The organism is Campylobacter sp. RM5063 (assembly GCF_024723655.1).
GTDB lineage: Bacteria > Campylobacterota > Campylobacteria > Campylobacterales > Campylobacteraceae > Campylobacter_D > Campylobacter_D lari_D.
Genome location: NZ_JANQDA010000001.1, coordinates 1 through 57671 on the forward strand (window position 1 = coordinate 1; position 57671 = coordinate 57671).

Sequence of the window (57671 nt, forward strand, 5' to 3'; positions counted from 1 at the left end):
GTGTTAAGATGATAGCTTATAATCAAATTATCTGAAAAATCATACCCATTACAATCATAACTTCAACAAATACTTCAAAAAAATATACAAAAAATAAATATAATTAATATCATTATAAATAAAATTATCCATAAAATATCCACTATTTAGAAAATGAATATCAATACTTTATATTATTTTATATATTTTTATTAAAATTAGAAAAAATTGGAAAATTTTATGAAACTTTTATAAAAAATTGTTATATAATACCTATTAAGTTCATAAACGAAACTTAAATAAAACCCACAAGGAGTACATCATGGGAACAAGAAAAGAACACGACTTTATTGGTGAGTTAGAAATTTCTGATGAAGTTTATTATGGAGTGCAAACTTTTAGAGCACTAGAAAACTTCAATATGAGTGGTAGAAGACTGCAAGATTATCCTTATTTTGTAAAAGCTTTTGCTCAAGTTAAAAAAGCAGCTGCTCTAGCTAACAAAGAAGTTGGAGTTCTTGATGCAGATAAAGCTGATGCTATTGCTAAAGCTTGCGATAGATTGATTGCTGGTGAATTTTTAGATCAATTTGTTGTGGATATGATCCAAGGTGGTGCTGGTACTAGCACAAATATGAACACTAACGAAGTTATCACAAATATTGCTCTTGAAAGTATGGGTCATAAAAAAGGAGAATATCAATACCTTCACCCAAATGATCATACAAATTTAGGTCAATCTACAAACGATACCTATCCAAGCTCAATCAAAGTAGCAACCTATGCAAAACTTAGTGATCTTTTAAAAGCTATGGAAGGCTTAAAAGCTGAATTAGAAGCCAAAGCTAAAGAATACAAAGATATCATCAAAATGGGTAGAACAGAACTTGAAGATGCGGTTCCTACAACCTTAGGAAACACTTTCAATGCTTTTGCTAGCTATATTAAAAGTGATATTGAAAAGATCACAGCAGCTCGTGAGTCAATGAGCTATTTAAATTTAGGTGCTACAGCTATTGGAACAGGAATTAATTGCCACCCTGATTATAAATTTGTGGTTGAGAAAAAATTAAAAGAAATCACTGGTGTTGATTTTAAACCTGCTGAAGATTTCATTGCAGCTACTCAAGATACAGCTGATTTTGTACATGTAAGTGGCGCATTAAAAACTGCAGCTGTAAGATTATCTAAAATCGCAAATGATTTAAGGTTGATGAATTCAGGTCCAAGATGCGGTCTAGCTGAAATTAGTTTGCCTGCTATGCAACCGGGTAGTTCTATTATGCCAGGTAAAGTAAACCCTGTAATTTGTGAAGCAGTTGGCGAAGCTTGCTATGAAGTTATAGGTAATGATGTTACTATTATGCTTTGCTCTGAAAGAGGTGAATTTGAACTTAATGCTTTTGAGCCAGGCATTGCTTATGGGTTATTTAACTCGATCGTATTGCTTGAAAATGCAATGAAAACTTTAGCTGAAAAAGCTATTAAAGGATTAAAAGCAAACCCTGAAAACTGCAAAAAACTTGTATTAAATTCAATCGGAATCGTGACTGCATTTAATCCTGTTTTAGGTTATGAAAAATCTGCAAGTATTGCAAAAGAAGCTCTAGAAACTGGAAAAGCAGTAGGTGATATTTGTCTTGAAAGACGCTATTTACCAAAAGAAAAAATTGATGAGATTTTAACACCAGAAAATATGTTAAATCCTCATATGACAGAAAAAAGAAAAGCTTAATAACTTAGGAGTTTAATCATGGATATTATGATTATTTTACAACTTGTTGTCTTTCTTGGGGCAATATTCATAGGTATCCGCCTTGGCGGCATAGCAATAGGCTATGCCGGAGGTTTGGGTGTTGTTATTTTAGGTCTTGTTTTAGGCATGAAGCCAGGTAATATTCCTTGGGATGTTATTTTAATCATCGCTGCTGCTATTGCTGCGATTTCTGCAATGCAACAAGCAGGTGGCTTAGACTACATGGTAAAAGTTACTGAAAGAATTTTGCGTAAACACCCAAAATTCATTAATTATCTTGCACCAGCTTGCGGTTGGTTACTTACTATTTTAGCAGGTACTGGTAATGCAGTATTTTCATTAATGCCTGTTGTTATTGATGTTGCAAAATCTCAAAATATTAAGCCATCAGCTCCACTTTCATTAATGGTTGTTGCCTCACAAATTGGTATTACAGCTTCTCCAGTTAGTGCTGCTGTTGTTTATATGACTGGTGTATTAGAGCCGCTTGGCTGGAACTATCCTGCATTAATTGGAATTTGGATTGTAACTACTTTTGCTGCTTGTATGATTACAGCTTTTATTGTAAGTTTAATTACTCCAATGGATCTTAGCAAAGACCCTGTATATCAAGAACGCTTAAAAGCTGGTCTTGTAAAAAGTGCTTCAGATGTTTTACATAGTGAAGATAAACCGGGTGCAAAACTTTCAGTTGCTATATTTTTATTTACGGTATTAGCAGTTGTTCTTTATGCTACTGCAATTTCTAATAATATTAAATGGATTGATCCTGTAGTTATCCCAAGAGATGCTGCAATTATGAGCTTTTTATTAACTGCTGCAACTTTAATTACATTCTTATGTAAAGTTGAACCTGCAAAAATTTTAGATACAAGTGTATTTAAATCAGGTATGACGGCTTGTGTATGTGTATTTGGTGTTGCTTGGCTTGGAAATACTTTCGTTGCAGGCCATGAAGCAGGTATTAAAGAAGTAGCGGGTGAATGGGTTAAACAAACTCCTGCTATGCTTGCAGTTGCTTTCTTCTTTGCTAGTATGCTTTTATACTCTCAAGCAGCTACTGCAAAAGCTATTGTTCCAGTTATCGTTGCTGCATTAGGAATTTCAGCTACAAATCCTGCAGATTCTTATATGCTAGTTGCTTGTTTTGCTGCTGTTTCAGCACTTTTTGTACTTCCAACCTATCCTACTTTATTAGGTGCAGTTCAAATGGATGATACAGGTACAACAAGAATTGGAAAATTCATATTTAATCACGCATTCTTTATCCCGGGTGTATTGGCTATTGCTATTGCTGTTTCATTAGGATTTTTAGCAGTAGGAATGCTTTAATGCTCTTGCTTTCCGCTTTTAGCGGAAAGTTTTCTTCTTTTACTTATTAACTAATTTTAAGTAGAATATTTTTTTAATTTTTAAAGAAATAAAATGGCAAAATTATCTTTAGATAGAAATAATATAAGAATCTTATTTATAGGTTATATACTTATAGCTCTTTTTGGCACTTTCATCCTTATGCTACCCATTATGCACACTAAACCAATATCTTTTTTAGATGCATTTTTTACTAGTGCTTCAGCTGTAAGTATGACAGGACTCATTGTGCTAAATACTTCATTAGATTTTAGTTTTTATGGACAGCTTGTTATTTTACTACTTATCCAAATAGGTGGTTTAGGCTATATGAGTATAGCCATGGCTTTATATATTTTAGTACGAAAAAAGATGAGTTTTGGAGAAAAAAATCTTTTAAGAGAATCCTTAATTTATCCTGGTGCTGATGGGCTTGTAGGATTTTTGAAAAAGGTTTTATTTTTTGTATTTGCTATTGAAATTGTTGGTGCTGTTTTATTATTTTTAAGATTTAAATTAGATATGAATTTAACTGATGCTCTATGGGCTAGTATTTTTCACTCCATTTCTGCTTTTAATAATGCAGGTTTTAGCATATTTGAAAGTGGTTTAATGCCTTATAGAGATGATTTTTGGATTAACTTTATCATTACCTCTTTAATTATTATTGGCGGTTTGGGCTATTTTGTATTGCTAGAATTATACTTTTTTTCAAAAAAACGCTTTGCTAGTCTAAGTCTGCATACAAAGCTTGTTTTAATTTCCACTATTATACTAATCATTTTTGCAAGTTTGATTGTGTTTTTATTTGAATATCACAACCCAAAAAGCATAGGAGAATTTTCTCTTTTTGATAAAATTATGAGTGCATATTTTACAGCGGTAAATTACCGAACTGCAGGATTTAATACTCTTGATCTTAGCACCTTTAAGGATGCAAGCTTATTTTTTGGATCTTTGTTTATGATTGTAGGTGGTGCACCAGGTGGAACTGCAGGAGGCATTAAAGTAACTACTATTGCGGTACTATTAATTTATGCATATTGGAGTATCAAAGATAGTAATGCAAGAATTTTTAACTTTGAAATTCCAAGCGAAACTATTAATAAAGCTTTCATTATAGCAGTAAGTTCAATTGTTTATATTATTACCTGCGTGTTGCTTTTATCTTTGATTGAAGATGATAAAAGTTTTTTACCTTTGCTTTTTGAAACAAGTTCAGCATTTGCCACAGTAGGTGTTTCAGTTGGCGATGGTGGGACCTTATCACTTAGTGCGCTTTTTAGCTCCGAAAGCAAACTTATTGTTATTTTACTAATGCTTAGCGGTAGAGTGGGTGTGCTTGCGTTTTTATTTAGTATATTTTTTAAAGAAAAAGAAAAATATTTAAATTATCCAAAAGGAAAAATCATACTATGAAAAAAGAAACTTATGGTATTATAGGACTTGGAAGATTTGGCTCTGTTTTAGCAAAAGAACTTATTGACCAAGGCAAAAGAGTTATTGTTTCAGATATTGATGAAGAAGCTGTTAAAGAGTTGCAAGATCATGCGGATTTTGCTTATATCTTAGATTCTACTCACACCATAGCTTTGAAAGAAGCGGGCTATTCAAATGCTGATGTTGTCATACTTAGTATAGGTGAAAATCTAGAATCAAGCATACTTACCTTCATGGCCTTAAAAGAAATAGGGGTAAAAAATATCATAGCTAAAGCAAATTCTTCTACACATGGACAAATTCTTTCAAAACTTGGGGTTAATAAAGTCATCTATCCTGAAAAAGAATCTGCAAAGCGTTTGGCTAAAATTCTTATCACTAATCCAAATTTTGAAATCATAGATCTTTCAGCCAACACCATAAAGGTAGCAAAACTTTTAATCGATGAGAATTTAGCGGGGAAAACTTTGCAATCCATTGGACAAAATTTAAAAGTCATTGCACACAAACAACATGATACTTGGAGCATTATGCCAAATCTAGAAAATACCGCTTATTTAAACGATATATTAATGCTACTTGGCACTCAAGAAGAACTTAATCAATATGATTATTGAAGATTTTAAATGCTACTTTTACTTTGCACTATCAATATGATAAATCTAGAAAAGAAACTCTAGTGCACGGCTACACAAACCCAATCCATATCCTAGGTCACTAAATTTTTAATGTCCTTGTAAAATAAGGACATTACAATAAATTAATATATAATCAAAAACTATACTTATAAGTATTCTTGAAAGCTAATTTAGAAAATATAAAAAATAAATATAACATTAAAAAGATATTTTAAGTGGTGTCAAGGGGGAGACTTGAACTCCCGACCTCCGGCTTATGAGACCAGCGCTCTAGCCAGCTGAGCTACCCTGACATAAAAAGAAGTTAAAATTATACTTTATTTTGCTTAACATTTTATAAAATACTTATTTTATAAATTTTATATATTTTTTAACTTTTTTGTGCTAAAAATATGAAATTATATTTAAAAAGGATTTTAATGCAAATTAGCTCAAGTTATGGCGGTGCCTTTTATACGCAAAATCCTTATCAAAACAAAGACAAAGAACAAACAAAAGAAAATATTTCTGAAAAAGAAAACCCACAGCAAACAAAAGAAAATAAAAACGATCAAGAAAAAGATGAAAAAACTCAAAAAGTTAATGGTAAAGACTTAAGTAGTGAAGAAGTAAAACAGGTACGAGAGCTTGAAAAAATCGACAGAGAAGTAAGGGCTCATGAAGCAGCCCACCAAGCAGCAGGTGGAGCCTTAGCAGGAGCTGCAAGTTTTGGCTATACAAGAGGTCCTGATAATAAAATGTATGCAGTTGAAGGAGAAGTGCCTATAAGAATGCAAAAAGGCAATACTCCTGAAGAAACTATAGCCAATGCTATGCAAGTAATTGCTGCAGCTATGGCACCAGCTGATCCTAGCCCCCAAGATTATAAAGTAGCAGCTAATGCTATGCAAATGCAAAATGATGCGCGCACCGAGCAAGCTAAAATAAAAGCAGAAGAATCAAAAGCTCAAAATGATAAAAATAAAGACGAAGACGATAAAAAAGCAAATCCAAATTCTAAAGCCATAAAATCATACACACAAAATTCATCACAAGATTACATAGGAAGTCAGTATAATAAAAGTGCATAGTGGCAGAGAGGAAGGGATTCGAACCCTCGGTGAGTTACCCCACACACGCGTTCCAGGCGTGCTCCTTCGACCACTCGGACACCTCTCTAAAAATGAAGATTATAACTTATTTTTTTAAATTTATACTAAAAAAGGGATTTTATGAAGCTTTTTTACTCTTGTTTTTATCTTTTTATTTTACTTTTTTTAAGTGCTTGTTCAAATCATGCTAATGTTAATTTATCTTATGAAAAAGCCTTTATAAACAAACAATGTGATGAAAATACTTTAACTTTAAAAAATGCAGACAAAGACACTATATACACAGGGTTAAATTTAGCCTCTTTAGCAAGAGTTTGTAAAGATTATGAAAAAAGTAATGCTTTTTTTGATAAAGCAGAAGAGGCTTACAAATATGATGTAGATTTACAAAACGGGCTTCAGAAAGCCACAAGAAATTTTAGCGAAATTTTACTTAATGACACCATCAATGATTATCAAGGTTATTTTTACGAAAGGATTATGCTAAATACCTACAAAGGTTTAAATTATATGAGCTTGGGAGATTTTAAAAATGCAAGAGTAGAGTTTAACAGAGCTTTATACAGACAAGATAGAATGAAAGAATATTTTTATGATTATATACAAAAAGCTCAAGAAGAATACCAAAAAGAGCTTCAAAAAGATAAAAAAACATATGCGAGTTTTAAGCAAAATTTAAACCCTATCTATAAACAATATGACAATCTTCTTAGCACATTTAACGCAAATAAAAATTATACTAATATCTATGCTAGTTATCTTAGTGCTTTATTTTTCTTTTTTGATAAAGATTATATTAAAGCTTATGATCTTTTAAAAGAAGTAGCATTAAGCGATGTAAAAAACAAACAACTTCAAAAACAATTTCAAGTATTTGAAAAATTCACTCATTTAAAAACATCCTTCCCTCAACAAAAATATATTTTTATCATTTATGAAGATGGTTTTAGTGCTACAAAAGAAGAATTTGATCTTACCCTGCCATTTGTTTTTAATGATAATCTTGCAAATATTAGTGTAGCTTTTGCTTATTTAAAATCAAGAAATGCTTCTTATAAATTCTTGCAAAGTCAAGATGAAAAAACACAAAATTTAATTTATTTTGATGATATTATAGCAAGTGAATTTAAAACTCTTTTACCCTCTATGGTGATGAAAACCCTAGCCTCAAGCGCTCTTAAAACTTCAATTAATTTAGCCATAGCTAATAATGATTCTAGTGGCTTTTTATCATTTATTAGCACTGTTAGCACTGCTTTAATCAATAAAGCAGATCTTAGAATGTGGCAAGCTTTACCAAAAAGTGCTAGTATTTTAATGCTAAAAAATGAAGGTTTAGTTAAAATTTATAATGATAAAGAAAAAATAATCTTTGAAGATGAGCTGGAAAAAGATAAAAATTATATTGTTCTTATAAGATCTTTTGTGCCAAATTCAAATATTATTTACAAAATTAAAGAAAAATAAGGAGATAAAATGAAAAAAAGTTTATTTTTTATGGTTTTTGCGCTTTTGATTTTCAGTGCTTGTTCTTCACAACCAAAATATACTGATGGTAAAGCTTCACAAAAAGTTCAAGGAAACGCACTTACTTTAGGACTTGATAGAGAAGATTTTGAAAAAACTGCTGAAGATATGATACAAAGCTTGCTTAGTGATCCTGCTTTTGCAAATTTAAATAGCTCTAATAGAAAAGTTATTGCCATAGGGAAAATCATCAATGACACCCCGCAAAGAATAGACACAGATAAACTCACTTCGAAAATTACCATAGCATTAAGAAAATCTGGTAAATTTATATTAACAACTGCTGTAGCAGCAGGTGGAGCAAAAGATAGTTTATCTCATGATGTAAGAGATTTAAGAGACAATGAAGAATTTAATCAAAATTCCATAGCCAAAAAAGGCACACTTTTGGCCCCAAATTTCTCACTTTCTGGTAAAATCAGACAAGATACTGTTAAACTTTATAATGGCAAAATCCAAACTGAATATTTTTTCCATTTAATTCTTACAGATTTAACTAGCGGTTTAGCTTTTTGGGAAGATGAAAAAACTATTGATAAAACAGGTAAAAGCAAGAGTGTAACATGGTAAAAAAACTACTAATTCTTTTTTTCGCTCTTGTTTGTTTTTGTCAAGCACAAAGCGCTTTAAACAAAGAAAGTTATGGTGAGGGTTTTGGAAATACAAGAAGTGAAGCAATAAAAAATGCCATCAATGAAGCTCTTGGGAAAATGGAGGGTTTAAAACAAGTTAAGCTTAAAAAATTCGAATTTAGCTTTAATGGAAATTTCAATATAGGTTATGATGAAGAAATAGACTTAGTTAGCAATGGAGTTTTTAATAGCTATGATATTAAATCTTTAACTCAAACAAATCAAAATGAATTCCATGCAAAAGTTGTGATTTATAAAAAACTTTATAGTGAAAAAAATCTTGAAGATAAAAGTTCGCTAATTATCATCAATAAAGTTAAAGATGAACTTTCGGCTAAATTTGAACAAGAGCTTTTAAGCGTTTTGCTCCAAAGTAAAAAATTTAGAATTTTAGATAGAGCAAATCTTGATCTTTATAATCAAGAAAAATCTTTACTTATAAAAAATGCAAGCGATGATGAACTTGTTAAGCTTTATAATGTTTTAGGGGCTGATTTTTTACTTATTTTAAACCCTAAAATAACACAAACACAAAATGAAATTAACACTCAAACTTATAATATTAACATTGATTATCGTTTGATAGAATTTGCTACAACTCAAATCAAAGCTTCCAATACCTTAGAATTTAAAATGAGTTCTACAAGCAAATCAAGCAAACAAAAAGCCCTTAGAGGTATAGCTACAAAAATTACCGAAGATATTTTTAAACATTCTAAAGACAATGACAAAGAAGAAGAAATAGAACATGGTTTAGACGCAAACTATCAAATCAACAATGAAGGTGGAGTTAATTTAGGTTTTTAAAATGCAAAAAGCATGGGATATTAATGCAAAATTTTGGGACACACAAATGGGAGATGATTCTAATGAATTTCATAAAAAAGTTGTGCGTCCTAAAGTTGAAGAATTGCTAAACATACAAGATGATGATTATATTCTAGATATTGCTTGTGGAAATGGAAATTTTTCCGCTTATATGTGCAAAAAATACAACATAAATGTTTATGCTTTTGATTATAGTGATCAAATGATAAAATTAGCAAAACAAAGATGGAAAAATTTTCTACATAAAATTCACTTTCAAATCATAGACGCTAACGATGAATTGACTTTGCAAAATTTAGCTAAAAAACACACCTTTAGCAAAGCTGTTTCAAATATGGCTATCATGGATATGGAAAATATCCAGCCCTTATTTAAAAGTCTTTATTTTCTACTAAAAGAAAATGGAATTTTTGTTTTTGCTACTCAACATCCTTGTTTTGTAACATTAACTAAAAAATATCTTAGTCCGCATAATTATCTTGGGTATGCATTTGAAAAACAACCTGTAAAACATCACTACTACCACCGTTCTTTAGAAGAAATTTTCAACACTTGTTTTAAAAATGGTTTTATTATAGATGGATTTTTTGAAGAACCTTTTTTAGATGAAGAATTTCCTGAAATTATAATTGTCCGAGCAAGGAAAATCAGTTTTTAAATTGCAAAAACTCACATCTTTTGCAAAGATCAGCTTTTAGAATTCCTTGCTTAAAGCCTTCTTTTAATTCTATATATAAAGACGAATTTAAAAGCTCGCTAAAATCTTTTTCAAAACAATTTCCAAGTTTTATATCCCCTTTAGTATCCAAACAACAAGGCACTAAAGTTCCATCGCTTAAAATAGCAATTTGTCCATTTAAAGCATGACAATACCCATTCTCCCTAATAACCTCATCTTTCAAAGAAGGCCATTTAAAAAGCTTAGCTTGGTGTAATATAACATGCCTTTCTAGGCGATTTTTAACTTTTTGCTTTTGAATTTTTACTTTAAAATTTTGCTCTAAAAAATCATAAATTTTCTCATTTTCTAAAGGTGGGTTGAAATTTTTATCTAAATTCCAAAGTCTTAAATTGATAAAAGAATTGTTTTTATTTTCCAAGTGCAAAAAAATAAGTTTTAAAACAGGCTCAAAGTATTCTTTTAAACTCATTCTACTTTGAGATAAAAAAGCACCCAAAGAAATATTGATTTGTCGTATGTTTTTAGAATCTAAAACAAGTTTTATTTTCTCATCATCAAAATAAAACCCGCTTGTAGTAAGTTCTATTTGCATATTAAATTTAAAAGCTATTTTTAAATACTCTTTTAAATTTAAAATCCTTAAAGGATCTCCAAGCACATGAAAAGTAAAAAGCTTGGCATGACTATGCACACTTTTGCAAATTTTTTCAAAATTTTCAAGGCTCATTTGTTTTCTTTGCGCTTTTTGGCTAGGACAAAAATCACATTTTAATCCACAAATATCACTTAATTCTATATAAATTTTCTCAAAATGCATAATCACTCTTTTTAAAAAGCTCAAACGCTTTTAAGGCAAGTTTTGAAAGTGCAAGATGTTCTAATTCTTTATAAGAAAATGCTTTTGCTTTGAAATCTTCAAAATCATCATCTTTTAAAAAATACACCTTGGCATTAATTTTATATTTGGTGTAAGAGTGTTTAAATTCACCTATGAATTTTGCATTTTTTTCTTTATTGTATTCTAAAAAATTATACATATTAAAATATAGCTTTTCTTTGCTTTTGATAAGCAAAAACTGCTCATTTTTTTGCACTATGAGTATATTTAAAATAATATTTTCATATTGAGTTTTTTTAGATACATGAAATTTTTCATATTCATTTTTTCCACTACAAAAACTCTCTATGGGGCAAAGCTTGCATTTTGCATTTTTAGGTAAACAAATCAAAGCCCCTATATCCAACAAAGCTTGATTATGATCAAATGCATTATCATAGTTTAAAAACTCTTTTGCTTTTTGCGTTAAAAGTTTAGAGTTTGGATTTTGCAAACTATAAAATCTACTCAAAACTCTTTTAATATTTGCATCCACAAAAGCTTTAGCTTGTAAAAAACCAAAACAAGCTATAGCACCAGCTGTATATTCTCCAATACCAGGAAGTTTTTGAAGCTCTTTTATGTCAAATGGTAATTTTGCATTAAATTCTTGCACACAAATTTTTGCACATTTATGTATATTCCTAGCTCTAGTATAATACCCAAGTCCTTGCCAAGCTTTTAAAACCTCATCTTCGCTTGCCATAGAAAGCGCTTTTAAAGAAGGAAATTTAGCTAAAAACTGAAAATAATAATTTTGCAAAACACTCTTTACTTGAGTTTGTTGTAACATAATCTCGCTAATATAAACAGCATAAGCATTGTCAATATTTTTTAGCTTTTTTAAATCATCCTCGCTACCATATTTTCTATATTCTTTATGCAAAATACGCCAAGGAAGGTTTTTTCTACCATTCTCGTTATACCATTTTAAAATACTTTCATGAATTTTTCGCATTAAAACTTTCTTTGTTTTTAAAAATTATACAATCTATTCTTAAAAGCTTTATGTTAAAATTAAAAAAATATTTTTAAAAAGGAGTAAAAATGAAAAGTTTTTTAAAAGGTTTGGGATTAGGATTACTTTGTTTGGTATTGTTTGTACTAGGAGTAGTTTTTAATACTGAATTTTTAGGTTTAAAAAATCATAATAAACAAAATGTAGAATTTTCAAGAAATATAGAAGTATCAAATGAAATCATGCCAAATGTTTTTAATGCTGTTTTAAATTTTAGTGCGAGTGAAGAACTTAGTAAAAAAACTATCATCTCTAGTGATGAAAAAAATCATATTGCTAAAACTTTCAAAGAAATTTCAGATCGTATTACCAAAGAAGACTATTGTAAAGGTGGAAGTTATACTTTAGAGCCAAGTTATAATTATTATCAAGGAGTAAAAACACTTAATGGGTATAGATTGTATTCTAATTTCACTTGTCAAATCCCACAAAATAAAAATAAAGACTATGAAAATCTTATAAAAGATATAGAAAATATCAGCAATACTAATACTTTAATTTCTTTTAATACTAAAGCCTTGCAAGCAGGATTTGACGAAGCAACCTTAGAAGCAAACAAAGAAGATTTATACGATCTTGCGTTTAAAAAAGCTTTTGAAAAAGCTCAATATTATTCTAAAACTTTAACAAAAACTTGCATAGTAAAAAATGTTCATTTTGATAGTTGTAATATCAAATACAATTCTCCAAGTTTAGCAGCTAGTGCAGATAGTGTAGTGCTTCCTGTTATTAAAAATGAAAAGCAAAGCTTAAAAGCTAATGTGCTTTTTGTTTGTCAATAAATTTTATTTTGGCTTTATCTTGGGTTTTTATAATTTCTCATCATTAATTTAAAGGAGAAAAAATGAAAAAAATTATAGGTTTATTTATTATGGGTTCTTTAGCAGCCTCTTTGGCATTTAGTGCTGATTTTTCCAAAAAAAGCAATGATGAAATTTTAAATCTTGCAAAAAGCGTAAAAGCACAAGATCAAGCTGACTTAATTATAGAAATGAAAAAGAGAATAAATGAGATGAAATACAAAGACGCAAAAGTTTTTCATCAACAATTTAAAAGTAACTTACGCGAAAACATCTCTAAACTTTCTCATCAAGAAAAAAGTCAAAGAAAGGCTATCGTTCAAGAAGATATGCAAAAACTAACCGATGAAATGAGTGGCAAAGAAATACGAGATTTAAATTTACATCATTATAACAAAAATGAACACAAAGCCCATAAAATGGATCATCAAGGGCATGGTGCAAATCATGGAAATTGCTCAATGAGATAAAATGGCAGCAAAAATTCTACTCTTAGAAGATGATTTAAGCTTAAATGAAATCATCAATGAAGCCTTAAGCGATGAAGGTTTTAAAGTCTCTTGTGTATATGATGCACAAGAGGCACTAGAAAAAGCTTATGAAGAAAATTTTGATCTTTGGATTTTTGATGTTAAAGTTCCAAAAGGCAATGGTTTTAAAGTATTAAAGGAATTAAGAGAAAGTGCTAAAAACACTCCTGCTATATTTTTAACTTCTTTATCCATGCTTGATGATGTAAAACAAGGATTTTTATCAGGTTGTGATGATTATATTAAAAAGCCTTTTGATGTTGATGAGTTAATTATCCGTGTAAAAAATATCATTAAAAGAAATTTTAGTCATCAAAAAGAAGACTTAATCTTACTTAGCTCTTCAAAAAATATTTCTTTTGATCCTATCAATAAAACCCTTTATCAAAATGAAGAAATTATCAACCTAACTAATAAAGAAAAAGAACTCCTAGCTTTACTTTTAAAAAAACGCCCTCATTTTGTAAATATAGAAACTATTTTTGACGAAATTTGGAGTTTAGATGAAGAGCCTGTGATCATGAGCCTTAGGGTGTATATCAAAAATTTAAGAAAAATTCTTGGTAAAGACCTTATCATCAATCAAAGAAATATAGGCTATGCCATTAGGCTAGAAAATGAAAAGTGAAAACTTTAATAATACCATTTTTAAAATTCTAGCCCTTTATATCATCACAAGTGGCATATTTTTAACGATTTTTTTTATTACTTTTTATCAAAAAGAAGCAAATTATATACGATTAAATCAAATCACACACTCATACACTCACTATAATTATATTTTACAAAATATCATTGAAGCAAGACACGATAAAAATTTATTAAACAAAGATGATTTTTCTTATATTTCTAAAAAAATAAATACTCAATTTGCTATTGTTGCAAACAATCAAATCATTTTTAGTAATTTAACTTTTGATGCTTTAAAAATATTAACACAGCTTAAAGAAAACAACTTTATTTACAACGAAAACAAAAGATTATTCATAGATTTTTCAAGGATTAGAAATCTTAATACTTATATAGATACGAGTAATTTAAGAAAGCCAAAACACCATTCTCATTTTTTGAGACATAAAAATATCCATATCATTATAGAAACAGAAGATCTTGGCTTTAAAAAAGAACAATACCGCAAAGATAACTACAATAATTTAGATATTAACGATTATGCTAATGAACTTTGGAAACTAAAATTAAAAACTATTTTTTATACACTTATATGTATTTTACTACTTGCTATAATTGCTTATATACTCATCTTGCTTGTTTTTAAAAATATCAAAGAACAATTTAAAACACTCAATGATTTTATTAAAGATACCACGCATGAAATTAACACACCTTTGAGCGTGATTTTAGCTAGTATTAAAAAATTTGATGATACAAATTTAAATCCAAATAACACTAAAAAACTAAATCATATCAAACTAGCAAGTAAAAATTTAAATCATATCTATCAAAACCTCATAGCCTTAAATTTTTTCTTACAAAAAGAAAATACAAAAGAAGATATAAATTTAAAAGAGCTTTTAGAACAAAGATTAGAATATTTTGACACTTTAATCTCTCAAAAAAATCTCATCATTGAAAAAGAGCTTTTAGAGCAAAATTTCTATGCAAATAAAGAAGAAATGCAAATTTTACTTGACAATCTTTTAAGCAATGCCATAAAATACACCAATACTAATAAAAAAATCTTTATTTGTTTAAAAGAAAAAACACTTAGTATTAAAGATGAAGGTCAAGGTATGAGCGCTAAAGAAATTACTCAAATTTTTACACGCTACAAACGCTTTAATCAAGACCAAGGTGGTTTTGGCATAGGCTTAAATTTAGTCAAACAAATAGCCGATAAAAACAATATCAACATAAAAGTTTTGAGTAAAAAAGATAAAGGAAGTGAATTTATACTTTCTTGGTAGGGATAAAAATGGAAATTTGCTTAGAAAAAATTAAAATAGATAACGCTTGGAAGGAATTTTTAAAAGAAGAGTTTTTAAAGCCTTATTTTTTAGAAATAAAAACTCATTATATCAATGCTTTAAATGAAAGAAAAACTATATATCCACCCGCGAATTTAATCTTTAATGCTTTTAATCTAACCCCTTTACAAGATTTAAAAATCATACTTTTAGGACAAGATCCTTACCACAACCCTCATCAAGCCATGGGTTTGAGCTTTAGCGTGCCAATGGGTGTTAAAATTCCCCCATCTTTACTTAATATCTATAAAGAATTGCAAGATGATTTAAACATCCCTATAGCAAAACATGGTGATTTAAGTAAATGGGCTAAACAAGGAATTTTACTTTTAAATTCTATTTTAAGTGTAGAAGCAAATAAACCTGCTTCACATGCACATTTTGGTTGGCAAAAATTTACCGATGCGGTTATATCAAAACTTAGCAATGAAAAAGAAGGATTAATATTTTTACTTTGGGGAAATTATGCTAAAAATAAAAAAAATTTAATCAACCCTCAAAAACACTTTATCCTAGAAGCAGCACATCCTTCGCCTTTAGCAAGAAATGCTTTTTTAGGTTGCAAGCATTTTTCAAAAAGTAATGAAATTTTATCAAAACTTGGTAAAAGTCTTATTGATTGGAATTTAAACCCTTAATTTACTTAAAACTTATATACTTTCAAAAATTTTCAAAAAAAGGAATACAATGACTTGTCCAGTTTGTGTAAATACTGACTTATTGATGAGCGAAAGAAATGGAGTTGAAATTGATTATTGTCCAAAATGCCGTGGTGTTTGGCTTGATCGTGGTGAGCTTGATAAAATCATAGAAAGAAATTCTTCTCAAAGTACACAACAACCTCAACAACAAAATTATAACCAACAAGCAAACTACCATCATAATAACGGCTATAAATACAAGAAAAAAGAAAGTTGGCTTGGGGAATTATTTGACTTTTAAGCCCAAAGGCTTAAAAGTTTTTATATTTTTACTTTAATTAAAGCATTTTCTGCCATTTTTGGCACCCATAAATACTCACCATCAAAAAACATATCTGCAGGACCTTTTATAGAAGCCAAATCAAGTTTTATTTCTTTATTATCTTTTAGAGTATAAATATATCCTTGAAGATTTTTACCCCAACTTGACACTAAAAGATTTTTATTTTTATCATACACAATGCCATCAAATTGTTCTATTTTTTTGCTTAATTCTTGAATTTTCTTTGAATTTAAATCAATACTAATGATTTTCCCACCCGCTTTATCACTTGGATCATAACCTGCTACAAATAAAGTATTTTTATCTATCAACAATCCATTTGGGCCACCATATTTTGAATCTAAATGGATAAAGTTTTCATATTTTTTATCCTTTAAAAATACTTTGTGGATGTATCCTGTACCTGTGTCACTAACTAATAATGTGTCATTATTTAACACAGCAATATCATTTAAAAATACCGCATTTTTTATAGGAAGTTTGAAAATTTCTTTTTTATTTTTTATATCAAAACCATATAAAATATCAATATCAACCACATATAAAACATCACCTATTTTAGACATACCTTTTGGAGCATTAAGACCTTTTATAAATTCTAATTCCAAAATTTTTCCATCTTTATCTAATTTTGAAATAAAACCATCATTGTCTTTATTTAATGGAGTTAGCTCTTTTCCTACATTAGATACATAAACTGCATTTTTATCTACATATACACTTTCAGGATGTGCAAAACCTTTAAATTCTTGAACCTCTAAAGCATTTGCACTGCAAAATGCAAATAAGGCCAAAGTTAAAATACTTTTTTTCATAATTGTTACCTTTCTTAAATTTTATTAACAAATTCTAATAAAAAACCAAAATAAAATCTATCATTTTTAAGATAAAAAATATAAGTTTTTTGACTTTTGTTCTTGTTTTGGGGTAATGCCATATCTTTTTTTATATCTTGCTATAAACCAAGCAGGAGAATTAAATCCAAGTTCATAACAAATTTGAGTGATATTTTTCGTAGAAAATTCAAGTAAAAATTTAGCTCTTTCAAAACGCTTATTATCAAGCCATTCTTTAGGAGTAATACCAAAACTTTGTTTAAAATTACGACTAAAACTTGCTATATCCATTTTACTAAATTTGGCCATAGAAGCTACACTTTCAAAGTCATTTTGACAATATGCAAACATCTTATAAAGCTCTAATTTAAAACCACTTAAAATGGCTTTTAAAAAAGCTAAAAACTCTGCATTATCTTCACTATATAATAAAGACAAAAATAATTCTTCAAATTTTAATCTAAGCAGATATTCATTTTTCTCATTAAATTCATTTATACAAGGTAAGAAAGACTCGAAAATACCTTTAGTTATCAGATTAGTTTTTAAACTAAATAAACTTTTAGCATATTTTGGAGAATCTAATTTACAAATTAATTCTTGATATTTAAAAATAAGTTCTATTAAAATACTTTCCTTAAAACACAAAATAATAGATTCATATATATTTTCATCATTTAAATAATCTCTAATGGAAAAAGAATTTTTTGTAAAAAACACAAGCTCATCTTTTTTTACATTAAACTGATTATCCATAGTATAAATACTTTTAGAACCTTTTAAAATAAATACTAAAGCATAATCTTTAAATACAACTTCTTGATTTTTATCATTTGAAAAATCTTTTTGATACCAACATAAAGAAAAAAAAGTATTTTTCAAAACATTTTGACTGATTTTTTCAAGATCTTTTGGAAAAATTAACATATATACCTTTTTATAAGTTTTTTGATTATGTATATAATACAATAAAAAATATTTTTTATTAAGAATTTATGTTACAATATAATTAATTTCAATTAAAAAAGGAGAAAAAAATGAAAAAAATCATTCTAGGTTCTTTACTAGCATCAAGCTTTTTATTTGGAGCAAATTTAGAAAATTTTAATCCAAAAGCACAAAAAGATCATTTAGTTATCAAAATGGAAATTCTTGATAAAAAAGCTAATAAAGATGCAGGCGAAGTTGTAGCAGTACAAACTCCTTATGGGGTAGCATTTTATCCAAATCTTAAAGGTTTAGAAAGTGGAATTCATGGCTTTCATGTTCATGCAAATGCTGATTGTGGAGCAACTGATAAAGGTTTAGGTATGAAAGCAGGTGGACACTGGGATCCTGAAAAAACAGATGCTCACTCAAGCCCATGGGATGATAAAGGTCACAAAGGGGATTTACCACCACTTTATGTAGAAAAAGATGGTAAAGCAACTAACCCTGTATTAGCACCAAAAATCAAAACTCTTGATGAGCTTAAAAATCATGCTCTAATGATACATTTTGGAGGAGACAATCACAGCGATCATCCTGCAGCACTTGGCGGCGGCGGTGCTAGAATGGCATGTGGTGTTATAAAATAAAAATCTAAAGGCTTTTTAGCCTTTAGTGTTATTTAAAAAGCTTAGTAAAATCAAAATCGCCCATAAAATCATGGCTTGATCCGCCAAAACTTTGACTAGGACTATAAGTAGCAATAGCCACTGCAAGCTCACTAAGCATAGAAGCTATTTCTTCTCTTTTATCGACTATATAAGCTTTCATACCTTCATAATCACTAGTTTCTAAAATTTTTAAAGGATTATAAATTTCAAAAGCAAATGCCTTTGAACCAACATTTACATTATAATTATTATCAAATAAAGCATTACCTAAAAATGAGCAATTATCTACTATTTTCAAACTTTCACTAGCAATTAAAACTTTATCTTGCACATCTTCATAGTTTTTATCTTCTAGAAGTTTTGAAATTTTTTTCAATGAAGAATCTAAAATTTGCAAAGCACCTATAAAGTCATTAGCATCAGTAATATCTTCACTAAATTTTTGCGTTTGATGTTTTAAATTCGCACCATCTATACTTGAACCTACTTGTCCTAAATGTTTTTGTAAGATTTCTAATTCATCTCTCATAATACACCTTCCTTGTTATTGCTATAACAAGAAAAGCATTTTTTATTCCAAATTTTGATCTATCCAAACTCTAAAATCTTTAGCAAAAAGCAAAAAAACCTCATCATAGTTTTGGATTAAAATTTGAGGATTATTATCATTTAATTCTTTTTCATAGTAAAAGTACTTACTCGCTATAAGTTTTTTAGTGTTTATTTGCACTAAATTTAAATTAATACCAAACTTTATTTTAGAATGCAACTCATCACTAAAATCTTGCTCTAAAATATCCACTTTACTTTCTAAAACATAATCAGCACTAGCTAGACTATCTTGATTTAAAACTGCTTTAAATACCCCTAAATCTTGCAAATGAAATTCCAAAAAAGATTTTATCATTAAAGCAGGATTTTCTTTCCAAAAATGATAAGCATAGGTATTGATAGTATAATCTTTTTTATAAAAAATTTCATTAGTATAAGCTAAGCCTTTAGGTAAGGAAACTATAATAGTTGCATTTTTTTTATTTTGACTTTGCTCTAGCTTTTCTAAATTAATACTAAAATATTTATTTGCAGGTAAAGTTTGACTTGGATTAATCAAAGAGCAAGCGCTAAAAAAAATAGCTATTAAACTAATATATAAACATCTCATTTTATTCTCCTGGAGCATATTGAGTAGCCTTATCTTTATAAATTATATCTGAAGGATTTTGCTTTAAAATATTTAATAATTGCGTAAAATCTAAAAACAAAACTCTTAAAATATCCAAATTTTCATTTAAGAGCATTCTACTTTTATTAAGCTCATTAAGTTGGCCATTAGCATTGTTTAAAAAATTTGAAAATTCATCTGCACTTTTGCCAAGTTTAGAGCTTGTTTTATTTAAATTTGCTAAGAATGCTGGTACATTAGCATTTAAATGTGCAGAAAATTCTGATGAATTTTGCAAAATTTGCTCTATGTTTTTTAAATTTTTATCACTTAAGAGTTTTTCTAATTTTATTTTTGAACTTGTGATTAGTTCTAATAAATTTGAAGTTTGCTTATCTATGCTTGCAAAAAAACTTTCTTTTGATTTTATAATAGGATAAACATCATCACCTGCTCTCAAAACACTAGCTTCCTCACTACCTCCTGCAAGCTGAATAAATTTAAATCCTGTTATGCCTTGAATTTGCAAACTTGCATAAGTATCTGTTTTAACAACCAAACTAGAATCAAGCTTAACTAAAATTTTTACTCTTAGTTGCTTACTTGAGCTATCTATGCTGATATTTTCAACACTTCCAACATCTACTCCTAAAAATTTAACTGGAGCTTTTACACTAAGTCCTGCAACTGATTCTTCCATATAAATTTCATAATATTTGAATGATTTTTCATCTTTTAAATTTCCATACCACACTATAAAAAACAAACTGATAAAAAATAACACACAAACAAAAATTCCAATCAAAATATAATTTGCTTTGTTTTCCATTATTGCATAAACCTCTCATAAAGTCTTGGATTTTGCTCTTGCAAAGCCTCGACATTTCCCAAAAAACCAACTTTTTTTTCTTCTATAATCAAAAAGCGGTTTAAAACATTTTTCATACTCTCTTTATCATGAGTAATTAAGACTACACATAATTTAAAGCTTTGTTTTAAACTCAAAAGCAACTCATCAAATTCTCTTGAGCTATAAGGATCAAGCCCTGAAGTTGGCTCATCTAAAAAAAGTAATTTAGAATCAAGTGCCAAAGCTCTAGCTATGGCCACTCTTTTTTTCATACCCCCACTTAACTCACTTGGATAAAGCTTAGCCACGCTCTCATCAAGCCCTACCATTTTAAGCTTCATCATAGCTATTTCTTTAATGTCGTTTTTGTTAAGTTTTGTGTATTCAACCAAAGGTATGCTAATGTTTTCAAGTATATTAAAAAAGCTAAATAATGCTCCATATTGAAAAACAACGCCCCATTGTTTTTGCAAAAACAAAGCATCTTCATCGCTTATATTTTTTAATTTCTTGCCTAGAATTTCATACTCTCCCTTATCAAAATGCTCAAGCATTAACATTTGTCTTAAAAGCACAGATTTACCACTACCACTACCACCTAAAATGCCAAAAATTTCATTATCTTGCACTTCAAAGCTAATATCTTCATGCACACATTTACTTCCAAAATAAGTGCTGATATTTTTAGCCTTTATAATCAAAATCCAGCCTTTGTCAAAAATACAGAGAAAATCGCATCAAAAGCTATTACCCAAAAAATAGCATTTACCACACTTTTTGTCGTATAAACACCTATGCTTTCGGTAGTTTTTTGCACAAAAAATCCTCTAAAACAAGCAATAGAAGCAATCAAAAATCCAAAAATAGGTGCTTTTATAAGTCCTATGATAATATGTTTTAGCTCCACTGCTTCTTTAAAACGACTCATAAACTCACTCGCACTAATTTCTAAACTAAACCAAGCAACTACAATTCCACCTATAATACTTAAAATATCAGCTACTATTACTACCAAAGGCATAGCAAGTGCTAAAGCTAAAACTCTAGGCAAAATGATAAATTCACTTTCTTTAAAACCCATAGTTTTCATCGCATCAATTTCATCGGTAAGTTTCATTACTCCAATTTGAGCTGTATAAGAACTTGCACTCCTGCCTGCAATAACAATAGCACTAATTAATGGTGCAAGCTCTCTAGTGGCAGAAATTCCCATTAAATCGACAATATAAATATTAGCTCCAAATTGTGCAAGTTGATACGCAGCTTGATAAGCAAGCACTACACCCACAAGCAATGAAGTTAGCATAATAATAGGTAAAGCATTAATAGCGCTATTTTCTACATGATATAAAAATGCCTTAAAGCGAAGTTTTTTAGGGTTTAAAAGTGTTTTAAAACAAGTATAAATAATAAGTCCTATGAAATTTAAAAACTGCACTAAAATTGTAAAAGAATTTGCAACTTTCTTTCCTAAATTTTCAAAAAAATCTTTGATTGTTTTTTTATCTTCATAAGAATCACAAAAGCTTTTGTAGTGTTTTTGACAAAGTTCAAAAAGCTTAGCATGCTCGCTTTTAAGATTTATCCTACTAAGCTCAAAACCTTTTTGCTTAAATTCATTTTCTAAAGCTAGAAAATACCTAATCCCAGCAGTATCTATAAAATCTAAATTTGCAAAATCAAAAATAATATTTTTTTGAGTAGGAAAATCTAATTTTTCCAATTTTCCTACGCTTGTTTTATCCCATATACCAAAGACGCTAAAAATGCATTCTTGATTTTTAACATCTTTGATTATTTTATTTTTCATTACATAGACTTAAAATATATGAGCTTAATTTCTCCTCACTAAATCCAAAATGCTCAAATACATCTTTATCTTTACCACTCTCACCAAAACTTTCTATACCATAAAGCTCATCACAAATTCTATAAAGCTCGTTTGAATTTGCAGCTTCAACACCTATAACCTTACCTTGTAAAATTCTTTCTTTATAAGATTTTTCTTGAGCGATGAATAACTCATAACAAGGCATAGAAACCACATTAGTAATCACACCTTTTTCTTTTAAAATCTTAGCTGTTTTTACACATAATGACACTTCACTACCACTTGCTAAAAGTGTAAATTGTGCATTTGCGTTTTCTTCTAATAAATAAGCCCCATTTTCAACATCTCCAAAAACAGGCTCGCTTAAAGCACTTAATTTTTGACGCGATAAAACAAAAACACTTGGCATATTAGTTTTAAGTGCAATCTGCCATGCTTTTACATTTTCAACCCCATCAGCTACTCTAAATGTCAATGAATTTGGCATAGCTCTAAAAGTGCTAAGCTGCTCTATAGGTTGGTGTGTTGGTCCATCTTCACCCACACCTATACTATCGTGAGTAAAGATGAAAAAGTGTTTAGCCCTCATCAAAGCTGCTATTCTTGCAGCAGGTTTTAAATACTCACTAAATATAAAAAAGGTAGCACAATAAGGCAAAAACAAACCATATCTTGCAAAAGCATTTGATATAGCAGCCATTGCATGCTCTCTTATACCATAGTGGATATTTTTTCCATTTGGAAAATCGCCCATATCTTTGAGTTCAGTTTTATTTGATGGACCTAAATCTGCACTACCACCTAAAAATCCCGGTAAGGCTTTAGCAATAGCATTTAAAATCACACCATTGCTATCTCTAGTAGCTAAATCTTGTCCTTTAAAATCAGGAAATTGTATTTTTGAAAAATCAGGCTCTAAAAGCTCTTTTAGCAATGCTTGCTTCTCTGCATTTAAATTTTGCACTTTTTGATTCCATTTAGCTTGTGCTAAATCCCCAAGTTCTATTGCCCCGCTAAAGCGAATTTTAACTTCTTCTGGGATTTCAAAAGTTTTTTGTGGATCAAAACCTAAAGCCTCTTTTGCCTTTTTTATAAGCTCTTCGCCCAAAGGTGCTCCGTGAGAATGATGACTTCCCTCAAGATCTAAAGCTCCTTTAGCTATAGTAGTATGAGCGATAATCAAACAAGGCTTTTTGCTTTCTTTAGCAGTTTTTAATGCTAAATCAATTTGCTCAAAATCATGCCCATCTATCTCAAGTACTTCAAAATTTTGCGCTCTAAAACGCTCTTTTACATTTTCATTAAAAGCAATGGCCACATCACCTTCAATTGAAATATTATTGCTATCATAAATGATGATTAAATTATCAAGGTTATGCACACCTGCTAAAGAACAAGCCTCATAAGAAATTCCTTCTTGTAAATCTCCATCACCGCATAAACAATATACTTTATGATTGATAATATCCTCACCCAAAAGCAAACTTGCTTTTTTAGCTGCCATAGCAAAACCAACCGCATTTGCAATGCCTTGTCCTAAAGGTCCTGTGGCGATTTCAACACCTGGAGTGAAAATTTCAGGATGACCTGGGGTTTTAGAGTGTAATTGACGGAAATTTTTTAAATCTTCTAAACTTACATCATAACCGCTCAAATGTAAAAAGCTATAAAGCAAAGCACTAGCATGACCACCTGAAAAGACTAATCTATCGCGGTTTAACCATGTAGGATCTTTTGGATTATGCACTAAATGAGCACTTAAAACACTTATAATATCTGCTAAACCCATTGGAGCACCTGGGTGGCCTGAATTTGCTTTTTGCACCATATCCGCACATAAAAATCTTATAGTGTTGGCTTGTTTTTGTAACATTGTTTAACCTTTTAAATATTTATCAATCAAAATTTGAAGCTCATTAGCAAGCTTAGAGTCTAAATTTTTCATTTTTTCTTCACATAAAGCAATTTTATCATCTTTTGCCTTTTTAGCACCTTCTAAACCTAAAAGTTTAACAAAAGAATTTTTATGCAAATCATTATGAGTTGGCTTTCCTGCTTCTTGAGTATCTAAAGTCGCATCGATAATGTCATCTTTAATTTGAAAAACTAATCCTATCAAAAGTCCTATTTCATAAATTTGCTCGCATTCTTTTTCATCTAACTCACAAATTTCACAACCCATTTTTAAAGCCGCTGCAATCAATCTTGCAGTTTTATGAATGTGCAAAAACTCAACTTGCTCTAAATTTAAAGGCATATCTTCAAAATAACAATCAATAGCTTGCCCGATAATCATACCGCCAAGCCCTGCATTAAATGCTAAAGTTTCTATGAGTTTCAATCTAACATTTTCTTTTAAATTAAGCTTAGACAGAAGTAAAAAAGCTTGAGTATTTAAAGCATCGCCCACTAAAATAGCCGTAGTTTCATCATATTTTTTGTGTAAAGTTTGCTTTCCTCTACGCAAAGAAGCATCATCCATAGCGGGCAAATCATCATGTATTAAAGAGTAAGTGTGGATAAATTCCAAAGCCAAAGCTGCATTTAAAGCCTTTTCAAACAAAGCAGGATTTTTAGCATTAACTATACCCAAAAGCAGTTGGGCTCTAAAATGCTTCCCACCAGCTTCTAACATCCATTTTAATGCTTCATTAAAAAATGGATGAAAACTTTGAGTTTTAGGAAAATTTTGCTCTAAATGCTGTTTGAATTTTTCTAAAATCACTTATTTAGCCTTATAAAAAAGTCAAAGTATCCTTTATTAAAATGCTCAAAGTCATTATTTTTCGCTGAAGGGATATTGCTTGCTTGTCTTGAGACTAGAATATCAAAAGTATTAGCTTGAGCTAAAACAGCTTGAAGTTCATTAAAATTGTTGATTTTTTGATTATTAATTCTTAAAATTTTATCCCCTTTTAAAAATCCAGCCATTTGTGCTTTAGAATTTGGAGTAACTTCTGTAACATTCATTTTCATATCTACGCGCAATCCTAGATTACTATAAAAAGAACTTGGCTTAGCTTGAACCACTTTTTTAGGCTTAGCAAATGCACCCAAGTCTTTATCAAAAACCATAGTGGAGATATTAACATCTTTATTATCTCTTAATACATTAAAGTATAAAGTTGCACCGCGATCAGCAAATAAAATTTTTTCATTTAGTTTTCTTAAATCATCATAAGCTTGTCCATCAACACTCACAAGCTCATCATTAAGTAAAAATTGTCCATTTTTACGCACATTTTTAACATAAATTTTGCCATCACGCATATCAAAATCCACACCTATATCACCCCAATAAGCATCAGGATATTTTGCAAAGTGTTTTAAATAACGATTACCTATAAGTTTGCCATCTTCTAAACTTATACCAAGCATTTTACAACACGGCGAGTTAAGTTCTCCGATTTTAGAAGCAAAGTCAAGTTGATCACGCTCTGTCAAACTTTGCCCAAAATACTTCAAATGTCCTATATAGCTTTTATTGCTATCTAAAATTCCCACCCAACTATTGCGTGTTAAATCTTCTTCATTTCCCATAGGTGCAGGAATTAAACTAAAATCTGTTTTTACTAAATACAAATTTAAAAAGGGATCATATTTAGTATAGCTGTTTAATTTCGCGTTTTTAGTTTTAACTACTGCTAAAGTATTTTCATTTAAAGCAAAGGCAGGTAAGCCCTCATAAATCAACATACTAGCTTTATTTTTTTCATAACAACCCAAAAAATCATTAAAAGTCGGTCTTGGCACAGCAAAAAGTGTGCAAACTACACCCAAAATACAAAGTAAAATTCTCATAGCATTCCCATTCCGCTAAATAAATTACTAGCCATTGATTTTTTATTTTGTTCTACCATTTTCATCACATCATTAATCGCTGCTATTAATAAAATTTGCATAGACTCTTTATCTTCTAACAAAGAATCATCAATGTTTATATCGATGATTTCACCTTTTCCATTAGCACTAACTTTTACTAAACCACCACCGCTTTTTGCACTAAATTCTTTTTTTAAAGCTTCTTGCTCTAATTCATTTGCTTTTTCTTGAGCCTTAGTTAAAAGCTCGCCCATTTTAGAAAAATCCATATTTTCAAACATTTATTTTCCTTCTTTTAATATCTCTAATACTACTTCTTTATCATTAAAAGGATATTTTACACCCTTGATTTCTTGATAAGTCTCATCGCCCTTACCCAAAATCACTACAAAATCATCTTTTGTTTTAAGCTCTAATGCTTTTTTGATCGCTTCTTTTCTATCACATTCTACAAAAATACTCTCATCTTTTTCTATACCATTTAAAATATCATTAATTATATCCATTGGCTCTTCTGAACGCGGATTATCACTTGTGATGATGAGTTTTTTAGCATAGTGTTTGGCAACTTTAGCCATTAACGGACGCTTAGTTTTATCTCTATCTCCCCCTGCTCCAAAAACTACAATCAAATCACGATATTTTAAAGCATCTAAAACTTTTTCTATGCCATCGGGCGTATGAGCAAAATCTACAATCACATCTTTTGCAACCACTTGCATTCTACCCTCAATGCCACCAAAATTACTAATAGCCTTTTCAAGCTCTTTTAAATTTGGCTTAACAAGTTCATTTACACAAGCACTTGTAGCCAAAAGATTATAAAGATTAAAAAGCCCCACCAAAGAAGAATCAATCATAAAAGTTTCTTTACCAAAATTTACCACAGCTTCAATGCCATTTTTTAAAGCATAAGCTTTAATGTGGTAATAACTTGGATTTTCCACTCCATAAGTAAAAGCACCTTTGACATTAAAATTTATAGCTTTTGCATCTTTGTTGATAAATTTCATACACTCATCGGTAAAAAAACTTTCTTTTGCCGCTTGGTAGTTTTGAAAATCCCCATGAAAATCTAAATGATCTTGAGTGATATTAGTAAAAATTTTAGCCTTAAACTCAAGCCCTTCAATGCGATTTTGCACCAAAGCATGCGAGCTTACTTCCATAATCAAAAATTCACATTTTTCCTTACTTGCTAAAGATAAAAGCTCTAAGGTTTGTAAAATAGGAGCAGTAGTTAAGCCTTTTGGAGTGATATTTTTATCATTTATAAAACTACCCCTAGTTCCCATTAAAGCACATTTATAACCTAAATCAAGCAAGATAGAGTAAATAGCCCCCGCAGTAGTTGTCTTGCCATTTGTGCCTGTAATGCCTATGATTTTAATATTTTCATCTATATTTAAAAGCTTCTTGCATTCGCCAATGCCAATAACTTTTGCTTGTTTTTCTAAAGCTTGATGAAGAAATTTTTCATTTTGAGTAGTTTTTAAGAAAAAACAATCTTTTTCGCATTCATTAGAATTATCACAAATGAAAGTATTTTCAATCTTTACTATCATAATTTAATTCCTTGATTTTCTCACTAAGCTTAATAAATCTATAATTAGAATAAAAATGCGCTGAAACATCTTCCATATAAGCTACGAGCATATCTTTATAACCATGTTCTAAAAGCTTTTCTAAAAAATCCACAAAATCTTCTTTATCATTAATAATAAGTTTATTAGATATTATAACATTTTCTAAGGCTTGTTTAAACCCAACTTTTGCTTCGCTAAGTAAAAAATCTTGATAACTCAAGCCCTCAAAATCTTCGCTATCTTCTTCAAACTGCACACTTTGGCTAAGATTAATGAGTTTTTCTAAGTCTTTATCTACTTTAGTATTTTTATAATTTTGCATAAAAAATTCAAAAAAAACAAAAGCTTCTTCAGGGCTTCTTAAAGCCAAATCACAAATATTAATAAAAGTTAAAAGTCTCTTATTTTTACGCTTTTCATAAGCAAGAGAAAAATACATCTTAGCATTTTTAAAATCTTTTTTGTAAAAACATTCTATGGCTATTTTTTTATAATTTTGCAAATTCGCTTTCCCCACCTGCTAAATTTACTATAGTAATATCTGGATGTATATCGATTTTAAGTTGTTTTTCCAAGCCATATTTCAAAGTCGTCCCACTAGCTGGGCAGCCATGACAAGCTCCGGTTAGCTTCACATAAACTACACCATTTTTCACACCCAAAAAATCAAGCCCTCCGCCATCATTTTCTAAAATATGCATAGTTTTAGCTAGACTGGCTTTTACAGGTTCGATTAATTCCTCATCACTAAAAGGCATATTCATAATTTTTCCTTGATTATTTTTAGTTTAATTTTATCTTATTTGCCTTTAAAAAATGTAAATTATTGTTTATTTTAGACTTTTTGCTATACAATGGTAAAAAGACTTTAGGAAATTTTATGCAAAAACACACCCAAATAAAAGGTTTTGAAAAACTCAAACTCATTATCATACTAGGCTTTTTATCTGCCATAGCACCACTTTCAACTGATATGTATTTACCTGCTTTAAATGAAGTAGAAAAAAGCTTTCAAACAAATTCTTTTTACACTCAACTTTCTCTTGCAAGTTTTTTCATCGCCTTTTCTTTAGGTCAGCTTTTATATGGACCATTAAGTGATGTATATGGCAGAAAAAAACCTTTATATATAGGACTTTTTATTTTTATTTCTTCAAGTATTGCTTGTGTTTTAGTTGATTCCATTCATGCTTTTATAGCTTTGCGTTTTTTTGAAGCTTTAGGAGGTTGCGTGGGTGTAGTCGTAGCAAGAGCTATAGTAAATGATGTTTTTGAGCTTAAAGAAGCAGCAGGAGTTTATGCTTTAATGATGGTCTTTACTTCTTTAGCGCCTATGCTTTCTCCTACTTTTGGTGGAATTTTACTTGAATTTTTTTCTTGGCGTAGTATATTTTTGACATTGTTTATCTTAGGCTTTATTTTATTTTTACTTGTTATTTTTGTTCTAAAAGAAAGTAATCACAACACCAAAGGAAAAAAATTCAATCACAAAGAGGTTACAAAAAGTTACAAAAAAGTTTTAAAAGATCGCCGTTTTGTAGTATATTTGCTTTGTGGAAATTTAATATTTGCAGGTTTTTTTGCTTATTTAACCGGCTCATCTTTTGTTTTTACACGCGTTTTTGAATTAAGCGAGCAACAATACGCAGCCCTTTTTGGAGCTCATGCTCTAAGCTTTGTTATATGTGCAAATATCAATGCAAGATTAGTCCTTAGATTTTCTCCTTATTATATACTCCCTAGAGCGCTTATGGTGATTACTTTTTTAACTTTTTTACTCATTTTGGGTGCAACTTTTGAGCTAGGTTTTTGGGCTTTTGAAATTCCTTTGTGTTTTATCATAGCAAGTTTGGGTTTTATCCTGCCAAATACCACAACCTTAGCCATGGCAAGATCAAAACAAAATGCAGGCAGTGCTTCAGCACTCTTAGGTGCAGCACAATTTGCTATGGCGGGAGTAATGGCATTTTTAGTAAGTCTTTTAAATGCTAATACACCTATATTTTTATCACTTATTTTAGGAACTTGCACATTTTTATCTTTGATTTCTTATCTAAGTTTGATTAATAAAAGAAAGTTAAATAAAATCAAAAAGAAGTTAAGCGTGATTTCTCACGCTTAATTAAGCAATATTTTTGAAAAGATTCACTGACTATATCGAACCTTTTTCAAAAAACTTTATATTTATTTTCAAAACACTTATAAACAATTTATGTTAAAATTTCTCATCAATCAATAAAATAAAGGCTTTATTAATGAAAAAAATAGCTACTATTTTTGCAGGTGTTAATGGATGTGGAAAAACTACCTTATATTATAATGAACTTGAAAAAAACAAAGACTTTGGACTTAGAATCAACATCGATGAAATCGTAAGTAGCTTTGGTGATTGGAAAAATAGAGAAGATCAATTTAGAGCTTCAAGGATAGCCATTAAAATGCGTGAAAACTATATTAAAAAAGCTTATGATTTTAACCAAGAAACCACACTTTGTGGCACTAGCATTTTATCTTTATTCAAAAAGCTACAAAAAAATTCTTACACTATAAATCTTTACTACATCGGACTAGACTCTCCAAACACAGCAAAACAAAGAGTTAAAATTCGCGTAGCTAAAGGCGGGCATGATATAAAAGAAGAACTTATAGAAAAAAGATACTACGAGTCTTTACAAAATTTTAACACCGTTGCCAAATTCTGTAATCGCATTACTATTTTTGACAATACTCAAAATTATAAAAAACTCTTAGAATTTAAAAACAACAAGCTAGAAGTATTTGAAACTACCAAATGGCTAGAACCATTAATGATAAATTTTAAAAATCCAAGTTTATAAATTTTTATTTTAACTTGTCGATATGCAAATCATGCTACTCACTCCTTAAGGCAAGAAAGAAGTGAGTTAGCAATAGATTGAAGGCTTCAAGGCTATCAAGTATTACAAGGCTACCTCGATAACCTTGTAAAGCTTGATCCCAAGGTTTTAAAACCTTGGGTTAAGATTATTGTTTTAATTGAAGCAAAGTATTTAAAAGCTGATCACTTGTGGTAATCGTTTTTGAGTTTGCTTGATAACCCCTTTGGATTACGATAAGCTCTGTTAATGCACGACTTAAATCCACATTCGACATTTCTATGGCTGAACCTTTTAAGCCCCCTCTACCACCTTCGCCTGCATGGCCTATAGTAGCTGTTCCTGAGTTTGCTGTCGCTTTATAAAGGTTATTACCCATTTCTTCAAGACCCATATTATTTGGGAAAGTAGCTAGAGCAACCTTAGCTAGAGCTAGAGTTTTACCATTTGTAAATTCTCCATAGATATAACCATTCTCATCAGTTCTTAATGCATCTGGCTTTAGATTACCCCCTGTGTAACCATCTGTTTCTTGTTTAGTAGTAGATGAGTCTTTATCATAGCTTGTTAAACCATCAAAACCACCTGTTGTTCCAAAGTCAAGTTTTATAACTTGATCAGGTTTTGAGCCGTTGTTTCCGGTAAAATTTAATACATTTGGTGTATAGCTTTGTAGTGAGCCATCATTACCAAATCTTAAATTTCCTACTACTATATTTCCCGGAGCACCATCACCACTAAAATTAATCTCTGCAGGTTCAGGCACTGAAATGATGATAGACCATTCAGCCCCACCATCTGCTGTTTTAGTTTGTTTAGTAAATTGCACGGTTAGCTCATGTCTAGTTCCTAATGAGTCAAAGATTTCTATACTAGCAGTATGAGCTGAAAGATACATGTCTTGAGAATATTTTTCATTATTACCTGCGTTGAAATTTCCATCTAAGGCACTAAACATCGCTGTGAATTTATCATTAGTAGCGATTTTATTTACCTCATCTGAAAAACCTGTAACTTTAAAAGTCATGTCTTTCCCGCCTGTAGGATTTGTTATTTTAAATCTACCATCACTTTCAACTACTACTTCTACTAAAGGGTTTGCATCTTGACCTATTTGCCCATTAGTATTTGCATTTTCCAAAGAACCATCGCCATCATAATCTACACCCCATCTGGCATCTCTTTGTAAAAGCTCTCTCAAATCTTCAGTGGTATGGAAAACTCTTCTACCATTCATAGTAGGCATATTAGCATTATTCGGTGGTTGAGCAGCAGGATTGGGATTTTCTCCTATATCTACATTATTTTTACTATAAATATATTCATGAGCTGTCACCACTTGAACATTTGTTTTAACAGCTCCATCTTCTTCTGTCCCAAGCCAAGCTCTTCTATTTGCATCTTCACCTTCAGCAGTAATAATTTGATTCAAATCACCAGCAGCAGTATTTACGGTCACCATAGAACCAGCTGTGTTACCTTCATTTATAGTAATATTTAAATTTTTAGATTTTGCCGTAGTTCCTGTGCTATTATCATTAGTAAAAGTGATTTTGCCATCTACTACCGAAGCTACTACACCAGTTTCAGCTGTCTTAGCATTGATAGCATTTAAAAATACATCTCTACCCATACCTTCAGCGGTAATATTTACACCATTTATAGTTATGTCTAATTTAGCATTATGAACTGTTTCTCCATCTTTTAAACCCCAAAAAGTATAATTTCCATTTTGCAATTGAGTCCTATCTGTTGGCATATCCGTAATAGCAACATTTGAAGTATGCTTCGCATCTGCATAACTTACCCATATACCTTGTCCATCTCTTAGGTTTAAGCCCTCGCCTTGAGCATTAAATACCACGCCCATATCTACACCTTTTTCGGTTACTTGGGCTCCACTTTTAGAAGTAGTATAAAACTCGGTATGGCCAGTATCATTCTCATCTATCGTCGTTCCTGTATCTTTTCTACCACCATGTAAAGAATCTAGTGCATAGATAGGACGCTTAGCAGAAGCATTCATACCTAAAGTATTACCACTATCTAAATTTGCTGTAAGGCTTACTGAAGTACTTGCTCTAGCAGGCATACTCATACCAGGTGGGATAACTATATCTTGCACTGAAGTTGAAGAGTCAATTTGACCTGTTTCTTGATTATAATTCCAGCCTTGAACCGTGTAGCCGTTATTATCTACGAAATTTCCTACTGCGTCTGTTTTAAAGTCCCCTGCACGGGTAAAAAACTGCGTAGTGCCACCATCATTTGAAACGATGAAAAATCCATCACCATTGATAGCCATATCGGTGTTTTTATCTGTAGTTTGGATATTACCTTGAGAGTGAATTCTAGTAGTAGAATTTACACCTGCACCAAGTCCAACTTGCATAGGGTTTTTACCACCTAGGTTGCCATCTGGAGCTGTAGCTATCTTAGAAGTTTGACTCATAAGCGTTGAGAAATCCGCACGAGAATATTTAAAACCAAATGTATTAACATTGGCTATGTTATTACCTTCTACATCCATTGCGTATTGGTGTGCTTGGAGTCCTGAAACCCCAGCCCAAAGAGATCTCATCATAATTAAATCCTTTAAAAAATATTGCTTTGTGATTACTTCACAATCTACTATTGCTTAGCCAAGACAAAGCAATAAGTGTTCCAAAAATGTAAATAAAATGAAATTAAAAAGTAGAAAATAAATCAAAAATTAGATTTTAATGTGTAAAGTTTTTTTAAAATTACTCGATATAGTCAGTGAATCTTTTCAAAAATATTGCTTAATTAAGCGTGAGAAATCACGCTTAACTTTTATTTCTTTCTTTTAATTTAGCAATCACATCATTTAAACTCAAATCCGCATCAGCTAATAACACTTCTAAATGATAAAGTAAATCAGCAGCTTCATTTATCAACTCATCTTTATCTTTAATAGTAGCAGCCAAAGCGGTTTCAACGCCTTCTTCACCTACTTTTTGTGCTATGCGTTTAGTGCCTTTTGAAAAAAGTTCAGCCGTGTAAGAAGAGCTTGCACAAGTGTTTTTGCGTGAGTTGATAAGTCTTTCAAGACGCGATAAAAATACAAAATCAGCTTTTTTAGAAAGCGTTTCAAAACAAGAAGTATCGCCTGTATGACAAGTAGCGCCTTGAGCTTTTACAAGGATTAAAATACAATCTCTATCACAATCAAGTCCCATATCTATGATATGCAAGAAATTCCCGCTTTGCTCACCTTTCATCCACAAACGCTCTTTAGTGCGTGAGTAAAATACAACCTTTTGGTGCTTAAAACTCTCTCTTAGAGCTTGTTCATTCATAAAACCTTGCATTAAAACTTCACAAGAATGATAATCTTGGATTATCACGGGGATAAGGTTATTTACCTTTTGCCAATTTATGCTTTTTATAAATTCTTCTTCATTTATACCCATAGTTTTTCCTTTTAAATACGAATTTGTATACCTTGATCTTTTAAAAATAGTTTTAATTCTTTAATATCTATAAGTTTTTTATGAAACACTGAAGCTGCTAAAGCTCCATCAACACCAAGTTTAAAAGCGTCCAAAAAATGCTCTTTAGTTCCTGCGCCACCGCTTGCCACTAAAGGCACAGGACAAATTTGTCTAACTTTAGCAAGTTGATCTAGATCATAACCCTTTCTCATGCCATCTTGATTCATCATATTTAGCACGATTTCGCCAGCTCCTAGCTCGCATACTTGCTTTACCCACTCTAGTGTTTTTTTACCACTATGATGAGATTTGCTCTCATCTCCGGTATATTTATATACTAAAAGCTCGTTGTTTTCATCTTTAAAAGTATCTATGCCTACGACTACGCATTGAACTCCAAAGCTTTTTGCAAGGCGTGAGATTAAATCAGGATCATTTAAAGCAGGGGAATTAATAGAAATTTTATCAGCACCATTTGCTAAAAGTTCTTTTGCGTCATCTTCGCTTTTTATACCTCCTGCAACGCAAAATGGTATAGAGATATTTTGTGCTACTTTGCTTACCCAAGCTCTATTGATACGCTCATTCTTGGCTGAAGCTGTAATATCATAAAATACAAGCTCATCAATGCCATTTTGTGAGTAAAATTTAGCAAGTTCTATAACATCTCCCATATCTTCATGATTTTTAAACTGCACCCCTTTAACTACTCTACCATCTTTTACATCTAAACATGCAATTATGCGTTTTGTAAGCATTTATTTCTCCAAAATACACTTTTCTTTAAGATATTTTTGCATTTGATCATCATTCTTAACCTCATCAAATTTTGCATGAATTTTTACCTCTACCCCAACTTTTATTTGTTTATTAATATCATCAATAAAATCTTTGAAATTTTCATTTTTTTCTACAAGCATATCTATGGTTTGTATATCTAGTTCTTTTTCTTTTGCATTAAGAAGAATTTTTGAATTTAAAATATCTTCACTATCAAGCTTTATTACACCTATACCAAAACTTTGATTAAGCCTTCTAAGCTCACTTAAAACCTCACTATCGATTTCTTTTAATACTACCAAGTAACCCTCATTTGCCCAACTAGAATTACTAACAGCTTGAAAATAATATTCTTTTAAATTTGAAAAATTAATACCTATTTTAAGTTCAAAAGAAAATATTTTATAGCTGTTTTGTTTAAGACCTTCCAAAAGTCCTAATGTTTCTTTTTGATAATCATCATAGGGAAAATATACCCCCACTACATCAGGATAGTTCCATTTATCTTTACCGCTTTCGCTTTTTTTGCTTTTTTCATGATAGATTGTTTTGCAATTTAATCTAAAATCAGAATTTTCATATAAGTATTTTACAAGTAAAGGATGCAAATCCCTTTCATAAAATTTGTTTTTTTCTTGTTTTTCTAAGTCTTTTTCAGTTTGATTTGAAAAATCAATATTCAAAAGCTCATTTTGTCTTTCTCTTAACCAAAATGTAGTAGGTTTTTTTGTTATTTTAATAAATAGAGAATTTTCTTGAAATTCTTTTATATCCACATAAATTCTAGCACCCAATGTAGCTATGGGTGTTTGTCCTACACTAGGAAGCTTTTTATCTAAGCCTTTATCACAAGCTTCTTTCCAAATTTCATTTACTCCTAAAGGTTTTTTAGCATGTTTTAAAACTTCTAAAATCAAATCCTTATAAGTTAGTTTATTAGACATCTCATTGCCTCCTTTATGCTAAATTCTTTATCAAGCAAGGCTTTACCTACGATGATACCACTTACTATGCTATTTAGCTTTTTAAAATCTTCTAAGCTCGCCACACCTCCACTTGCTTGGGTTTGCAAATGTGGAAATTTCTCATGCAAAGCTTTGTATAAAGTGATGTTTGCTCCACTCATCGTGCCATCTTTAGAAATATCTGTGCATAAGATATGTTTTACATCTTTATAAAAATTTAAAAGCCCAAACAAACTCTCATCGCTTGTTTTACTCCATGCATCAACAGCCACAAAAAACTCATCTTTAACGCAAATACTATCAAGCGCTAAGACTATACTTTCTACGCCAAATTCATTTAAAAGCTCTTGTGTAAGGGGCTTATTTTTAACCGCTAAAGAGCCTATAACTACGCGTTTAACACCGCTATCAAACAAAGCTTTAACTTCATCTTTAGTGCGAATTCCTCCACCTACTTGAAGATTTACTCTAATCTTAGAAGCTAGGTTTTCTATGAGTTTTAGTTGTCTTTTGCTAGGATCTTTTGCACCACTTAAATCCACCAAATGAAGCCAAGCAACACCTTGAGCCTCATACTCTTGAAATTTAGCCAAAGGATCAAAGCTGTATTCTTGCTTTTTAGCATAATCTCCTTTATAAAGCCTTACTACTTTGCCATCTATTAAGTCTAATGCCGGAATGATTTGAGTTTGCATTTTTACCTACATATTTATGAAATTTTTTAATAATACTTCACCCGCTTCGCCGCTTCTTTCAGGATGAAACTGCACACCATAAAAATTGTCTTTATTTAAACTTGCACTAAATTTGGTAGAGTACTCACACTCTGCGATGGTGTATTCATTTAAACTCACACAATAACTATGCACAAAATAAAAATAAGCTCCATCTAAGCCTTTAAAAAGCTCATGAGAGCTAAAGACTTGATTCCACCCCATATGCGGGAAAGTAAAATTTGCTTTTTCTTGGAATTTTTGTGTTTCAAAAGACATAATACCAAGTGTTTTTTGGTGTAATTCTTCTGAAAATTTACCCAAAATTTGCATACCAAGACAAATGCCTAAAAGTGGTTTTGTGGTAGTTTGGATAAAATTTTCTAAATTAAGTGCTTGTAGATTAGCCATTGCTTTAGCTGCTGTGCCAACCCCAGGAAGTAAAAGCTTATCTGCTTGTGAGAGTTCTTTTAAATCATGCGTGATAATACTTTTTTGTCCTAAACGCTCGAGTGCAAAAGCAAGTGAAGCTAAGTTCGCACAACCTGTATCTATAATAGCTAGTTTCATATCACTCCTTTAGAGCTTGCTAGGTTTTCATTTTCTATTTTTATAGCCATTTTTAAAGCTCTTGCAAAGGCTTTAAAAAGTCCTTCGGCTTTGTGATGATCGTTTTTACCTTTAACTTTTAAATGCAAACTCGCACCCATAGCATAGCTTAGTGAGTAGAAAAAATGCTCTATCATTTCTGTGCTTAATTCTCCAAGTTTTTCTTTTTTAAACTTAGCCTTATAAACTAAATGTGGCCTATTGCAAAAGTCAATCGCACAACTTGCCAAGCACTCATCCATAGGCAAAACAAAGCCATATCTTGCAATGCCTATTTTTTGATCTAGTGCGCTTTTAATAGCCTCACCCAAAGCAAGTGCAACATCTTCTACGCTGTGATGTTCATCAACTTCTAAATCTCCTTTGCATTTTATCTCTAAAGATATATTTGCATGCGTAGCAATTTGCTCTAACATATGATCAAAAAATGCGATATTTGTTTTTATATTAGCTTTTGCTTTTTCATTAAAAGCCATTTTAACTTGAATTTGGGTTTCTTTAGTATTACGCTCTATACAGGCACTGCGGTAATTTTGCAAAATAAAATCAGCAATTTGCTCCCAATTAAAGTCGTTTTTGTCATATTTTAAACCTTGAATTCCAAGATTTTGCGCCAAAAGCATATCGCTATCTCTATCGCCTATAACAAAACTTTTGGTTTTATCATAAAGTTTGTTTTTGATGTAGTTTTCAAGCATGGCAGTTTTTGGCTTCCTGCAGGCGCAATTTTCATGCTCAAAATGCGGACATATAAAAATATCTTCAAATTCTATGCCACAACTTTGAAAAACACTTAGCATTTTTTCATGAGCCTTGTCAAAATTTTCCCTAGGAAAAGAATTTGTGCCTAGACCATCTTGATTACTTACCATAACAAATTTAAAACCAAAATTTTTTAACTTTAAAAGCGCATTGATAACACCTTTTTCAAACTCAAGTTTTTCTAAAGAATCGATTTGAAAATCATCTTTTGGCTCATCAATGAGTGTACCATCTCTATCGATAAATAAAATTTTTGCACTCATTTTAGACTTTCTAATCTTAAACTCACGGCATTTTTATGCCCATCAAGTCCTTCAGCTGCTGCTAAAATTTCCACCACAGGACCAAGCTTTTTAAAGCCTTCTTTGCTAAGTTCTTGTACAGTCATTCTTTTCATAAAATCAGCAAGCCCTAGTGAAGAATAAGACTTGGTAAAACCATAAGTTGGCAATACATGATTTGTTCCACTTGCATAATCTCCCATGGATTCTGGAGAATACTCACCTAAAAATACCGAACCTGCATGCATAATATCATCAAGCAAGCTAGATGGATTTTGTGTATGAATGATCAAATGCTCGGGTGCATAGTCATTTGAAATACTTATGGCATGTTTTATATCTTTTGCAAGAATGATTTTAGAGTGTGCTAAAGATTTTGAAGCAATTTCTTTACGCGAGAGTTTTTCAAGCTGTAAAGCAACTTCATTATCTACTTCTTTAGCTAATTTTTCACTTGTGCAAACTAAAATCGCTTGAGAATCTGCTCCATGTTCAGCTTGCGAGAGTAAATCTGAAGCTATAAATTTAGCATTAGCAAACTCATCTGCTAAAACTAACACTTCAGAAGGCCCTGCTTGCATATCAATAGCTACTCCATGATTATTAACTTGCTTTTTGGCTTCAGTTACAAAAGCATTTCCTGGGCCAAAAATTTTATCTACTTTTTGCACACTTTGCGTTCCATAAGCAAGCGCTGCTATAGCTCCTGCTCCACCTATTTGATACACTGCATCAACTTCGCAAAGTTTTGCCACAAAAGCAATGGCAGGATGTAATGGCGCTGGGGAAGCTAAGGCTATGAATTTACATTTTGCAATTTTAGCAGGGATAGCTAGCATAAGTGCGGTTGAAAAAAGTGGTGCTAAGCCTCCTGGTATATAAAGCCCTACTTTTTCAATGGCTCTTGTTAGCACCTTGCAAATTACCCCTTCAAAGGTTTGAACCTCTATGGTTTGACTTTCTTGAGCTTTGTGGAATTTATAGATATTTTCATAAGCTATTTTAATAGCTTGTTTTAACTCATCATCAATTTGCTCTGCTAAATTACTAAGCTCTTCATCGCTTAGTTTGATGGAATTTAACTCTACTTTATCAAATTTTATAGCCATTTGTTTTAAAGCTTCATCGCCATTTGTTTTGACATCTTCAATGATTTGTTCTACTATGGTTTTAACCTGCGCATTAGCACTCATAGCAGGACGCTTAAGTGCTAATTCTTGTTCGTTTTGGTTTAATTTTTCAAAATCAAGTATTTGCATTTTTATCCTTTAAGAGAGCATTTTTTCAATAGGTAAAACTAAAATCGCACTTGCACCTTCTTTTTTCAAAGCTTCCATAGTTTCCCAAAATAAATTTTCTTGACTTACCATATGTAATGCCACTCTAGCTTTATCATTTTCTAAAGGTAAAATCGTAGGTTTTTCAACACCTGGTAACAAGGCTGTGATTTTTTCTAGCTTTTCAATAGGAGCATGCAACATGATGTATTTTGACTCTCTTGCTTGCATAACTCCATGAATTCTAATGAGTAATTTATCGATTAACTCTTGTTTGTGTGAAGCTAAACTTTCTTTTCTTTGGATAATGCAAGCTTTTGACTTATAAATTACCATAACTTCTTTAAGTCCGTTTGCTTTTAAAGTAGCTCCACTTGAAACTAAATCACAAATTCCATCAGCTAAATTTGCACTTGGTGCTACTTCAACTGAGCCTGTTAACATACAAGTTTTATAGGAGATATTATTTTCTTCCATAAAACGCTTTAAAAGCTGTGGATAAGAAGTTGCTATGCGTAAATTTTTAAAACTTTCTATACCTTTATACTCACTATTTTCTGGTAATGCTAAAGACAAGCGGCACCCACCAAAATCAAGTTTTTTAAGCATTATAAAATCTGCATTTTCGTTTTTTGATTTTCTTTCTAACTCATTTTCTTCTAAAACATTTTCTCCAACTATGCCAAGATCTACTACTCCATCAAAAATTAACCCTGGTATATCATCATCTCTTACTCTAAGTAAATCAATAGGTAAATTTGTAGAAAAAGCAATTAAACTTTGATCGTGTATGCGAAGTTTTACGCCTATGGACTCAAGCAAGGCAATAGAATCTTTACTCAAACGACCTGATTTTTGTATAGCTATGCGTAATCTTGAATTTTCTTGCATTTTTTTCCTTTTTTGTAGTTAAAAAAATTAATAGTAGCAAAAAATGGATAAAAATACAAAAAATAGTAAGTAAATAAATAAAAATAAGAAGTTTTTAGCCTTTAAAAGGCTAAAAATTAAGCTACGAATTCGATGAAAGCCATTTCTGCAGCATCGCCACGGCGGATTCTTGTTTTGATAATTCTTGTATAACCACCATTTCTATCTGCGAATTTAGGTGCAATTTCTGTTACAAGTTTATTTGTAGCTTCTTTATCTTGCAAGCTAGCAAAAACTGCTCTGTGAGCATTGAAATCACCTTTTCTTGCACGAGTGATCAATCTTTCAACATAACCTCTTAATTCTTTTGCTTTAGGTAATGTTGTTTCTATTTTACCTGCTTTAATAATAGCAATGGTAAGGTTTTTTAATAAGGCTGCACGATGAGTAGAAGTGCGACCTAACTTTCTATATCCATGTCTATGTCTCATTGATTATCCTTCATTTTGTGCTTTTAATTCTGTAATTTTTTTCTTTAGCGTTTCTTTTGCACTATCACTGAGTTTTGAATTTCCTATAGGGAAACCTATAGATTCCATTACACTTTTAATCTCATCTAAAGATTTTTTACCAAGATTTTTTAAATCTGCAAGTTCGCTAACACTCATTAAAGCAAGTTCACCAATATAAACTACATTTGCTTTTTCTAAGCAGTTAAAACTTCTTGCACTTAAATTTAACTCAGTTATATTTTGAAGTAATTTTACATGTTCTACTTCATTATTTGGTGTTTGACTTCTTACAACGCTTTGTGCATTAGTGATTTTATCAAACACTGATAATTGTTTATACATTGCTTCTAAAGCATTTTTAAAAGCATCACTTGGTGAAATTTGACCATCAGTTGTGATTGTAAAAACAACTTTTTCATAATCTGGATTATCTTCAAAAAGCACTTTTTCTATATCATAAACCGCATGTTTTACCGGAGTAAAGAATGCATCAAGTGCTATAAATTCAGGATCTAAGAAATTTTGAATTTCTTCAGAAGGCACATAACCTATACCTTTTTCAATGATTAAAGTAAATTCTAAATCTGCATCTTCATTAATCGTTGCAAGATAGCTATCTGCATTCACAACTTCAACAACTTCATTGTCTAAGTCTTTTCCGCAAATTTCTTTTGGTCCTTTAAAACTAAAAGTTACGATTTCTTTTTCAGAATCTGTTTTTAGTTTAAATCTTAATTTTTTTAGATTGATAATAAACAATGCTACATCTTCAAGCATACCACGCATACTATCAAATTCATGTGCTACGCCTTTGATTTTAACTCCTGTTGGAGCAAAACCTACTGTGCTTGAATAAAGCAAACGACGCAAAGGATGCGCCAAAGTAATAGCATAACCAATTTCAAAAGGCCATGCACTTACTTTTGCTACTGTATCACTGATATTTTCAATACTAAACTCTGTTGGTGTATAAGCAGAAGTTGTAATATGTCTCATATCAAAAACCTTTATTATTTAGAGTACAACTCAACGATATATCTTTCCTCAACTGGAATGATAACTTCTTCTCTTTCAGGTTTTCTTGTAAAAATTCCAAATCTTTTATCTTTTTCTACATCAACCCAAGCAACTATACCAGTTTGAGCAGTAAGTTCGATCGCTCTTGAAATTTGAGGATTGTTTTTGCTTTTTTCAATCACTTCAACTTTTTGACCTGCTTCTACTCTATAACTAGGAATATCTACTCTTTTACCATTTACTAAAATGTGTCCATGAGTTACAAGTTGTCTAGCAAAACGGCGTGTTGTAGCAAAACCCATTCTATAAACAACATTATCAAGTCTTTGTTCTAAAAGCTGGATCAAAAGCGCACCGGTATTACCATCTTTTCTAGCAGCTTCACTAAATAATCTTCTAAATTGTTTTTCACTAACACCATACATAAATTTAGCTTTTTGTTTTTCTCTTAATTGAAGTCCATATTCACTAATTTTAGCTTTTCTTTGTCCATGCTGACCTGGTGCGTAAGGGCGTTTATCTAAAGCACTTTTACCTGCTAATCTTCTTTCGCCTTTCATTGCCAAGCTTACGCCAAGTCGTCTTTCTAATTTTTCTACTGGTCCTCTATATCTTGCCATTATAATTCTCCTAAATCTTATATCTTATTCTTAGACACGACGACGTTTTGGTGGTCTACAACCATTATGAGCTAATGGGGTAATATCTTTTAAGAAAGTTACTTTGATACCTTCCATAGCACCTACACTTTTAACTGCTGTTTCACGACCACTTCCTGGCCCTTGTACTTTAATGCCTACTTCTTTAATACCATGTTCTTTTGCTTTATTTAAAGCATCTTCTACTGCTTGTTGTGCCGCATAAGGAGTTGATTTTTTAGAACCTTTAAATCCTAAACCACCTGCACTACTCCATGCAATAGCATTTCCCATTTCATCAGTTACAGTAACCATAGTATTATTAAATGTTGCACTGATATAAACTATACCTTTAGCTATATTTTTTTTAACTATTTTTTTCTTAACAACTTTTCTTTTTGCCATTTTCTATCCTTATGATTTTGCACCAACGGTTTTTCTCTTACCTTTTCTAGTTCTGGCATTTGTTTTTGTTTTTTGACCACGAACCGGTAAGCCTTTTCTATGTCTTAAGCCTCTAAAGCTTCCTAGATCCATTAATGCTTTGATATCCATAGCAACTTGTTTTCTAAGATCACCCTCAACCATATAGTTTTCTTGAATTTCTTTACGGATAGCCGCTGCTTCGTCCTCACTTAACTCATGAACTCTTTTATCATAAGAAATTCCGGTTTTATCTAAGATTTTTCTTGAAGTATGCAAACCTATACCATAAATATAAGTCAAACCATATTCAATTCTTTTTTTCTTTGGTAAATCTACACCTGCAATACGAGCCATAAATTATCCTTGTCTTTGTTTGTGTTTTGGATTTTCGCAAATAATGCGAACTACGCCTTTACGACGAACTACTTTGCATTTGTCACACATCTTTTTAACAGATGGTCTAACTTTCATGCTTTACTCCTGTTATTGTAAATTCCACTTTTTTACAACTGCACCAGGTTTTTAGAGCAACCAACTATTTTCAAAATAAGTGGTGATTTTGAAAATACTTCTTCATACAGTTTTATTGCAATTTCTGCAAAAGTGCTAATTATACTTTACTTTTGCTTTTAAACAACTTAGACTTATTTGTATCTAAATGTAATACGACCCTTATCAAGACTATAAGGCGTTAGCTCTACTTTAACTCTATCGCCAGGCATAATTCTAATATAATGCATACGCATTTTACCTGCAATATGACAAAGTATCACATGTTTATTATCTAATTCAACTTTAAAAGTCGCATTAGGTAAAGCTTCGATTACATTACCATCGATTTCGATAATATCATCTTTTGCCAATATTTCTCTCCTTTCTATAAAATACAAAGCTATTATTTTATCACAATTTTTCTTTTTAAATTTTTAATATTTTTTTACAAACTATAATATTTTTACTATAATTACAAAATTACTACAAAAAGAAAGTATTTATAGATGTCAAAAACTTTAAAAAGAGGTGATTTTAAAACTCTTTCCTTATCTTCTTTGGGTGGAGCTTTAGAATTTTATGATTTTGTTATTTTTGTATTTTTTGCTAATTATATTTCAAGAAATTTTTTTCCTAGTGATTTAAGTGATTTTTGGAAACTTTTAAACACTTATGGGGCTTTCGCAGCAGGATATTTAGCTAGACCAATCGGTGGTATAATTATGGCACATTTTGGAGATAAAATGGGTCGCAAAAAGATGTTTATGTTTAGTATATTACTCATGGTGCTTCCAACTTTCTCTCTAGCTTTTATACCTACTTTTGAAACTATAGGATATTTTGCTCCTATTTTTTTACTACTTGTTAGAATAGCTCAAGGTATAGCTATAGGCGGAGAACTCCCTGGTGCTTGGGTATTTGTAAAAGAACATGCACCCGATGGAAGAGATAGTTTTTATATTAGCGCTATTAATGCTTCTATGGCTTTTGGAATTCTTTTAGGTTGTATTGTTGCCTTAGCGATTAATCATTACTTTGATCAAGAAGCAATTTATGAATATGCTTGGCGTATTCCATTTGCTATAGGTGGATTTTTTGGTATCATTTCTATATATCTTAGAAAATTTTTAGAAGAAACACCTGTTTTTCAAAAAATGCGACAAGAAAATGATTTAGAAAAATTTCCTTTAAAAACACTTTTTAAAGAAAAAAATATTTATTTAGACATCATTGCTTCTATGCTTTTAACTTGGATGCTCACAGCTTGCGTGATAATACTTATTTTACTTATGCCTAATTTTATATCAGAAGTTTTGATTCTTGATAAAACAGATGCGATTTTAATCCAAATGTTTGCAATAGTGATTTTATCTTGTGGAACTTTACTTGCTGGAATTTGGGTTGGTAAATTTGGTTTTTTAGCTACCGCTTTAATTTTTACCATAGGATTTAGTTTATCGTGCTTTTTTTATTTTTATTTTTTCTATGCTCAAATTTTGCATTTGAGTATATATTTTTATTTTATAGCGTGTTTTTTTGGTGGTATTAATGCTTTAGCACCTATTTTAATGTGTAAAATTTTTAAGCCAAGTATTCGTTTTAGTGGAATTTCTTTTTCTTATAATATAGCTTATGCAATAGCGGGTGGTTTCACTCCTCAACTTGTATTTGCATTACATTCTTTGGCTATAAAACCTGAAAATCCTTTCGTGTATGGAATTTTTATTTATATTTTGTTTTTATCCCTGATAACACTGATAACTACCATATTTACTTATAAGAGGTTAAGATTTTAATGTTATAATTAAAAAAAATTATTAATTAAAAATTTATAAAATTAAAGGAAAATGATTATGAAAATTTTTATTGTTTTAATACTTTCTTTGTTGCCACTTTTAGCATTTGAAATGATTACACCTATACCAGAAAACATTCCTTATAATAAAGAAAAAGCTATTTTAGGAAAAAAACTCTATATGGATACAAGTTTATCAAAAGATAAAAAAGTATCTTGCAATAGTTGTCATGATATTGCAAATTTTGGAGTAGATAATAAAACTTTTTCAACAGGTATTAATGGCATAATAGATGAGCCATTCCATACCCCTACAAATTTTAATGCCGTTTTTAGCCTAGCACAATTTTGGAGAGGCAATGCAAAAGATTTACAAGAACAAGCCAAACATCCTTTGTTAAACCCTAAAGAAATGGGGTTAAAAGATGCAGATGAAGTGGTGCAAATAGTAAAAACTAACGCAATTTATGAAAAAGAATTTAAAAGACTTTACGGAGAAGTTACCTTTGATAATATAGCAGATGCTTTAGCTGAATTTCAAAAAACCTTACTTACGCCAAATTCCCCATTTGACCGCTACTTAAAGGGAGATAAAAATGCTATAAGCGAACAAGCAAAAAGAGGCTATAATGCCTTTTTATCAAATGGTTGTATAGCGTGCCATCAAGGACAAAATATAGGTGGAAATATGTATCAAAAAATGGGGGTATTTGTTCCTTATGATAATGGAACAAATTGGAAAGGACGCTATGAGATCACTCAAGATCCTCACGATCAATTTGTAGTAAAAGTGCCAAGTCTTAGAAACATAGCCAAAACTGCTCCTTATTTTCATGATGGTTCTATGCCAACACTTGATGCTTGCGTACAATTTATGGCGTATTATCAGCTTGGTAAATTTTTAGAGCAAGATGTAGTTGATGATATAGTTGCATTTTTAAATTCTTTAACAGGAGAATACCATGATCCACTCAAATAAAAAAACTTTCTCTTTTTTAAAACAATTCATCACTTTATCCATAGTGGTTTTGGTATTGCTTTTAACTTTGACTTTATTTATTTTTAATACTTACAATACCACCAAAAGAAATTCACTTATTATGGATTCTTTTCAAAAATTAGAAATTCTAGATACTAAAATAGATGAAATTTTTAAAAATAAACTAAATCTACAAAACTATGACATCAGCGTCAAACTAGTAAAAGATTTTGAAAATACTTTAGCTATTTTAAAAGCCAATGAAATAGATATTAAAAAGCTAGAAGCAATTTTTCAGAAAAAAAATACGCAACTACAACATTTTAAATCAGCCAATTCTATTGCTATAAATTCAAAGCTTTATCTTTATGAAATTCAACAAGAAATTATCAAACAAACAAATCAATTAGCACTCACTACTCAAGAGGCTAAACAAATAGAATATATAGGAAATATTTTAAGCATTATAGGAACTATGGATATATTAGAACCTTTAGCACAAAATAGATTACAAAATCTTGTCACAAATTTAAACGCAAAAGATTCTCAATTACCACAAGAGTTATTTGAGCTTTTTAATACACATTGTAAGATGATATTAAGTCAAATTAAAATATTAAAAGACAATTCTCAAAGTTTTCTTGATCAAGAACTGCAAAAACAAATTCTAGCACACCAAAATTTAATTGCTAAAAATATCAATCTACAAAATAAATATAATCTTTATACAGCTATAGGAATTTTCCTATTTACCTTAGTTGTATTGATTTTTTTCATACTTTTAACATTAAAAAAAGTAATCATACCTATATCTTTACTTGAAAAACTAAGTGCAAATCTAGCAGGAGAACATGCGAATTTAAGTGCAAGATTAGACATTGATAAAAAAAGTGAATTAGCTACAAGTGCTAACTATATTAATTCTTTCATACAGATAGTGCAAAATTCAGTTTTAGAAGCCATACAAACTGCAAATTCAAGCCACAAAAGCTCACAAAAACTTTCCCAAAATGCTGAAATTTTACAGCAAAGTTCACTTTTACAGCATGAGCAAATTTCTAATGTCCATGAAATAAGTTCTGTTTTAGAAAGTCATATAGACTTAACTCAAAATCTAGCTAAAAATACTATAAAAGATATGCATGATATGCAAGAAGTTATGGGAGAAGTTGAAAAAACACTTAAAGAGTTAGTAGAGCTTATATTACTAAGTGGAGAAAAAGAACAAAGTGTTTTAAGTGCTATGGATATACTAGTACAAAGTGCTGATAGTATTGTAGAAGTTACAGCAGCTATCAAAGATATAGCCGATCAAACTAACTTACTAGCTTTAAATGCAGCTATTGAAGCAGCTCGTGCAGGAGAACATGGTAGAGGCTTTGCTGTTGTTGCCGATGAAGTTAGAAACTTAGCTGATAAAACTACAAAATCTTTAGTCGCTATAGAAACTACTGTAAGAACTATAGTACAACAAATTAATGACAACAAAAGCTTGATGGATGGAATTCATCAATCCATGAGTGATACTTCTAACAAAGCTAATATCTTACAAGGTGAAGTCGGTGCTTCTATAGAAAAATTAAAAACAAGTATCCATTCTACTAAAATTATGGAAGAAAAAAGCGATAAGTCAAAAGCTAAAATGAATGAGTTAGAACAAAATGTAGAAAAAGTGACTGAACTTGCAAATTGTGTTAAAAACTATTCACTCGAGCTAACACAAATTTCACAAGATGTTTTAGAAAATGCTTCTAAACTTTCAGAAAAACTAAAAACATTTGAGTAAGAAAGTTTAAACTTTCTTACTTAGATAAAATATCTGCTTTGCCATTTATAATTGCAACACAATGCTCATAATGAGCAGCATTTAATCCATCTTTGCTTCCTGCTTCCCAATTACCTTTTAAATGTATTGGTGTGCCATCTTTTTGACATACCATAGGCTCTATGCAAAATACCATGCCATTTTTGATTTTAGGTCCACTTTTTGCACTAGCACCTGGTTCTAAATAATTTGGAATTTCAGGCTCACCGTGTGGCTTTTTACCTATACCATGACCACAATAACCTTTCAAAGGTACAAATCCTCTTTTAGCAATAAACTCGCCAAGCTCATAAGAAAGTTCTTTAAAACGCATACCTTCTTTGATAATATCTATAGCATAATACAAAGCATCTTTAGCACAAGCAATCAAAGCCTCATCAGTGGCTGAAATTTGACCTATAGGTATAGTCCTTGCTGCATCTCCATAATATCCATCTATGCAAGTACCCACATCAAGCCCTAAAATATCGCCTTCTTTTAAAATACGCTCATCCCCTACACCATGAATGCAAGCTTGATTAAGCGAGATACAAATACTGCCTGGAAAACCATATAAGCCTTTAAAAGATGGTTTTGCACCATGATCAAGTATAAATTCTTCTGCTTTGATGTCAATTTCTTTTAAACTCATACCTGGAACTATAATGCCCTCTAGATAGTCAAGCGTTCTAGCTACAAGTTCATTTGCCTTGCGTAGTTTTTCTATTTCTGCTGGTTTTTTGATTTCTATCATTTATATTTTCCTTAAAATTTTTAAAAATTTAGCATTTATGCGCTTTTAAAAGCTTTAAGGAAAAACCTTAAGTTTTAAAACTTAAGGTTTTAACATACACTTGTAAGATTAGTAGCTAGGCCACCTAAAGAAGTTTCTTTGTATTTTGAATTCATGTCTTTGCCGGTTTCATACATAGTTTTTATAACCTCATCAAGACTTACTTTTGGAGTTGATTTTCTACTCATTGCCATTCTAGCAGCTGAAATTGCTTTAATCGCTCCAAAGGCATTTCTTTCTATACAAGGAATTTGCACTAAACCACTTACTGGATCACAAGTTAAACCTAAATGATGCTCCATTGCAATTTCAGCAGCATTACAAGCTATCTTTGCATCAAAACCCATTACAGTAGCCATAGCTCCTGCTGCCATAGAACTTGCACTACCAATTTCAGCTTGACAGCCAGCTTCAGCACCACTTATACTTGCATTTTTCTTATAAAAAGAGCCTATTAACATAGCAGTAAGTAAAAAATTAATGGCTTTTTCATCGTTAAAACCAATAGTATGATTTTTAAGATAAAGCATTACAGCAGGCACAACAGCACATGCACCATTAGTTGGTGCAGTTACCACTCTAGCTCCACTTGCATTTTCCTCTGCAATAGCAATAGCATATAAAGAAATAAAATCAATAATTCCCAAAGGATCACTTGTCATAGCCAAACGCTCATTAAGTCCTTTGGCGCGGCGTTTTAAATGTAAATTCCCTGGAAGAAAATCTGAGCTTGGATGAATACCATTATAATAAACTTCTTGCATTACTTCCCAAATTTCTAAACAATAAACTCTAATTTCTTCTTTAGTGTGAAATTGAAGCTCATATTCATAAGAGAGTTTTGCTAGATCCCATGAATTTTCTTCGCAAATTCTTAAAGCATCGCTTGCATTATTAATATCAAGTTCTAATTTAGTATGTTTTTGCTCACAAGCTCCGTCTTTGTGTTTTTGAAGTTCAGCTTCACTCATAACAAAACCACCACCTACTGAATAATAAATTTCTTCAGCAATGATTTCTCCATTTTCATTATAAGCACTTATTTTCAATCCATTTTCATGCAAAGGTAAAAAGTCTTTTTCAAAAATCAAATCTTTATCATAATCAAAATTTAATTCTTTTTGAGCATCTAAAACCAAAATTTTATCTTGCAAAATTTTATTAAACACACGATCTTGCAAAGCAACATTTAATTCTTTTGCTCTTAAGCCACTCAACCCCCATATAATAGCTTTATCACTTAAATGGCCTTTACCAGTAAGCGATAAAGAGCCATAAAGTTTGATTTGAATTTTTGTAATTTGTGTGATTTTATCTTTGATTTTTTCACAAAACATATTCCCTGCTAGCATTGGTCCTAAAGTATGAGAAGATGAAGGACCAACACCAACTTTAAATATACTTAAATTACTACTCATTCATCAGCACCTTAAAAAGTATAAATTACAGTGATAATTGTCAAAATACCTGTGATAAACACAAATGCATCTAAAGCTTTGTTTTGGAATTTTTTCATTTTAGATACAGTGTAAATTGCAATCATAGGCATTAAAAATAAGATTGCGGCAATGATTGGACCACCTAAGCTTTCAATAAAACCTAAAATACTTGGATTTACATAAGCAGTAATTAACATAACAATATACATTACCAAAGTTGAATAAACTGCGATTTTTTTCAAATCCGGATTATCATTACCTGCTAATTTGCAACATTTTCTAACTATACCATAAGCACCTTCCCTAGCACCAAAATAATGCCCAAAGAATGAACTAGAAATTGCTAAAAATGCGATTAGTGGACCACCATAAGAAATAAATGGATTATCAAGTTTATTAGCAAAATAAGAAAGTACAGGTATGTTTTGTGCTCTAGCTTCAGCAAGTTCTGCAGGAGTTAAAGAAAGCACACAAGATACCACAAAAAACATTACAAAAGCAAGTAACATTACAGAAGTTCTAAATAACACTTGATTTGCTTTTTGTACTGAATTTTCAGGATATTGTCTTTTTACACTTAAAGAAAAAGTAGAAATCGCTGGTGAGTGATTAAATGAAAACACTAAAACCGGTAAAGTTAGCCATACTATAGTAATAAATTCTTTTGTTCCAGGAATAGCACTAAAACTTTCAAACGACCATTGCGGGATAAGATATAAAGAAAATAAAAATAAAATAGCACATAAAGGATATACAAGCCACTCACATACTTTGGTAATTAATTCTTCACTAAAAAGCATAATAAGCATAAAAATACTTACTAAAACAAAAGCAAAAAGCGCTCTATAAAAAGGAAGTAAATTAGCTATAGTTTTTCCTTGCTCATTTACACTTGTTTGATACATAGCACTAATTGCGTTTGCGAAAGAACCATTTGGATCTAAAAGTGGTAAGAATTGATTATAAATAAAACTCTCAAAAGTATTAGTTATACCTACACAATATGCTAAACAAATTGGGAAAATTGCAAAGAAATAAAGCACAGAAATAAAAATACTTACTTTTCTACCAAAATACTCTTCAGCCGCATGAGTAATATCTTTATCATTACCATTTGCTTGACATACAAAACGACTTAAGGCTCTATGGCTTAAATACACCATTGGAAAAATAATCAAAGCCATTACAACAACTGGCCAAAAACCACCAACACCTGCTTTAATAGGTAAAAATAAAATCCCCGCACCAACTGCAGTCCCAAAAAGAGAAAGCATCCAACGCGTATCAAAAGAATTCCACTTAAGATTATCCACATTTTCTCCTTGTAAAAAATAATAAAAAAAGCTTTTACCTAAAAACTTTTTGTATTATTTTACAAATATGCTCTTGAGTAGTTTGGCGTGATTTTTTCCCTTTCATTTAAAGCAACTGCGGCTTCATTTGTAAAATTTGGATTTCTTAATAATTTTCTACCATAACAAACTAAATCACACACCTCACCCAAAAGCAAAGCCTCACCTTCGCTAGCACTATTTATAAGACCCACACAAGATATAGGAATTTTAACAACTTCTTTTAAAGCCTTAGCATAAGGAGCTTGATAAAGTGGTGCTATATTTGGCACTAAAGAAGGTTTGTTGATATTTCCTCCTGCTGAAATATCTAACATATCAACGCCTAAATTTTCTAAAATCAAGGCAAGTTTTTTACTATCTTCCAAATTCCAACCACCCTCTTGCCACTCTGTAGCTGAAATTCTTACAAATAAAGTAATATCAACTTCTTTTTTTATACGCTTAATGATATCACACAAAAGACGCGCTCTATTTTCAAAACTACCACCATATTCATCATCTCTTTGATTTGATAAAGGAGATAAAAATGAACTAAGCAAATACCCATGAGCACTATGAAGTTCTATCGCATCATAGCCTGCTTCTTTAGCTCTTTTAGCACTTTGGATAAATTCTTGCTCTATTTGTAAAATTTCTTCTTTACTTAAAACATGAAGTTTAGAAAATTTTTCACTAAAAGCGATATTACTTGGGGCTTTTGATATAGCTTGTTTGCATGAATTTTTACGACCACTATGATTTAGTTGGATAGCAACTTTAGCACCAAAATGATGACAAAGATCGACAAGCTCCTTATGTCCTCGAATTTGAAAATCTCCCCAAAGGCCTATATCATTATCAGCAATTTTTGCATTTTCATTAATCGCACAAGCTTGGACTATGATAAGCCCAACACCACCCAAAGCTCTAGCTCCATAATGTATCAAGTGAAATTGATTAATCTTACCATCTAAAACTTGTGTTTCATACATATCCATAGGAGGCATTACGATGCGATTTTTTACATAAAAATTTCCAATCTTTAGCTCACTCAAAAGTAAAGACATAATACCCCTTAAAATATTTTTTATATTACTATAATAGAAAAAAATTAATTTTTCTTAAAACATAGAGTATTTTAGACCAATATTATAATTTTTAATAGATTATTATTAAAAAAATAGTTTTTAATTATATTTTTTCATTATTAAAACTACAAAACACAATCTAATCAAATAAGCTTTTCTCAAAACACTTTAACATAAAGCTTTTGCGGTGTAAGGGCGAATAACCAAATGCTTTAATCTTTTCTATATGAGCTTTTGTACCATAACCTTTGTGTTTATCAAAATCATAATGATTATATAATTTAGAAAAATAACACATTTTTTGATCACGACTTACCTTAGCTAATATACTAGCGGCTGAAACTTCTTGCACTTTCATATCAGCTTTAATCATAGTATTAATACCCAAAATACCATAATTTAAATTTCCATCATATAAAACCTCATCTTGGTTAAAATGTTTTTTTATTATCTTTAAGCCCAAATTTAAACACTGACTAAGTCCTAAAATATCAATTTGCAAAGGTGAAAAAGCAAGGATTAAAAAATTTGAATTAGAAAGAATTTGCTCATATAATTCTTCTCTTTTTTTTGCACTTAATTTTTTAGAATCAGCTAAACCATCAATATTTTTTAAAAGCTTGCAAGCTGCCAAGTGCATATCTCCAGCTAAAGCCCCACGCCCAGCCTCATCTACTCCAACTAAAGCCACTATTTTTCCTTTATAATAGTGTATTTTTCTACTAAATTTTCTAAAGAATAATTTATATTGGCAGGTGAGCTTGAAGGAAGTTCAAAAAATTCTTGCTCAGGATAAAATTTAGCAAAATATTTACTTGCAACTTTACCTAATACACAAATTTTTTCTATATTTGCCTTATCTAAAATAATACTTATATCATTTGCTTTGGCATAAGAAATAGTTTTATCATCTGAATTTTTTATCTTACAACTTGCTATAACATCCCAAAGTGCTATATGATTTACTTTCAAAAAAGCTTTTTGAACTTGTACTGTTTTTAACTCACACTCAAATAATATTTCAAAGATACGCCAAAAGCGATTTTTACTATGTTGATAATAAAAATTTTCTTCTCTTGATTTAATAGATGGAAAAGAACCTAGTATTAAAACTTTTGAGTTTTCATCAAAAAAAGGTTCAAAAGGATGAGTTAGAATTTGCATATTAGGCCTTGATAAAAATAAAATATTTTATCATTTTTATCAAGATTTTTAAAATTATCCTAAAAATTCTCGTTTGAAGTATTCTTTTGGAGCTTTACACAAAGGACAGGCATTTGGTGCTTTTTTACCACGGTGTATATGCCCACAAACTTCACAAACCCATAATTCTTCTACCTCTGAATTAAAGAAATCTTCTTCTTCAAGCATTTTTTTAAGTGCTAAATATTCTCTTTCATGCTCAATTTCTACTTTACCAATAGCAGTAAATAATCTTGCTATGTTTTTCTTGCCTTCATCTTCTGCAATTTGTGCAAAATTTGGATACATGGTAGTATGCTCGTAATTTTCACCCTCTGCTGCACAGATTAAATTTTTAGCAGTTTCTTCTAAAGCTTTACCATCTACTAATTCATGATAAGCTTTAAACTCAGCTCTTGCATGCCATTTTTCATTTTCTGCAGCTTCTCTAAAATGCTTTGCAATAGCATGCCAACCTTCTTCTTGAGCAATATCTGCAAATAAATCATATTTGTTTCTTGCCATAGATTCACCTGCGAAAGCTTTCATCAAATTTATGGCTGTTAAATCTTTAGTAATGCACTCCATTTCTTGACCACAGCAACTAAGCTTTCCACCACCTACATTTTGCACTTCTACTTCATTGCCGCATTTTTGGCATTTATAGCTTTCATATTGTCTCATTTAATATCCTTGTGATTAATTTAAGTAAGATTTTGATTGAAAAACTCACCCAAATGTTATTGTAGCATTTGGGCGCTAAAAGATTTTAGTATTTTAAGAAATATTCTTGAATTTTCTTAGGATCACTTGTTTTAGTTAAAGCAAGCATTAATAATACTCTAGCTTTTTGAGGACTCATATCACCTGTATCAATAAAACCAAGTTTTGCATCAGCATCACTTACTGCAACTCTACCAGCTACTACGCGTGAACTTACCGCTACATTAAGACCTTTTTTAAGCAATTCTTTTAATACATCTTTTTGATAATCATGAATACTGCCAGCACCTGTTCCAGCTACAACTATACCTTTAGTTCCATTTTCAAACAAAGCTTTTGCTGCAACACCGCTACCATCATTTGCATAACTATAAAGAATATCTACTTTTGGTAATTCTTTTAGCTTGCTAACATCAAATGGAGATTTTTTAGTGTGTAATTTTGTATTAGTATTGTAGAAGAATGCTTTTCCATCTACTATATAACCCATATCACCCATATCCGGTGAACTAAATGCATTTACATTTAAACTATGAGTTTTCATAACGCCTCTAGCGCTTTGAATTCTATCATTCATAGCCACCATTACACCTTTATTTTTTGCTTGTGGATCTGCTGCTAACGCTACAGCATTGTAAAGATTTTTAGGACCATCTGCACTAATTGCAGTTGATGGGCGCATTGCACCAACTAAAACAACAGGTTTATCGCTTTTTACGGTTAAATTTAGGAAATATGCAGTTTCTTCCATGGTATCAGTACCATGAGTAATCACAACTCCATCTACATCAGATTTTAAAAGCCTATTAACTTCTTTAGCAAGTTTTAGCCAAATTTCATTTGTCATATCTTTACTATCAATATTTGCAATTTGATCCCCGCTAATTACTGCTAAATCTTGAATTTGAGGCACTGCTTTAATCAAAGCATTAACCCCTAAAACACCGGCTGTATAACCTGTTGTAGCTACCGAACTATCAATCGAGCCTGCAATAGTTCCACCTGTAGCTAAAATTGCAACTTTTGGTTTTGCTTCCAAAATTCCTGCTCCTAAACTTAGTGCCATAGCTGCGCACATTAACATTTTTTTCATGTTAGTCCTTTCATTAGAAATGATAAAAATTATAATGCAACTATGTTTAAATAAAAATAAATTATTAATATAAAAAATACTTTAGTAAATATTCATTAATTAAAGCCATAAATTTGCAATTTTTTTTAGTTTTTCCACATCGCTTGAAGCATAAAATTGAATGTTAGCTTCTTCTTGGATTGATGTTAAGTTAAATTCTTGTTGCAATTGCAAAGCTATAGCCTCGCCTGAATGAATAAGTTTTGTATTTTTGCCAAAATACTCTTCCAAAGAATGGGCGATTAAAGGAAAATGCGTGCATGCTAAGATTAGAGCATTAGGATGAAATTTAAGCTTATTAAAATAATACTCAAAAGCAGCTTTTAAAAAATCTCCTTGAAAAATCCCTTCTTCAACCATAGGTACAAAAAGCCCAGTTGCTTTTTCTTCCACTTTTAAAAAACCTTCTTTGATTAAAGCTTGCTTATAAGCGTGAGAATCCACGGTAGCTTGTGTTGCAATGACTAATATATTAGAGTTTTTATCTTCTAAAGAGTTTTTAACCGCTAAAACCCCTGCTTCTATAACTCCAAGAACTGGAAATGGTGCATTTGCTTTTAGAATTTCTAAAGCATGCGCGCTAACTGTATTACACGCAATAATAAGCATATCGACTTTTTTTTCTTTGAAAAACTCTAAAGCTTCTAGGGAAAATTTAATGATAGTTTTTTTATCTTTAACCCCATAAGGTACCCTTGCGGTATCTCCATAGTAAATATATTCTTTAAAAAGTTTTGCTTGAAGTAAAGATTTTAAAACACTAAGCCCACCTACACCGCTATCAAAAACGCCTAGTCTCATCAAAATCCTTAAAAAGAGAAGAAAGTAGAAAATCTACTTTCTTATAAGCCTACTGCACTTAAGGTTTGGTATTTATTCATATAAATTTGAGCTTCGATTTTTCTCATTGTATCAAGCGCTACTTGAACTACGATCAAAACAGAAGTTCCACCAAAATAAAAAGGCACACCAAACAACTTCACAATAAGCCATGGTAATGTAGCTACAAGCCCTAAATAAATAGAACCCGACAAGGTAAGTCTTGATGCTACTTCATTAAGATAATTTGCAGTTCCTTCACCTGGTCTAATACCTGGTATGAAACCACCTTGTCTTTTAAGATTTTCAGCTATATCTTTTGCATTAAATACAATTGATGCATAAAAATACGCGAAGAAAATAACAAGTAAGAATGTTAAAAAATGAAAGAAAAATCCATTTGGATTTAAAAAGTCATAAATTTTTAACACATACTCATTTGTACTTGTTTGCAAAATAGTGCTTGGAAACATCAAAATCGCACTTGCAAAAATAGGAGGAATTACTCCACTTAAATTTATTTTAATAGGTATGTAATTCATAATGCGTTTGTTTTGATTTTGCATGATTACTTTTCTTGAGTAAGAAATAGGAATTCTTCTTTCTCCAAGCTCTACTACTATAATAGCCCAAATAGTAAGTAAAATTACAACTAAAATAGCAATGATAGTCAAGAAATTCATCTCACCTGTATTTACCAAATTTACTGTTCCACTAATTGCACCTGGAATTGTAGAAACAATACCGCCAAAGATGATCAAAGAAATACCATTTCCTATACCGCGTTGAGTGATTTGCTCACCTATCCACATTAAAAGCATGGTACCTGCAAGCATAGAAATAGCAGAAAGTGCAATAAAAGTATTCATATCAATCATGATGGCTGACTGACCTGCTTTTCCATGAAGACTTTGCAAGCCTATAGAAACGCCTATACTTTGTATCAAAGTGATAGCTATAGTAGCATAACGGATAATTTGCATATATTTTTGCATACCATCGCGTTCTTTTTTCATCTTTCCTATGTTAGGAAAAGTTGCCGCTAAAAGCTCCATAATAATCGAAGCAGTAATATAAGGCATAATGCCTAGAGAGATGATGCTAAGTCTTTCAGCAGCACCCCCACTAA

The 57671-nt window shown here is 30.8% G+C and carries 63 protein-coding genes, 2 tRNA genes and 1 pseudogene (1 of these 66 running past the window's edge); 22 read left to right on the forward strand and 44 right to left on the reverse strand.

The window, feature by feature from the left end:
- The first annotated feature begins 301 nt into the window (after positions 1–301).
- From CAMP5063_RS00005 to CAMP5063_RS00020, 4 genes are all read left to right on the forward strand, one after another.
- A complete protein-coding gene (locus CAMP5063_RS00005) occupies positions 302–1714 on the forward strand; it encodes an aspartate ammonia-lyase (RefSeq protein WP_337194578.1) in 1413 nt (470 codons plus the stop codon).
- An 18-nt stretch (positions 1715–1732) separates the two neighbouring features.
- The gene (locus CAMP5063_RS00010) at positions 1733–3067 is read left to right on the forward strand and encodes an anaerobic C4-dicarboxylate transporter (protein WP_133319185.1); all 1335 of its coding nucleotides are present in this window, start codon (positions 1733–1735) and stop codon (positions 3065–3067) included.
- A gap of 93 nt (positions 3068–3160) precedes the next feature.
- A complete protein-coding gene (locus tag CAMP5063_RS00015; protein ID WP_133319184.1) occupies positions 3161–4504 on the forward strand; it encodes a TrkH family potassium uptake protein in 1344 nt (447 codons plus the stop codon).
- Positions 4501–5142 (forward strand): potassium channel family protein, encoded by a 642-nt coding sequence (locus CAMP5063_RS00020; protein WP_133319183.1) that lies wholly within the window; start codon positions 4501–4503, stop codon positions 5140–5142. The genes CAMP5063_RS00015 and CAMP5063_RS00020 overlap by 4 nt, the downstream gene beginning before the upstream one ends.
- 237 nt (positions 5143–5379) lie before the next feature.
- Here CAMP5063_RS00020 and CAMP5063_RS00025 read toward each other — a convergent pair.
- Positions 5380–5456: transfer RNA gene (locus CAMP5063_RS00025), tRNA-Met, on the reverse strand.
- A 126-nt stretch (positions 5457–5582) separates the two neighbouring features.
- Here CAMP5063_RS00025 and CAMP5063_RS00030 point away from each other — a divergent pair.
- Entirely contained in the window at positions 5583–6233 is a 651-nt protein-coding gene (locus tag CAMP5063_RS00030; protein ID WP_220567041.1) for a putative metalloprotease CJM1_0395 family protein, read from the forward strand.
- Here CAMP5063_RS00030 and CAMP5063_RS00035 read toward each other — a convergent pair.
- Positions 6234–6321, reverse strand: a tRNA-Ser gene (locus CAMP5063_RS00035).
- Positions 6322–6374: 53 nt separating this feature from the next.
- Here CAMP5063_RS00035 and CAMP5063_RS00040 point away from each other — a divergent pair.
- Genes CAMP5063_RS00040 through CAMP5063_RS00055 form a run of 4 tightly spaced genes read left to right on the forward strand, consistent with a single transcriptional unit; the run spans position 6375 to position 9899 of the window.
- Positions 6375–7721 carry a hypothetical protein gene (locus CAMP5063_RS00040; protein WP_263659144.1) on the forward strand — a complete coding sequence of 449 codons (1347 nt, stop codon included), beginning with the start codon at positions 6375–6377 and terminating at the stop codon, positions 7719–7721.
- 9 nt (positions 7722–7730) lie between these two features.
- Positions 7731–8351, forward strand: a complete 621-nt coding sequence (gene lpoB, locus CAMP5063_RS00045; RefSeq protein ID WP_133319180.1) for a penicillin-binding protein activator LpoB — start codon at positions 7731–7733, stop codon at positions 8349–8351.
- Positions 8345–9220, forward strand: coding sequence for a CsgG/HfaB family protein (locus tag CAMP5063_RS00050; RefSeq protein ID WP_259443361.1), 876 nt, complete (start codon positions 8345–8347; stop codon positions 9218–9220). Before lpoB ends, CAMP5063_RS00050 begins: the two co-directional genes overlap by 7 nt.
- Position 9221: 1 nt before the next feature.
- Positions 9222–9899 carry a class I SAM-dependent methyltransferase gene (locus tag CAMP5063_RS00055; RefSeq protein WP_337194579.1) on the forward strand — a complete coding sequence of 226 codons (678 nt, stop codon included), beginning with the start codon at positions 9222–9224 and terminating at the stop codon, positions 9897–9899.
- Here the strand turns inward: CAMP5063_RS00055 and CAMP5063_RS00060 are convergent.
- Both CAMP5063_RS00060 and mutY read right to left on the reverse strand, forming a co-directional pair.
- Positions 9889–10740 (reverse strand): radical SAM/SPASM domain-containing protein, encoded by an 852-nt coding sequence (locus CAMP5063_RS00060; protein ID WP_263661845.1) that lies wholly within the window; start codon positions 10738–10740, stop codon positions 9889–9891. The two genes, CAMP5063_RS00055 and CAMP5063_RS00060, sit on opposite strands and share 11 nt — an antisense overlap.
- The gene (gene mutY / locus CAMP5063_RS00065; protein ID WP_263661456.1) at positions 10730–11758 is read right to left on the reverse strand and encodes an A/G-specific adenine glycosylase; all 1029 of its coding nucleotides are present in this window, start codon (positions 11756–11758) and stop codon (positions 10730–10732) included. The genes CAMP5063_RS00060 and mutY overlap by 11 nt, the downstream gene beginning before the upstream one ends.
- Positions 11759–11847: 89 nt before the next feature.
- Between mutY and CAMP5063_RS00070 the strand changes: the two genes are divergently transcribed.
- From CAMP5063_RS00070 to CAMP5063_RS00095, 6 genes are all read left to right on the forward strand, one after another.
- Positions 11848–12600: an SIMPL domain-containing protein gene (locus CAMP5063_RS00070; protein WP_263671445.1), complete on the forward strand. Its 753-nt coding sequence runs from the start codon at positions 11848–11850 to the stop codon at positions 12598–12600.
- Positions 12601–12662: 62 nt separating this feature from the next.
- Positions 12663–13088 (forward strand): DUF1104 domain-containing protein, encoded by a 426-nt coding sequence (locus tag CAMP5063_RS00075; RefSeq protein ID WP_337194580.1) that lies wholly within the window; start codon positions 12663–12665, stop codon positions 13086–13088.
- A gap of 1 nt (position 13089) precedes the next feature.
- Entirely contained in the window at positions 13090–13776 is a 687-nt protein-coding gene (locus CAMP5063_RS00080) for a response regulator transcription factor (RefSeq protein ID WP_337194581.1), read from the forward strand.
- Positions 13766–15073: a sensor histidine kinase gene (locus CAMP5063_RS00085; RefSeq protein ID WP_263661453.1), complete on the forward strand. Its 1308-nt coding sequence runs from the start codon at positions 13766–13768 to the stop codon at positions 15071–15073. The genes CAMP5063_RS00080 and CAMP5063_RS00085 overlap by 11 nt, the downstream gene beginning before the upstream one ends.
- Before the next feature lie 8 nt (positions 15074–15081).
- Positions 15082–15771, forward strand: coding sequence for a uracil-DNA glycosylase (ung, locus tag CAMP5063_RS00090; RefSeq protein WP_220567033.1), 690 nt, complete (start codon positions 15082–15084; stop codon positions 15769–15771).
- A gap of 49 nt (positions 15772–15820) precedes the next feature.
- Positions 15821–16075: a TFIIB-type zinc ribbon-containing protein gene (locus CAMP5063_RS00095; protein WP_133319172.1), complete on the forward strand. Its 255-nt coding sequence runs from the start codon at positions 15821–15823 to the stop codon at positions 16073–16075.
- 20 nt (positions 16076–16095) lie between these two features.
- On the opposite strand, the gene CAMP5063_RS00100 is transcribed toward CAMP5063_RS00095, so the two are convergent.
- A complete protein-coding gene (locus CAMP5063_RS00100) occupies positions 16096–16932 on the reverse strand; it encodes an ATP-binding protein (RefSeq protein WP_263659153.1) in 837 nt (278 codons plus the stop codon).
- A gap of 66 nt (positions 16933–16998) precedes the next feature.
- Entirely contained in the window at positions 16999–17880 is an 882-nt protein-coding gene (locus tag CAMP5063_RS00105; RefSeq protein WP_133319170.1) for a helix-turn-helix domain-containing protein, read from the reverse strand.
- Positions 17881–17990: 110 nt separating this feature from the next.
- Between CAMP5063_RS00105 and CAMP5063_RS00110 the strand changes: the two genes are divergently transcribed.
- Positions 17991–18530, forward strand: a complete 540-nt coding sequence (locus CAMP5063_RS00110) for a superoxide dismutase family protein (RefSeq protein WP_133319169.1) — start codon at positions 17991–17993, stop codon at positions 18528–18530.
- A 28-nt stretch (positions 18531–18558) separates the two neighbouring features.
- On the opposite strand, the gene CAMP5063_RS00115 is transcribed toward CAMP5063_RS00110, so the two are convergent.
- The 12 genes from CAMP5063_RS00115 to CAMP5063_RS00170 are packed head-to-tail and all read right to left on the reverse strand — an operon-like array spanning position 18559 to position 28560.
- On the reverse strand, positions 18559–19080 hold the full coding sequence (locus CAMP5063_RS00115; protein ID WP_133319168.1) for a flagellar FLiS export co-chaperone: 522 nt from the start codon (positions 19078–19080) through the stop codon (positions 18559–18561).
- 42 nt (positions 19081–19122) lie between these two features.
- Positions 19123–19713, reverse strand: coding sequence for an ABC-type transport auxiliary lipoprotein family protein (locus tag CAMP5063_RS00120; protein ID WP_337194582.1), 591 nt, complete (start codon positions 19711–19713; stop codon positions 19123–19125).
- 1 nt (position 19714) lies between these two features.
- Entirely contained in the window at positions 19715–20542 is an 828-nt protein-coding gene (locus CAMP5063_RS00125) for an MlaD family protein (protein WP_133319166.1), read from the reverse strand.
- Positions 20542–21264, reverse strand: coding sequence for an ABC transporter ATP-binding protein (locus CAMP5063_RS00130; RefSeq protein WP_263673316.1), 723 nt, complete (start codon positions 21262–21264; stop codon positions 20542–20544). The genes CAMP5063_RS00125 and CAMP5063_RS00130 overlap by 1 nt, the downstream gene beginning before the upstream one ends.
- On the reverse strand, positions 21261–22361 hold the full coding sequence (locus CAMP5063_RS00135) for an MlaE family lipid ABC transporter permease subunit (RefSeq protein WP_393921358.1): 1101 nt from the start codon (positions 22359–22361) through the stop codon (positions 21261–21263). Before CAMP5063_RS00135 ends, CAMP5063_RS00130 begins: the two co-directional genes overlap by 4 nt.
- Before the next feature lies 1 nt (position 22362).
- Positions 22363–24267: a transketolase gene (gene tkt, locus CAMP5063_RS00140; protein WP_337194583.1), complete on the reverse strand. Its 1905-nt coding sequence runs from the start codon at positions 24265–24267 to the stop codon at positions 22363–22365.
- Between the two features lie 3 nt (positions 24268–24270).
- Positions 24271–25116, reverse strand: a complete 846-nt coding sequence (locus tag CAMP5063_RS00145; RefSeq protein ID WP_263661464.1) for a polyprenyl synthetase family protein — start codon at positions 25114–25116, stop codon at positions 24271–24273.
- Positions 25116–26195, reverse strand: coding sequence for a PDZ domain-containing protein (locus tag CAMP5063_RS00150; protein WP_263662673.1), 1080 nt, complete (start codon positions 26193–26195; stop codon positions 25116–25118). The genes CAMP5063_RS00145 and CAMP5063_RS00150 overlap by 1 nt, the downstream gene beginning before the upstream one ends.
- Positions 26192–26497, reverse strand: coding sequence for a YbaB/EbfC family nucleoid-associated protein (locus CAMP5063_RS00155; protein ID WP_039667857.1), 306 nt, complete (start codon positions 26495–26497; stop codon positions 26192–26194). The genes CAMP5063_RS00150 and CAMP5063_RS00155 overlap by 4 nt, the downstream gene beginning before the upstream one ends.
- Positions 26498–27781 (reverse strand): UDP-N-acetylmuramoyl-L-alanyl-D-glutamate--2,6-diaminopimelate ligase, encoded by a 1284-nt coding sequence (locus tag CAMP5063_RS00160; RefSeq protein WP_337194584.1) that lies wholly within the window; start codon positions 27779–27781, stop codon positions 26498–26500. It abuts the gene before it with no gap.
- Positions 27765–28304: a histidine kinase gene (locus CAMP5063_RS00165; protein WP_263662675.1), complete on the reverse strand. Its 540-nt coding sequence runs from the start codon at positions 28302–28304 to the stop codon at positions 27765–27767. Before CAMP5063_RS00165 ends, CAMP5063_RS00160 begins: the two co-directional genes overlap by 17 nt.
- The gene (locus CAMP5063_RS00170; protein WP_039619526.1) at positions 28291–28560 is read right to left on the reverse strand and encodes an iron-sulfur cluster biogenesis protein NfuA; all 270 of its coding nucleotides are present in this window, start codon (positions 28558–28560) and stop codon (positions 28291–28293) included. Before CAMP5063_RS00170 ends, CAMP5063_RS00165 begins: the two co-directional genes overlap by 14 nt.
- Positions 28561–28682: 122 nt before the next feature.
- Between CAMP5063_RS00170 and CAMP5063_RS00175 the strand changes: the two genes are divergently transcribed.
- Both CAMP5063_RS00175 and CAMP5063_RS00180 read left to right on the forward strand, forming a co-directional pair.
- A complete protein-coding gene (locus CAMP5063_RS00175; RefSeq protein WP_337194585.1) occupies positions 28683–29924 on the forward strand; it encodes a multidrug effflux MFS transporter in 1242 nt (413 codons plus the stop codon).
- A gap of 133 nt (positions 29925–30057) precedes the next feature.
- Positions 30058–30639 (forward strand): zeta toxin family protein, encoded by a 582-nt coding sequence (locus tag CAMP5063_RS00180; RefSeq protein ID WP_337194586.1) that lies wholly within the window; start codon positions 30058–30060, stop codon positions 30637–30639.
- A 166-nt stretch (positions 30640–30805) separates the two neighbouring features.
- On the opposite strand, the gene flgE is transcribed toward CAMP5063_RS00180, so the two are convergent.
- From flgE to infA, 16 genes are all read right to left on the reverse strand, one after another.
- Positions 30806–33241 carry a flagellar hook protein FlgE gene (flgE, locus tag CAMP5063_RS00185; RefSeq protein WP_337194587.1) on the reverse strand — a complete coding sequence of 812 codons (2436 nt, stop codon included), beginning with the start codon at positions 33239–33241 and terminating at the stop codon, positions 30806–30808.
- 223 nt (positions 33242–33464) lie between these two features.
- Positions 33465–34091: a bifunctional phosphoribosyl-AMP cyclohydrolase/phosphoribosyl-ATP diphosphatase HisIE gene (gene hisIE / locus CAMP5063_RS00190; RefSeq protein WP_133319155.1), complete on the reverse strand. Its 627-nt coding sequence runs from the start codon at positions 34089–34091 to the stop codon at positions 33465–33467.
- 11 nt (positions 34092–34102) lie between these two features.
- Positions 34103–34870, reverse strand: coding sequence for an imidazole glycerol phosphate synthase subunit HisF (gene hisF / locus CAMP5063_RS00195; protein ID WP_337194588.1), 768 nt, complete (start codon positions 34868–34870; stop codon positions 34103–34105).
- Entirely contained in the window at positions 34871–35836 is a 966-nt protein-coding gene (locus CAMP5063_RS00200) for an HTH domain-containing protein (protein ID WP_047207868.1), read from the reverse strand.
- Complete coding sequence (gene hisA / locus CAMP5063_RS00205; protein ID WP_337194589.1) at positions 35821–36552, reverse strand: 1-(5-phosphoribosyl)-5-[(5-phosphoribosylamino)methylideneamino]imidazole-4-carboxamide isomerase; 732 nt, start codon at positions 36550–36552, stop codon at positions 35821–35823. The genes CAMP5063_RS00200 and hisA overlap by 16 nt, the downstream gene beginning before the upstream one ends.
- Positions 36553–36558: 6 nt before the next feature.
- On the reverse strand, positions 36559–37140 hold the full coding sequence (gene hisH, locus CAMP5063_RS00210; protein ID WP_263671432.1) for an imidazole glycerol phosphate synthase subunit HisH: 582 nt from the start codon (positions 37138–37140) through the stop codon (positions 36559–36561).
- A complete protein-coding gene (gene hisB / locus CAMP5063_RS00215) occupies positions 37137–38204 on the reverse strand; it encodes a bifunctional histidinol-phosphatase/imidazoleglycerol-phosphate dehydratase HisB (protein WP_337194590.1) in 1068 nt (355 codons plus the stop codon). Before hisB ends, hisH begins: the two co-directional genes overlap by 4 nt.
- The gene (hisD, locus tag CAMP5063_RS00220; protein WP_337194591.1) at positions 38201–39481 is read right to left on the reverse strand and encodes a histidinol dehydrogenase; all 1281 of its coding nucleotides are present in this window, start codon (positions 39479–39481) and stop codon (positions 38201–38203) included. Before hisD ends, hisB begins: the two co-directional genes overlap by 4 nt.
- A 9-nt stretch (positions 39482–39490) precedes the next feature.
- Positions 39491–40390, reverse strand: coding sequence for an ATP phosphoribosyltransferase (gene hisG, locus CAMP5063_RS00225; RefSeq protein ID WP_337194592.1), 900 nt, complete (start codon positions 40388–40390; stop codon positions 39491–39493).
- Between the two features lie 116 nt (positions 40391–40506).
- The gene (gene rplQ, locus CAMP5063_RS00230) at positions 40507–40860 is read right to left on the reverse strand and encodes a 50S ribosomal protein L17 (RefSeq protein WP_012660847.1); all 354 of its coding nucleotides are present in this window, start codon (positions 40858–40860) and stop codon (positions 40507–40509) included.
- Positions 40861–40863: 3 nt separating this feature from the next.
- The gene (locus CAMP5063_RS00235) at positions 40864–41877 is read right to left on the reverse strand and encodes a DNA-directed RNA polymerase subunit alpha (RefSeq protein ID WP_039627711.1); all 1014 of its coding nucleotides are present in this window, start codon (positions 41875–41877) and stop codon (positions 40864–40866) included.
- Positions 41878–41891: 14 nt separating this feature from the next.
- Entirely contained in the window at positions 41892–42518 is a 627-nt protein-coding gene (rpsD, locus tag CAMP5063_RS00240) for a 30S ribosomal protein S4 (protein ID WP_263659172.1), read from the reverse strand.
- A 30-nt stretch (positions 42519–42548) separates the two neighbouring features.
- Positions 42549–42941, reverse strand: a complete 393-nt coding sequence (rpsK, locus tag CAMP5063_RS00245) for a 30S ribosomal protein S11 (RefSeq protein WP_133319145.1) — start codon at positions 42939–42941, stop codon at positions 42549–42551.
- Between the two features lie 9 nt (positions 42942–42950).
- On the reverse strand, positions 42951–43316 hold the full coding sequence (gene rpsM, locus CAMP5063_RS00250) for a 30S ribosomal protein S13 (RefSeq protein ID WP_012660843.1): 366 nt from the start codon (positions 43314–43316) through the stop codon (positions 42951–42953).
- Positions 43317–43319: 3 nt separating this feature from the next.
- Positions 43320–43433: a 50S ribosomal protein L36 gene (gene rpmJ / locus CAMP5063_RS00255; RefSeq protein ID WP_002781429.1), complete on the reverse strand. Its 114-nt coding sequence runs from the start codon at positions 43431–43433 to the stop codon at positions 43320–43322.
- A gap of 173 nt (positions 43434–43606) precedes the next feature.
- Positions 43607–43825, reverse strand: a complete 219-nt coding sequence (infA, locus tag CAMP5063_RS00260) for a translation initiation factor IF-1 (protein WP_012660842.1) — start codon at positions 43823–43825, stop codon at positions 43607–43609.
- Positions 43826–43960: 135 nt separating this feature from the next.
- Here infA and CAMP5063_RS00265 point away from each other — a divergent pair, with 135 nt between their 5' ends.
- The 4 genes and pseudogenes from CAMP5063_RS00265 (at position 43961) to CAMP5063_RS08490 (ending at position 48014) form a co-directional block, all read left to right on the forward strand.
- The gene (locus CAMP5063_RS00265) at positions 43961–45250 is read left to right on the forward strand and encodes an MFS transporter (RefSeq protein ID WP_337194593.1); all 1290 of its coding nucleotides are present in this window, start codon (positions 43961–43963) and stop codon (positions 45248–45250) included.
- A 54-nt stretch (positions 45251–45304) separates the two neighbouring features.
- Positions 45305–46228, forward strand: a complete 924-nt coding sequence (locus tag CAMP5063_RS00270) for a cytochrome-c peroxidase (protein ID WP_337194629.1) — start codon at positions 45305–45307, stop codon at positions 46226–46228.
- Positions 46212–46886: pseudogene (locus tag CAMP5063_RS08485) on the forward strand (DAHL domain-containing protein); the annotation flags it as partial. The gene CAMP5063_RS00270 and the pseudogene CAMP5063_RS08485, both read left to right, overlap by 17 nt.
- 501 nt (positions 46887–47387) lie before the next feature.
- Positions 47388–48014 carry a methyl-accepting chemotaxis protein gene (locus tag CAMP5063_RS08490; RefSeq protein ID WP_442863203.1) on the forward strand — a complete coding sequence of 209 codons (627 nt, stop codon included), beginning with the start codon at positions 47388–47390 and terminating at the stop codon, positions 48012–48014.
- Between the two features lie 16 nt (positions 48015–48030).
- Here CAMP5063_RS08490 and map read toward each other — a convergent pair whose 3' ends face one another.
- From map to secY, 10 genes are all read right to left on the reverse strand, one after another.
- Complete coding sequence (map, locus tag CAMP5063_RS00280; RefSeq protein WP_263664496.1) at positions 48031–48786, reverse strand: type I methionyl aminopeptidase; 756 nt, start codon at positions 48784–48786, stop codon at positions 48031–48033.
- Positions 48787–48875: 89 nt separating this feature from the next.
- Positions 48876–50243, reverse strand: a complete 1368-nt coding sequence (locus tag CAMP5063_RS00285) for an L-serine ammonia-lyase (RefSeq protein ID WP_337194595.1) — start codon at positions 50241–50243, stop codon at positions 48876–48878.
- A gap of 11 nt (positions 50244–50254) precedes the next feature.
- Positions 50255–51538 carry an aromatic amino acid transport family protein gene (locus tag CAMP5063_RS00290; protein WP_133319191.1) on the reverse strand — a complete coding sequence of 428 codons (1284 nt, stop codon included), beginning with the start codon at positions 51536–51538 and terminating at the stop codon, positions 50255–50257.
- Positions 51539–51636: 98 nt separating this feature from the next.
- Entirely contained in the window at positions 51637–52665 is a 1029-nt protein-coding gene (locus CAMP5063_RS00295) for an oxidoreductase (RefSeq protein WP_337194596.1), read from the reverse strand.
- Positions 52666–52825: 160 nt separating this feature from the next.
- Positions 52826–53377: a ribonuclease HII gene (locus tag CAMP5063_RS00300; RefSeq protein WP_337194597.1), complete on the reverse strand. Its 552-nt coding sequence runs from the start codon at positions 53375–53377 to the stop codon at positions 52826–52828.
- Positions 53377–53850 (reverse strand): DNA-deoxyinosine glycosylase, encoded by a 474-nt coding sequence (locus CAMP5063_RS00305; RefSeq protein ID WP_337194598.1) that lies wholly within the window; start codon positions 53848–53850, stop codon positions 53377–53379. Before CAMP5063_RS00305 ends, CAMP5063_RS00300 begins: the two co-directional genes overlap by 1 nt.
- Before the next feature lie 54 nt (positions 53851–53904).
- A complete protein-coding gene (locus CAMP5063_RS00310; RefSeq protein ID WP_220567003.1) occupies positions 53905–54552 on the reverse strand; it encodes a ferritin family protein in 648 nt (215 codons plus the stop codon).
- An 85-nt stretch (positions 54553–54637) separates the two neighbouring features.
- Positions 54638–55669 carry a type II asparaginase gene (locus CAMP5063_RS00315; protein ID WP_337194630.1) on the reverse strand — a complete coding sequence of 344 codons (1032 nt, stop codon included), beginning with the start codon at positions 55667–55669 and terminating at the stop codon, positions 54638–54640.
- 114 nt (positions 55670–55783) lie between these two features.
- Positions 55784–56524 carry a glutamate racemase gene (gene murI / locus CAMP5063_RS00320; protein WP_133319136.1) on the reverse strand — a complete coding sequence of 247 codons (741 nt, stop codon included), beginning with the start codon at positions 56522–56524 and terminating at the stop codon, positions 55784–55786.
- Between the two features lie 41 nt (positions 56525–56565).
- Positions 56566–57671 carry the 3' portion of a preprotein translocase subunit SecY gene (gene secY / locus CAMP5063_RS00325; RefSeq protein ID WP_133319135.1) on the reverse strand. 157 nt of this gene lie beyond the right edge of the window, so only the last 1106 of its 1263 coding nucleotides appear in the window; its start codon lies off the right edge, out of view — the gene reads right to left on this strand; it ends in the stop codon at positions 56566–56568.

Bases quoted from the DNA above. Each gene is read 5' to 3' on its own strand.
- CAMP5063_RS00005 (WP_337194578.1), top strand. From the start codon at position 302: ATGGGAACAAGAAAAGAACACGACTTTATTGGTGAGTTAGAAATTTCT.
- CAMP5063_RS00010 (WP_133319185.1), top strand. From the start codon at position 1,733: ATGGATATTATGATTATTTTACAACTTGTTGTCTTTCTTGGGGCAATA.
- CAMP5063_RS00015 (WP_133319184.1), top strand. From the start codon at position 3,161: ATGGCAAAATTATCTTTAGATAGAAATAATATAAGAATCTTATTTATA.
- CAMP5063_RS00020 (WP_133319183.1), top strand. From the start codon at position 4,501: ATGAAAAAAGAAACTTATGGTATTATAGGACTTGGAAGATTTGGCTCT.
- CAMP5063_RS00030 (WP_220567041.1), top strand. From the start codon at position 5,583: ATGCAAATTAGCTCAAGTTATGGCGGTGCCTTTTATACGCAAAATCCT.
- CAMP5063_RS00040 (WP_263659144.1), top strand. From the start codon at position 6,375: ATGAAGCTTTTTTACTCTTGTTTTTATCTTTTTATTTTACTTTTTTTA.
- lpoB (WP_133319180.1), top strand. From the start codon at position 7,731: ATGAAAAAAAGTTTATTTTTTATGGTTTTTGCGCTTTTGATTTTCAGT.
- CAMP5063_RS00050 (WP_259443361.1), top strand. From the start codon at position 8,345: ATGGTAAAAAAACTACTAATTCTTTTTTTCGCTCTTGTTTGTTTTTGT.
- CAMP5063_RS00055 (WP_337194579.1), top strand. From the start codon at position 9,222: ATGCAAAAAGCATGGGATATTAATGCAAAATTTTGGGACACACAAATG.
- CAMP5063_RS00060 (WP_263661845.1), bottom strand. From the start codon at position 10,740: ATGCATTTTGAGAAAATTTATATAGAATTAAGTGATATTTGTGGATTA.
- mutY (WP_263661456.1), bottom strand. From the start codon at position 11,758: ATGCGAAAAATTCATGAAAGTATTTTAAAATGGTATAACGAGAATGGT.
- CAMP5063_RS00070 (WP_263671445.1), top strand. From the start codon at position 11,848: ATGAAAAGTTTTTTAAAAGGTTTGGGATTAGGATTACTTTGTTTGGTA.
- CAMP5063_RS00075 (WP_337194580.1), top strand. From the start codon at position 12,663: ATGAAAAAAATTATAGGTTTATTTATTATGGGTTCTTTAGCAGCCTCT.
- CAMP5063_RS00080 (WP_337194581.1), top strand. From the start codon at position 13,090: ATGGCAGCAAAAATTCTACTCTTAGAAGATGATTTAAGCTTAAATGAA.
- CAMP5063_RS00085 (WP_263661453.1), top strand. From the start codon at position 13,766: ATGAAAAGTGAAAACTTTAATAATACCATTTTTAAAATTCTAGCCCTT.
- ung (WP_220567033.1), top strand. From the start codon at position 15,082: ATGGAAATTTGCTTAGAAAAAATTAAAATAGATAACGCTTGGAAGGAA.
- CAMP5063_RS00095 (WP_133319172.1), top strand. From the start codon at position 15,821: ATGACTTGTCCAGTTTGTGTAAATACTGACTTATTGATGAGCGAAAGA.
- CAMP5063_RS00100 (WP_263659153.1), bottom strand. From the start codon at position 16,932: ATGAAAAAAAGTATTTTAACTTTGGCCTTATTTGCATTTTGCAGTGCA.
- CAMP5063_RS00105 (WP_133319170.1), bottom strand. From the start codon at position 17,880: ATGTTAATTTTTCCAAAAGATCTTGAAAAAATCAGTCAAAATGTTTTG.
- CAMP5063_RS00110 (WP_133319169.1), top strand. From the start codon at position 17,991: ATGAAAAAAATCATTCTAGGTTCTTTACTAGCATCAAGCTTTTTATTT.
- CAMP5063_RS00115 (WP_133319168.1), bottom strand. From the start codon at position 19,080: ATGAGAGATGAATTAGAAATCTTACAAAAACATTTAGGACAAGTAGGT.
- CAMP5063_RS00120 (WP_337194582.1), bottom strand. From the start codon at position 19,713: ATGAGATGTTTATATATTAGTTTAATAGCTATTTTTTTTAGCGCTTGC.
- CAMP5063_RS00125 (WP_133319166.1), bottom strand. From the start codon at position 20,542: ATGGAAAACAAAGCAAATTATATTTTGATTGGAATTTTTGTTTGTGTG.
- tkt (WP_337194583.1), bottom strand. From the start codon at position 24,267: ATGTTACAAAAACAAGCCAACACTATAAGATTTTTATGTGCGGATATG.
- CAMP5063_RS00150 (WP_263662673.1), bottom strand. From the start codon at position 26,195: ATGAGAATTTTACTTTGTATTTTGGGTGTAGTTTGCACACTTTTTGCT.
- CAMP5063_RS00155 (WP_039667857.1), bottom strand. From the start codon at position 26,497: ATGTTTGAAAATATGGATTTTTCTAAAATGGGCGAGCTTTTAACTAAG.
- CAMP5063_RS00160 (WP_337194584.1), bottom strand. From the start codon at position 27,781: ATGATAGTAAAGATTGAAAATACTTTCATTTGTGATAATTCTAATGAA.
- CAMP5063_RS00170 (WP_039619526.1), bottom strand. From the start codon at position 28,560: ATGCCTTTTAGTGATGAGGAATTAATCGAACCTGTAAAAGCCAGTCTA.
- CAMP5063_RS00175 (WP_337194585.1), top strand. From the start codon at position 28,683: ATGCAAAAACACACCCAAATAAAAGGTTTTGAAAAACTCAAACTCATT.
- CAMP5063_RS00180 (WP_337194586.1), top strand. From the start codon at position 30,058: ATGAAAAAAATAGCTACTATTTTTGCAGGTGTTAATGGATGTGGAAAA.
- flgE (WP_337194587.1), bottom strand. From the start codon at position 33,241: ATGATGAGATCTCTTTGGGCTGGGGTTTCAGGACTCCAAGCACACCAA.
- hisIE (WP_133319155.1), bottom strand. From the start codon at position 34,091: ATGGGTATAAATGAAGAAGAATTTATAAAAAGCATAAATTGGCAAAAG.
- hisF (WP_337194588.1), bottom strand. From the start codon at position 34,870: ATGCTTACAAAACGCATAATTGCATGTTTAGATGTAAAAGATGGTAGA.
- CAMP5063_RS00200 (WP_047207868.1), bottom strand. From the start codon at position 35,836: ATGTCTAATAAACTAACTTATAAGGATTTGATTTTAGAAGTTTTAAAA.
- hisA (WP_337194589.1), bottom strand. From the start codon at position 36,552: ATGCAAACTCAAATCATTCCGGCATTAGACTTAATAGATGGCAAAGTA.
- hisH (WP_263671432.1), bottom strand. From the start codon at position 37,140: ATGAAACTAGCTATTATAGATACAGGTTGTGCGAACTTAGCTTCACTT.
- hisB (WP_337194590.1), bottom strand. From the start codon at position 38,204: ATGAGTGCAAAAATTTTATTTATCGATAGAGATGGTACACTCATTGAT.
- hisD (WP_337194591.1), bottom strand. From the start codon at position 39,481: ATGCAAATACTTGATTTTGAAAAATTAAACCAAAACGAACAAGAATTA.
- hisG (WP_337194592.1), bottom strand. From the start codon at position 40,390: ATGCAAGAAAATTCAAGATTACGCATAGCTATACAAAAATCAGGTCGT.
- rplQ (WP_012660847.1), bottom strand. From the start codon at position 40,860: ATGAGACATAGACATGGATATAGAAAGTTAGGTCGCACTTCTACTCAT.
- CAMP5063_RS00235 (WP_039627711.1), bottom strand. From the start codon at position 41,877: ATGAGACATATTACAACTTCTGCTTATACACCAACAGAGTTTAGTATT.
- rpsD (WP_263659172.1), bottom strand. From the start codon at position 42,518: ATGGCAAGATATAGAGGACCAGTAGAAAAATTAGAAAGACGACTTGGC.
- rpsK (WP_133319145.1), bottom strand. From the start codon at position 42,941: ATGGCAAAAAGAAAAGTTGTTAAGAAAAAAATAGTTAAAAAAAATATA.
- rpsM (WP_012660843.1), bottom strand. From the start codon at position 43,316: ATGGCTCGTATTGCAGGTGTAGATTTACCAAAGAAAAAAAGAATTGAA.
- rpmJ (WP_002781429.1), bottom strand. From the start codon at position 43,433: ATGAAAGTTAGACCATCTGTTAAAAAGATGTGTGACAAATGCAAAGTA.
- CAMP5063_RS00265 (WP_337194593.1), top strand. From the start codon at position 43,961: ATGTCAAAAACTTTAAAAAGAGGTGATTTTAAAACTCTTTCCTTATCT.
- CAMP5063_RS08490 (WP_442863203.1), top strand. From the start codon at position 47,388: ATGGGAGAAGTTGAAAAAACACTTAAAGAGTTAGTAGAGCTTATATTA.
- map (WP_263664496.1), bottom strand. From the start codon at position 48,786: ATGATAGAAATCAAAAAACCAGCAGAAATAGAAAAACTACGCAAGGCA.
- CAMP5063_RS00285 (WP_337194595.1), bottom strand. From the start codon at position 50,243: ATGAGTAGTAATTTAAGTATATTTAAAGTTGGTGTTGGTCCTTCATCT.
- CAMP5063_RS00290 (WP_133319191.1), bottom strand. From the start codon at position 51,538: ATGCTTTCTCTTTTTGGGACTGCAGTTGGTGCGGGGATTTTATTTTTA.
- CAMP5063_RS00295 (WP_337194596.1), bottom strand. From the start codon at position 52,665: ATGTCTTTACTTTTGAGTGAGCTAAAGATTGGAAATTTTTATGTAAAA.
- CAMP5063_RS00305 (WP_337194598.1), bottom strand. From the start codon at position 53,850: ATGCAAATTCTAACTCATCCTTTTGAACCTTTTTTTGATGAAAACTCA.
- CAMP5063_RS00310 (WP_220567003.1), bottom strand. From the start codon at position 54,552: ATGAGACAATATGAAAGCTATAAATGCCAAAAATGCGGCAATGAAGTA.
- CAMP5063_RS00315 (WP_337194630.1), bottom strand. From the start codon at position 55,669: ATGTGCGCAGCTATGGCACTAAGTTTAGGAGCAGGAATTTTGGAAGCA.
- murI (WP_133319136.1), bottom strand. From the start codon at position 56,524: ATGAGACTAGGCGTTTTTGATAGCGGTGTAGGTGGGCTTAGTGTTTTA.